Here is a 57,671-nt window from a genome sequence, read left to right on the forward strand (position 1 = left end):
CAAATGGACTACTTCGCCCGGCCCACCAACCACCCGAGCGTTCCGAGCGTTTGTCAGTATTTCGGGGTCGGCCACAGCCGCGATCTGCCGGGTTACGTGATGCTGCCCGCGTTCCCGGGGTACAGCCAGGGGCTCCGCCGCGCCGGCCCTTACGGCGGCTACCTCGGACCCAAATTCGACCCGGTGTTCAGCGTCGCCGACACGTTTTCGGGAAGCGACACCACCAGCAACAAGGACTTCTACAACCCGCACGTCGCCCTCACCGGCGAGCCACGGTTGCCCAAAATTAGCGGCGAGTTGACGCTCGACGCGCTGAACGGCCGCCGCTCGCTCGTGCAGCAACTCGAATCCAAGGCCGCGCGTTTCGAGGCGCAGGGGCACGAGTTGCGGCGCGAGGCCGCGTTCGAGCTGCTACTGTCGCCCAAGGCGAAAACGGCCTTCGACCTCTCGAAGGAGCCGGAGAAGCTGCGCGACCGATACGGGCGCGACGTGTTCTCACAAAGCCTGTTGCTAGCGCGGCGGCTCGTGGAGGCGGGCGTCACGTTCGTGACCGTTCACACCGAGGCCAAGCCGAACGGCCACTGGGACACGCACAACAACAACTTCAACATGCTGAAGCACCTGTTGCTGCCGTTCCTCGACCGCGCGCTGTCGGCCCTGATCGACGACCTCACCGACCGCGGGCTGCTTGAGAGCACGCTCGTGGTCGTGACCGGCGACATGGGCCGCACCCCCAAGGTGAACAGCGCCGCCGGGCGCGACCACTGGCCGCAGTGCGGGTTCTGCCTGTTCGCGGGCGGCGGCACGAAACCCGGGATCGTCCACGGCGCGACGGACAAGATCGCCGCCTACCCGACGGACCACCCGGTGAGTGCCGGCGACCTCGTCAGCACCATCTATCACCTCGTCGGCGTCGATCCGGAGGGCACGGTCCCCGACCACACCAACCGCCCGATTCACATTTCCCACGGCGGGAAACCGATCCGCGGGATATTGGCCTAACGCAAGCCGTTTCACCGCAGCGGGCACGAGAGGCAGCAGGAATGACACGATTCCAGTCGCCACGACGACCGTTCGCTTCTGGGACGGGTATCACTCTGCGGCGACGAGATCCATGCTCTCTTCCGGGAGCGTCATCGGGATGACCGGAAGTGTGTGCGGCCGCCCCTCCTCGGCCGCCATCACCCCTTCTTCGGCGAGTGCCAACAGGTTGGGAAGGGTGTACGGTTCGGCCGCGTTCAGATTGACGACATATCCCATGTCTTTCAGGCTCGCGACCGTCATCTTGCTGAGTGGGTTGCCGGCTGCTGCGATGAAGCCCGACATCAGCTCGTTGCGGAATACCGTTTCGCGCCAGTGGCCGTCGCGGGTACCGGGACCGCCCGTGTTCTCGACCGGCACTGGCGCCGGTCCCGTACCTTTCAGGGCGCCGAACTCCTGTCTCGCCGCAGCCCCCGTGAACGTCGGGTTCGAGGTGTTCTGTCCGGCGAGCAGCCCTTTTCGGGTCCAAACGGTACCGATCCCGATCACGTGCCCCATCTCATGAGCGATCACGTCTCCGAGCGTGCCGTTCTCCTGCATCGCGGTCAAGTCGGCCGTGTCGAACGACATGATTCCTTTGGCCGGGAGGAACGCCGCGGCTCCGGCGGAAGCGGGGCGCAGGTGCGTCGGCCCGGCTTGGCCGAGAACGCGGCCGGGACCGTCGATCGGCATCCCTTGAGCCAGGATGAGCAGGTCGTCGATGACCTCGCCGTCGATGACGACACTCGGTAGGTCGCCGACGATCACCCGCGACCACCGGTCGGCAGCGGCCTTGAACGCGTTCTTTTGGGCTTGGTTCAAGCCACCGAGGAACCGCACCTCGATCGTGAAGGCGGACGCGACCGCCGCCGCCGATGCGCCGGCCTTGAGGCTGCCGTGCGCGAGGTACGACTCGACCGATGCATTCTTCTTTGCCATAACGGCGCTCCGGTAAAGTTAGGACGGCGCCGGGCCGAAGCCGGCGCCGCGCGGCTCGAGGCGCCCCGAGCGCCGGCAGGCGGGGGCTCAGCGGCGGCCGGGGTAGCCCGAGCTGTTGAAGCGGATTCGTTTGACGGTCCCGTCGGGGTAGCGGACGTGCGTAACGGTGGCCGGCAGTTTGGACGTGTCTTCGTCGGCCGCCACGTCGACGAGCTGTCCGTTTTGCTCCAGTCGCTCTTCGAACAACCGTGACTCGGCGTCCCGGTCGCGAGCGGGTTCGGGTGTCGGGTCGGCCATCGTGTGTACCTCCTGAGTTCCCCTCAGAATAATCCGCCGCCGCCCGACGCGAGAGAGAAAAGCGGTGCGCGGTCCCGGCAGCGCGTGAACGTTAGCGGACCCGCCGGCAGCCGAAGCTCCCGCCGAACCCACAGCAGAAGTGCCGCCGTTTGATCACGACCCTCCCGTCCTCCTTAACGAGGTGGTGGGTCTTGTCAGACGGGTACACGGCCATCGGCGGGATCAGCTCCGCGGGGATCGTGCCTGGCGCGTCGCCGTCAGCGATACGGCCCTGTTGGATCAGGTCTTCGACGAACGACCGGGCGTCCTCTTCCGCGCTGTAGTTCTGTTCGGACCCGCCCGTCACCGCGGCGGCCGCCACGCCGAACCGGTTGGGCTCGCTTGGCAAGTGGACGTGAACCGTGACCCCGAACCGTGTCGTCAGGGGCCGGAGCGGGAGCTTCGGGGCGTCGGCACCGGACTTCTTGTAGCCCTCGTTGTCGCCCTCAAACTGGAGCTGACGGGTGCGAGCGGCGCCCGCGACGCCGAACTCGCGCCCCCCGTGCGCCCGGAGGTCGCGGCACAGGGACACGGCCGCCGCGGGCGACAGGATCCCGCGCCGGACGAAGGCGCTGGTCAGCGCGGCCCGGTACCGGCCGCCGAAGAGGGTCTGGTCCGCCTGCACCATCCCGGCCGCGACTTGGCTGTAATAGCTCGATCCCACCGGGGCGACCCGTATCCCCTCGACGAGCAGGCGGCCGGCGTCCCGGGAGACCACAGCTAAGTTCTCGGAATCGTCGGCCGCCGCGCCGTCCGGTCCGACCGCGAACATGCCCGCCAGCACGTCGAGGAACGCGCCGCTGAAAACCCGCGAGAACGAGTGGACCTCGGACGACAGTTCGGAGGCCGGGGCGTTGGGCGGCAGGGCGCCCGGGTCGCGGTAGAAGAACGAGTTGGCGGCGTTCCGCAGGCAATCGACGTCCACCGCGTCGGGCGCGAAGGTGCGGATCGCCCACCCGAGTTCTCGCGCCGACTGCGACAGCCGCGAGTTGAGGTTCAACTCCCCGCCGGTCTCCTCGAGCACGGACGCTCGCAGCGATGGCAGTTGCAGCGCGCAGAGCATCCCACTGATGTCGCCGAACGCCTCGTGGAACGCGCCGACCTCCAGACTCATCGCGTCGAACAGTTCGGGCTTCAGGGCGTCGAGCAGAGCGTGGCCCAGTTCGTGACAGACGACGTCCGGGCTCTCCGCAGAGAAGACCCGGTTCCCTCGTATATCGTCGTGGAAGAACACCAGCCCGTCCGGTCGCGAGTAAAAAGCGTTGAGGTCGATTCCGGCGTCCAGTTCGACCTGCATCGGCTCCTCAGATGTTGACCATCGCGTGCCCTCCGGGAGGAGCGGGGCCCAGAAGTTGATCCCGCGGGCCAGGGCGGCCGTCGCGTTCCAAAACAGGAACTCGTTACTACCGGGTTCGAACGCCTCGGGGTCGGGTTGTTCCCCGACGATCTCCGTCTGAAGGAGCTCGTGGCTGTTGACGGGGACGTCGCCGCCGATCGCCTCGGCCGGCACCGGGTCGGCACCGTCCACGGCCCGGAGGAACGGGTCGTCCTCATAGAACCGGATCTGCCCGTCGGCCGGCTCGTACCCGCCCTTCACACCAGTCTTCGCGGGGCGGCTCTGCTCGAACTCGCTGATCATCCGCTGGAGCTTTCGCAGCAGGTCTGGGAGCACCTCTTGCGGCGGGGACTTGGGAGCCGAGGGCCGGCCGTTCGACGGCCGCGTCCGGGCGGTCTTGGTCTCTTTGGTGGTTGCCATGTCGCGGGCACTCGAAACGGGTAAATGGTGGGGAAATCGGTCACGCGGACGGCGCCGGAATCAGTCCGGACTCGACGAGCGCGGCGGGCAGGCCGCCGCCGTCCGCGTTCGGGGGCGGCAGCACGCGCGCCGCCCGCATCCCGACGCGCTGGGCGACAAGCGCGTCGAGCAAGGATTCGGTGCAGAACAGACATTCGGGTGCGGTGACCCCGCTGGCCGCGACCGCCCGCCGGAAGATCTCGGGGTCCGGCTTCGCGACCCCGATCTCCGCCGACAGTAACACCAGCGGCCCGCAGAACACTCCCCAGTCGAAGTCCGGAGGTAGGAGTTCTGCGAGCTCGGCCCGCGACCGGTTGCCGGTGTTGGAAATCACCCCGAGCCGCAACCCGCGGCCCCGGAGGTCCGTGAGCGCCTCGCGCGCGCCGGCAACCCAGCGCCGGTCGGAGGCGACAACGAGGGTGTCGCCGAGGTCGAAGAAGGCGGCGCGAATCGACAGCGGGTCCACGGGTTGGCTCCTCTGGGCCAACGCGGTCACGAGACGGCACACGCTTTACGGGCAGATCACGTCGAGCACCCCGATGAACGCCTTGATGGCGTCCCGCCACTTCTGGGGGAGCAGCGGGGTGTTGCTGGCGAGAACCAGGATCGGCCGGACGGTCTTGTAGGCCGGACAAATGTTCGGCAGCGCCGCGGCCCCGGTGACGCCGGCGGCCGGGTGGCTTTTGCCGCCCGGTTGGATCGCGGTGAGGTCCGCGGCTTGGATGTGCTTGTCGACGTCTTCGAACGAGGGGACTGTTGCCATTAGGTTCGGCTCCGTGTCGGGCGGCCGGGGAGACCGCGCACGCGGTTCTTCCCCTACCGACATGAGCGTTGCGGGAGCGTCAACTGACCGCGACTTCTTGGAATTTCTTAGCTTCGGCGGAAGGGTGAAAAAGGCGGGAAGGTCGGGTCCGGAACGGCGACGCGCGGCGGGGTCCCCTACCGCGCGTCGCCGTTCCGGATTGGGTGCAGACGTGTTACGGCTTTTTCGTCACTTGGGGGACGGAAACCGCTCGTTCAGGGTGGAACACAAACTCACCAGGGGCCGCACTTATGTGGCACTGAAGACACGACATCCTGTTGGCCGGGAAAAACGTTTCCATCGTGACGTTCGCAAGGTTCTTGGGCAGTCGGTTCTCGGCGCTCCCGCCGTCCGTTGGCCGGGTCCGCAGTCCGAACTTTGGCCACTGCGTGCCGATCAGTTGGTAATTCTCCCACACAGTCCCCCGCACCGGCGCTTTGCTCCAAATGTCTTTATTCACGTCTGCGGTCGTCTCGTGGATCTTTTGGACCCGCACCACCTCGGTAACGTGCTCGTCTTTGATCTGGGGGAGCGGCTTCCTCGGCTCCAGAGGATCGAGCTGCGGCTTATTGTGTTCCGCCGCAGCCGGGGCCGGATCCTTTCTGCTGAACGATGCGGGCGGCGTCCCCGGACCACGTTCGGGAAGCAGGTTGTCCCGGTGCTCGAAGGTAGACCAGATCCAGTCCGGTCGTCCCGGTGTCTTGTGCACGATGTGCAAGCCGACGAGGCCGACGACCCGGTCTTTCAGTATCGGCCGGGGGTTCGGTTCGTCCGTCCACTCGATGAGTTTGGCCGTTGTGGAGTAAAAGCGCTTGCGCAGCGCCTCGGTCTGGGCTGGGGTCCCCTGCTCAGGGAGTTCCATCCAGGCGGCCTTTATGTGGATCGCTTGGTTCGGGAAGGTCAGCTTCGCGGGCTGCTTTTCTTTAATGTAATATTCACCCTGCTTCATGAAGTCGTAGGCCTCCCGATTCATACGGGTTTCAAAGCGCACGAACGTCTTGTTCTGGGCGACCAACGGCGACCCTTTTGCCGTTGCCAAGACAGCTTGATTAACATCCAAGAGATTATGATTGACATCCTCGAGTCGCGCGAGTTGCTGGAGCAACTTAACCTTTCCGGTCTCTTGGGCCGGTAACCCGTTTGGGGCTGAGTGGTGCTGCTGCTTCTTGTCGCGGTCGAGGAACCGGATGCTGAGCGTCGCCTTGTAACTGTCCCAATCGGTCGGCGGGTTGCGAATCGGGTCTGCGGAGAACAACTCGTCTACTGACTTCCAACTCTCCCAAACAACCCGCTCGGCCGGATCGCCAAGATTTTTCGTCGTGTCGGCGACGCCGCGCTGAGCGGCGGCGGGCCAGTTGAGCGCGATGAAGTCGCGCCAGGAGAACTGGTTGAGGACCGCCCGGTCCTCCTCTGTGCCCTTTTCCGGTTCGGCGAATACGAGTTCCGTGGGCGGCTGAGCGTCAGAGGCAGCGACGGGTCGCGGCGATTCAACCGGCGCCGTCGTAGAAACCGGCGCCGGCCCGCAGCCAATGACCGCGGCAAGGAGGTTCATCACAACACCCGCCAGTATTATTGGCAAGTGCGTTCGGACCCAGCGGACGGGGGCTAAACGCAAGGACATACCTCAGCCTCCAATATGCTATGCATGCTGCGGTTCGCCTGAAGTCTCCTGCCTTCACAGGCACGAACTGCATGAACGGGCCGGGCACTCACGACGGGCACGGGGTGTTCGCCTGGAAGAAGCCGCCAAGAGCTTGGCAGTGCGTTTCGGTGATCTGAACGCAGGCGGACTCCGTGGGCGAGACCGCGTAGAAGCAGGCTCCGGTCTCACCGAGCGCGGCGCCGAGGGCCGTGCGGAGATCAGCGGTCAGCGCTTTGAACTGGTCCTTCATCGTGGCAACCCAGACTCCGACGGCATCGGGATCGTTGAAGGAGACCAAAGCAAATAATCCTTTCAGGATCTCCACGGTCTGTTTGATTCGGCCCTTAATCTCGGGCGACGCCGCGGACATTTGGACCCGCACGACGTCGGCATCGAGCGCGCGAGAGAGCCGTTCCAAACCCTGTGGCGTGAGGGGGGGGAATTCTTGCACCGGCAGTGCCCTGGTCATGCGTGATCTCCGAAGGGGTTAGTGGAACAAGCGGGCGATTAGGCGCAACGCCGCCCTATTCTTGGAGCCGGTTGCGGCGCTCGCGCCAGACGTCCGGGGTAAGAACCTGCACGGCTCCGGTTTCGTCGAGTTCCGTTCCGGTACGAACTTGCGCCCAGAGCGTGAGGCGGTCCGATGCGTCGGCGGCGGCAGACGGCGCGGGCCACACCCGCACCGTCCGGTCGAAGCCGCCGGTCAAGAGCCACGGGTCGCGCGGGGCGACGGCCGCACAGAACACGGGTCCGTCGTGGCTTAGCACCGGCCCGATTGCTTGGCCCGTGTCCACGCTCCAGCAGCGGACCGTTCCGTCGTCGCCGGTCGTGACGGCCCACCGGCCAGTCGGGCCGAAGGCGACCGCGCGCACGGGGCCGGCGTGTCGCACCGGCCGGGCGTGGGGTCGCCCGTCGGTCGTCCACAGCCGTGCCGTGCCGTCCTCGCCGCCGCTCAAGACGAGCCGGCCGTCGGGACTGGCCGCGACCGCGAAAATCGCGCCTGGTGCGTGCCAGAGCGGCTCGCCGCGCGGTTCGCCCGTGTTCGCGTCCCACCGCCGCACCGCCCCGTCCGCACTACCGGTCAACAGCGTTTGCCCCGATGGGTCGAAGGCCACTGCGAACGCGACCTCGCCGGTGCCGAACGGGCCCGCGAGCAGTTCTCCCGTTTTGGCCGCGAAGATTCGTACGGTGTGGTCAAAGCCAATTGTTGCCACCCGCGCCCCGTCCGGGCTGAAAGCGATGTGTGACACTTGGTGCGGGTGTCGAAGGGCCGCGCTCCGCGCCAGCGTGGTCGTGTCCCAAAGGGCGGCCTCGTTGTGCTGGTGGACGCTGGTCGCCAGCCGGGCGCCATCGGGACTGTACGTAACAGCGGCGAGCGGGCTGTCGTGCTTGAGGAGAGTGCCGAGGAGCCCCAATTGCCCGTCCCGCAACTTCCACACTCGCACCTCCCGGTCGTCACACCCAGTCGCGACCTGTCCGTCGGGACCGATTGCGATTGCGCGGACCGACGCGGGGTGGCGCTCGAGCGGCGCGGAGAACCGGCCGCCGTCCCAGGTGCGCGCCGCATCACCCGAACCGGCAGTCGTGAACCGCCGCCCGTCGGGCGCCAAGGCCACGACCGAAATCGGAGCGCTGTGACGCCCGATGATGACCGACCGGTTCGAGTTGAGGTCATGTAGGCGCGCGACGCGGTCGATTCCCCCCGTCAGCAGGTACCGCCCCTCGGCACCGACGGCGAGGGCCGCGAGCGCGACAGGAGAGGAGAGCACCACTTCGGCGGTTCCGCCCCCGATCGGCACGCGGTGTACTGTTTTTCCCTGTCGGGTGAGCGTGTAGAGCGCTCGACCGTCTGGCGACGCGGCAATCGCGTGAGCCCAATCGGAGTGCTGAAACGCGGGTTCGACGGGGGCGCCGGTCGCGACTTCCCAGATCCGGAAGTGCGTAGCCCCGCCCGGCTTCAGCACGGCGGTAATCAGCCTGCGCCCATCGCGGGTAAATGTGACTGAGCTGACGGTTCCCCCGGGGGTCAGCGTCTGCACGGTCCGACCGGTCGCCACCTCCCATAGGCGAACAACCCCACCAACCTTCAGCTCCGAACAAACGGTGGCAACGCACGTGGCGTCGGGCGACAGTGCCAGCGCGGAAACAGGCGCCGGGTGCGTTAGCGTGGGCGAGCACTCGCGCCCGGCGTCGAGGTCCCACCGGCGGACGACAGGCGACTTCGGTTCGCAGACCCAACCGGCGGCCCCGTCGGGACTAATACCGAGGAGCTTCCCCGGCGGTACGGACCGGACGTGCGCGAGAGCGAACGATTGGCGGTCCCAGAGGTCCCAGGCGCGGAGGTTGGCACGAACGGTCCACTCAAGACCCTTTTCGCCAACGGGAACCGTCTCCAAAGCGCGCGCCATCCAGAGCAGCCCGGCGTCGACTTCTCCGCGGTCCGCCTCGTGTAGGCCGCGGTCGAGCTCACGTTCCGCACGCAGGCGTTTCTGCTCATGAAGCGCTGTTTTAATTGCGTCGGACTGTTGGTTTGAGTGGATTGCCCACCCCACCGCGACCGCCGTTGTGCTCAGCAGCAGCGCGGCGGCGGTTGCGGCCGCCAGGGCCAGCCCTCGGTTGCGGCGCTGCCACAGAATCAACCGCTCGATCCGGCCGATCGGGAGCGCGCGGATGGGCTTTTCCGCCAGAAATGCTTGCAGATCCGCAGCCAACTCCGCCGCTGTGGCGTAGCGCCGGTCCGGTTCTTTGCTGAGGCATTTCAGGCAGATCGTCTCCAGATCGACCGGGATGCTGTCGTCCAGATACCGCGGGGCGCGGGGTTCGTCGAACTCGATCTGGCGCAGCACCCCGCGAACGCTCCCCGAAAACGGCCGCTCACCCGTGAGCAGCTCGTACAGGACAACACCAAGGCTGTACACGTCACTTCGGCAGTCGGCCCAGTGCGACTGCCCGCGGGCCTGTTCCGGACTCATGTACGCCAAGGTGCCGAGGATCTTCTCGTCTCCCGTCAGGGTCGCGTTCGTCGTGGCGTCGGAGGCGTCCCAGCGCGCCAGCCCGAAGTCCGTCAGCAGCGGTGCGCCGTCTTCTGCCAAGATGACGTTCGCCGGCTTGACGTCCCGGTGGACAACGCCCTTATCATGTGCGTGTTGTAGCGCACCGGCGACCGCGGCAACCAGTTCGGCCGCGCGACTCGGGGCCGGTCGGTCCGTGCGGATCAGCGCGGCAAGGGTCTGGCCGGGCACGAACTCACTGACCAGGTATGGCACGCCGCCGGCGACATCGGCCCCGTAGACCTTCACGATCCCGGGGTGGCTCAACTGGGCCGCGATCACGGGGTCCTGGCAGAACCGTTTGCGGTCCTCGTCGGTGGTCAGTGGGGTCGTCCGAAACACTTTCACGGCAACCCGGCGCCGCAGCCGTGCGTCCCACCCCAGGTACACCGTTGCGAACCCGCCGCGCCCGATGACCCGAAACAGCTCGATCCGCCCGAGCCGGTAGGGGACGGGGAACGGGTCCGCAGCGGGCGCGCTCCCGACACGCCAGCCGCAGGAGCCGCATGTGGTCCCGCCGGCGGCCGTCTCGAGCGACCCACGGCAGCGGGGACACGGGGACCCGTCCGCGTCGGCCCCGCCGACGAACGGGTCGACCAGTTGGCGGAACTGCTCGCGGTCGTCGAAGAACGCGGACAGTTCGTCGGCCAGGTCCGGGTAGCGAGCCAGGAACTCCGCCCGGTCGGGCTCCTGCCCGCGCTCGGCCGCCTCCAGGTATTCGGCGACGGCCGCGTCGAGCCGCTCCTCTCGCTCGTCAGCCTCACCCGGCTCACTGTTCATCGCGCGCTCCGCTCCCCGAGTAGTGAGCCGAGTTGCTTCAGCCCGCGGCGCAGCAACCCCGCCACCGCGGGCCGCGTCCGGTTCATCTGGACGGCGGTGGCCTCCACAGACATTCCGCGGAGGTGGTGACAGGTGATCGCCTCCCGCTGGTCGACGGGCAACCGCTCGAGGGCGTCCGCCAATCGGTTCAACTGCTCCGCGGTCGCGGCCAGCTTGCTCGGGGACGGGTCGTCGAGGGACAAGTTGCACCCGAGCCGGGCGGACGACTCCGCAAGCGCGGCGTCGAGCGACTGCTTCCGACGCACGTCCCGCTTGGCACGGTGGACCGCACGCCCGACGTCGTACAGGTTGTTCGACAGGATCGTCCGCAACCATGCCGCGAACTCGGCCGCCGTCTCGCCCTGAAACGTGTCCCGCTTCTGGTGGGCCTCGAGCAAGGTTTGGTGAACGATGTCGGAGGGGTCCCCCCAATCGCGCAGCGCGGCGTCCCACGCCGAACGCGCGAGCAGTATTAAGAAGCCGCGGTATTGCTCCGGGGCAAAGTCTGACGCGCGATCCGACATAGAATTCCTCCCTCTACTCTAAGAAGCGTCGCACACGCGCCAACGAACCGCCCCGGGAATGTTTTTTTGTTAATACTGGCCTTTCGCGCGATACACAAGAACGAAGCGGGCGAAGGGTGGCACCAGCGAACGATTTCGCGGTCGCCGCTTGGTTCAACTTGATCGGTACCCGCTCCGTGTTTTGCGGCCGCCCTCGGCCAACGAATTCCGGTCCAGGGAAGCGGAAGTTGCTATTGGTCATGCAACCTATAAGGACTGGGTTGTTCTGGCGTGAGCAATTTGTTACCGAAATATTTAATTTATATACAATTATAAATAATTAAATCCACACGTATCTGATTGGATTGTTTTTAGCCGACGGCAACTACGGAAAACAATTACAATTTGATGAGACTTTTCACTAGAAATGATTGCTGGCATTGAAGCCAAACGGCTGGCGACGGTGCGACCTCACCTCAGGCAGTCGATCGGGATCGGCAGAGCGAGCAGTTCGCGCCGCGACAACGGCCTCTGGCTCACCGCGTACCGGTTGTTCCGATAAAAGCAGACCACCTCGGCACTCCCGACGTGCTTCTGAAGGTGCTGTTGAATCACGGCGTCGTAAAGCGGCGGCTCCTGTGGGGTGCACCGCCCCGTCATCACTACAGTGATTAGCTCCCACTTGCCGGCGCGGCAAACGCACAGTTGGCGGTTGTTCAGTTTGAGGGTGTGGTCCGGTTCGCCCCGCGGGGACGGTCGCCGCACATAGCGGCTCGCGCGCAGCAACCCCGACTTCGGACACACGTACCACTGATCCCGGCGGTCGCTCGTGCGGAGCGGCTCCCCGTACCGACGCGCGTACGCCTCGCCGCGGCACGGCTCCCCGTCGATCAGAACCGTGTTCGTAACGACATACTGGAACAAGTGCGTGAGGATGTGCTTCTGGACAACGTTCCCGCGGTCAACGTGCCGACAGATTTCCGAGTAGACCTTGTCCCACGGCCGACCGACGTTCGCGCTGATGAACCGGCGGAGCGGGCCGAGGTGCTCGTTGAAGTGTTTGAGCTGCCCGCCGTAGCTGCGTTTGATACCTTCACGCACCGGCGGCGATTCACCGGCGTCCAGACATTTTCCCACGCGCTTCTTGTAACCCTTACCGGGCCACCGCTCCGCACGCGAGCGCCCGATCCGCGGGCGCTCGACCAGCACCTTGCCCATGTCCGATCGCATGATCCCTCCCGTTCAAGGGTCACCGACCAGACACCAGCCCCGCGGAGCGGTTCGCGCTACTCGCGTTCGACGCGGTGCCCGCTGGAGAGGCGCGTCACGAAGCACGGCACCCGGCCGCGGAACCGGAGGACCAGCGAAAGGGCGGTGTCGGCGTCCGGCGCGAGCGCGAACACGGTCGGCCCCCACGAACTCTGGCTCACCCCACGGACCCCGCGCGACCGGAGATCGGCGATCAGGGTCTCGACCTCGGGCGAGGCGTACACACCGCCCTGGGCCTCCGCGAACGGCTCCCCGGCCCGCCGGTTGAACTCGTACAGCGCGTCACCGAACGTGTCCGAATCGCCCGCTCGCGCCGCCGGCAGGAGCGCTTCGTCCACGAGACGCCGCAGCGCGTCCGGAGCGCCGCCGGCCGCGACGGAGAACGCGTGCCGCTCCCGCGCCCCGTGCCAGCCGCCCGCGACGGGAGGGGTGAACACCACGACCCGCCATTCGTCCGGCAAATCGACCCGCGCCAGCAGCGGAGACACGGGCTCACCGGGCAACTTGCCGGCGTCCACCAGCAGCCCGCCGTGATCGAACCCGTGAACGCCGATGGCGGAGCGCTCGCCGCGCCCCACCCGGGCGGCGAGATCGGGCGACGGTAGCCCCCCTTCCCCGTGCGCTACCGCCAGCACCTTCGCGACCGCGAGCCCCAACTGAGTCCCCGTACCGAGCCCGGTGTGCTCCGCCGGGGCGCGCTCGACCAGCACCTGTTGCGGGCGGCGGCGGTCTTCGGGCACCGACATCAGGAACCGCATCGCGAACACTTGGGCGCGGCTCGCGAGCGGCCCCTCGAACTGCCACCCCGCCGCGGGCCGCGCCGTCACCACGACGCCCGGCAGTTCCACCATCAGCCCGGCGCCGCCGAACGCGCGTTCCCCCGCCACCGGCGCGACCGGGCCGGGCACCCGGAACAGCCCGGCGTGCAGCCGGCTCGGCGCGACTACGCGAATCATCGGCCCACCTCTGCTTCGCGCAGTTTCGTTTCAAGCAGGTCCATCGCCCGGTGCTCCGCGGGTCCGCCGGTCTTGCCCACGATCACGCGCAACTTGGCGAACTCCACGGCCACCTCGGGCAGCGGTATCAGGTGGAGCCGGGTCGCGAGGATGGCGGCCTCCACGACCGCGTGCTTCGCCCGGTTGAACCCGAAAAAGTCGCGCACCCGCCCGGACAGCACCACCTCGGCTTCGAGGCTCACCCGCGGGCCGCTCGCGTCCACCGACCGGACCACGAACTCGAAGTACCGGCAGCAGTCCTCGAGTACGAACCCTCCCACCCGCCCGGCGGGGCGGGCGGGCGGCGCCTCGCGCACCTGCCCGACCGCCGCCCGCGCGAGCAGCAAAACGTCGTCGGTGACGTGCAACACGCCCTCGGGGTGGCGCAGCAAATTCTGGTACGTACTGGATGTCGGAAACGGGCGAAGCGTGAAACGCGAAAAGTCGTCCGCCACCCAAGGCCCCATTGGCGCGAGGTGCAGCCCGCCGTCGGCGTCGGTCGTGGTGACGAGCGCTTCGAGGATCATGAGTCAGGGCCGGTGTTCCGGGTCCGCGCCCCGAGTCGAACGCCGACAGCCGTGGTGCGGCCGTCGAGCGGGAACGGGGGGCTCAAAGGTCACAAGCTGCGCAGCAAACCGGCGGCTTTGTGGAGGGTCTCTTCGTACTCGCGGGCGGGGTCGCTGTCGGCGACGATCCCGCCGCCGACCGGGAACTGCACCCACCCGCCGCCCGCGGTGAACGTGCGGATCAGGATATTCGTGTCCATCGCTCCGTCGAACCCCACCCAGCCGAGAGCCCCGCAGTACGGCCCGCGGGCGGTCGGCTCCAGTTCCGCGATGATCTCCATTGCCCGCACTTTTGGTGCGCCAGTCACACTCCCCCCAGGGAACGAGGCTGTGAGGAGATCCAACGGCCCGGTGCTAGGCTTCAACCGCCCGCGTACCTCGGAAACGAGGTGGTGGACGAACCGGAACGTCTCGAGTTCGCACACCCGCGGCACCCGCACCGAACCGAACACCGCCACCTTCCCGATGTCGTTGCGGAGCAGGTCCACGATCATCACGTTCTCGGCCCGGTCTTTCGGGCTGGTCACGAGATCGCGCACCAGGACCGCGTCCTCTTCGGGGGTCGTCCCCCGCCGACGGGTCCCCTTAATCGGCCGCGTCTCGATCTCGCCTCCGGGATGCACCCGCAAGAATCGTTCCGGCGACGCGCTGAGAATCTGGTAATCGCCCAGATCGAAGTACCCGCCGAACGGGGCGGGGTTGAGGCGGCGCAGCCGGTCGTACAGCTCCAAGGGGTGTTCGCGAAGCGGGGCAAGCAGGCGCTGCGACAGGTTCACCTGGAAGCAGTCACCGGCGCGGATGTACTCGACCGCCCGGCGCACCGCGGCTTCGTATCCGGCGCGGTCGAAGTTGCTCGTCACCCCCGAGAACCCCGGAAGCGGGTACTGCGGGGCGGGATCGATTCGCGCGGCCGATCCGGGCGAGTGAACCGGGCTCGCGGGGCGACGGACGCGAATCACCGACAACGCTTCTTGCAGGCGCCTTACGGCCCGTTCCGCGCGCGGGGAGCGGTCACCCGGTACAAACGGGAACCCGGACGAAACCAGCCACGCCCGACCCGACGTGTGATCGTAACTGAACACCCAATCATAAAGCCCGACCACAATGTCGGGGGTGCGAAACTCGTCGTACCGCGTTGGGGGAAGGTGCTCCAGGGAGCGGCCGTACCCGTAGCCAAAGCACCCGGCCCACCCGCCCTGGAACGGGGGCAGTTCTGGCACCGTCGTAAGGGGGCACTCGCGGAGGCGCCGTTTGACCTGTTCCAGTGGGTCGAACGGCCCACGGCCCTTCCCCTCGTCTCCGTCTGTTGCGTTGCTCCGCGGTGGCTGAGTGAATGTGATGCGCGGGTCCGCCGCGACATACGAATACCGCCCCCGTTCGGGGTGTTCTTCGGCGCTATCCAGAAAGAGAAGGTGCGGAAGGTGTGCTAGACTCCGCGCGACGGCCCACGGGTTCGGGGCCGGGATGAGTTCCACCGCCAGCGGAGCATCGGGAGGGGCGGGCACGGGAAGGGTATCGAACTGAAGCGGCTCACCCGTGTCCATAACGATCATTCTATGAAGCAGTGCGGCCGGCGGTGTGGGCCGCCGGCCGCTGTGGGCTCAACCTTTCGCCTTCACGGCGGCCTTCACCAGATCATCGACCGCCCGGTCGAGTTCCTTGTCGTCGGGCGCGCCGGACCACTTGTGCCGCACCACGCCGGTGTGGTCGATCAGGTACAGCGTCGGGAACCCGCGGACGCGGTACGTTTTGAGGATCGGGGTGTCCTGCCCGTTGTCCCACCAGTGCGTCCAGGGCATCGGCTCCTTCTCCAGGAACTTCTCGAGCGTTTCCTTCTTCTCGTCGACGCTCACGCTGATGAGCTCGAACGGCTTGCCCTCCAGGCGCTTCACCATCTGCCGCTCGTGCGGAATCATCGCCCGGCACGGCGGGCACCACGTGGCCCACACGTCGAGCAGCACCACCTTGCCCGCGGAGCCCGACAGCTTCACCTTCTTGCCGTCGAGGGTCAGGGACTCCACCTCCGGGGCGGCTTTGCCGACCCCCAGCGCCAGGAGCGCGTTCAGCCCCTTGATCTCCTGCGCCGCGAACTTCGACACGGTGCCGCCGCTGCCCACCTTGGCCTCCGGTGCCTCCTTGGTTGCGGCCTCGAACAACTCGATCGCCTGCTTGGCCCCGTCCGCCAGCTTCTTGTCGTCCTCCTCGTCCTCCACCGCCCGCGCCAGGCTGTACCCGCGGAGGAAGATGGCGACGGCTTTTGTCTCCTTGTCACCGCCGCCGGCGGCTACGGCCTTCAGGAGCTTGTCGCCGGAGGGGCCGACCCGCATCGCGGAAACGAGCAGGTCCTTCATCTTCGGGTTCGCGGCGTGGTACTCGGCGAGCAGCGCGACCGCTTTCGTCACGTCGTCCCCGCCGGCCCCGGCGTTGCCGGCGATCTGGAGGACGAACGCCGCGGCCTCGAACCCGACCGCGTCCTTCGGGTCGTCCTCGGCGATCGCGAGCACCTTGCCCGCGGTGAGCAGGGCCAGCTCGCGCACCTCGGCCTGGATCGCCCGGGCGTCGTCCGGCGTCTTGACCTTCTGAAGCCGCTCGGACAGCTCCTTGTTTTCCTCCTCGAACCGTTTCTTTTGTGTCGCGAGCTTCTCGACCCGTGCTTGGTCCTGAGCGAACGCGAACCACAATCCGACCGACAGCGACAGCGCGGCGGCGCAAAGGAAGCGCATCGTGGTGTCCGTGAGAGGGGTGGGGCCAGTTCGTTCAGTTTACGCCGGAACGTGAGGCCCTCCAAGGGAAACCGCTGCGGGTGTCGCCGTTGCCAGCGGAGCGACCCCATCCGGACCGGTTCGCCCGGCGGCACGCGCGGTCGCGCAATTGAGCGCCCGCGCCTACAAATACAGCGGGCCACGGAGCATTCGCCCCGTGGCCCGTCGCTCCCCACCGCGACACGTCTGCGACCTGACGAACCGGGTCCGTGGCACCCTGGTTCGAGCCGCACGAGCCGGGCGCGGGTATCATCGCCTCCGTCAGTACGTGTAGTAGTACCCCGCCGGCTGACCGGACGAGGGGCCGGCGTAGCTGTACGACGGGGACGAACTCGCAGCCGGGCTCGAACTGCTCGAGGTCGTCGTGCTGCTCGGAGCCGTGCTCGTCGTCGGGGACGCGGTGCTCGTCGCGTACGGCCCGACGCCCTCGCTCAGTTGCGCCAGGAACAGCCCGTAACCGACCGCCCCTTTGTTTGTCGCGGCGCCCGAATACCGAACGGTGTACTTCCCGGCCGTGAGGTACTTCGTCGCGGTCACCGGCGGCTGCCCGACCCGCGCGGTCAGCATGAACACCACGTTACCGTCCTCGTCGTAAACGGTCATCGTGACCGTATCGCCAACGGCACCGGTCTGGGCGCCGAGCGCGAACTGGAACACTCCGGCCTTGCTGAGCTGAAGCGTTTCGCCCGCGGTCGCGGCGCCGGGGGCGGTGGTGCCGCCCGCGACCGCGTCGAACACCAGCGGCGAGAGCTGGTTGAAGTCGGCAGCGATGAAGTAGCTGCCGGTCGTCTTCGCCGCCCCTTCCCGCGCGGAAACCTGAATGTAGTAGTCCTGGCCCGCGACCGCGTTCAGCACCTGCACGCTGAACAGTCCCCGGTCGTTCGACAGCACCTGGAAGGCCACCGCGTTCCCGGCGGCATCGAACACCCGCACACGCGGATCGACGCCGTTCGCGTCCAGCGCCCAGACCATCACGTTCAGCGTGACCGCGGCGCCCGGAGCGAACCCCCGCGCACGCACCTTGTAGGTGTCCACATCGAACCGGTCCTCGATCACGCCGCGGTAGACGGCATCGAACCGGGCGTCCGCCCCCGTGTTGGTTTGCAGCGCCCGGGCGCTCGCGAGCGCGTCGTCCGTGTGCCCGTCGAGCACGCCCGTGAGCGTCGTAGTGATCGGCGAGAGCAGCCCGCCGATCGACAGGAAGTCCACCGCGAGTTTGTACCCGCCGACATCGAACACGTTGCCGCTCGCGCCCTCCACCTTGATCGTGTAGTTCCCGCCCAGCAGGCCGGGGTTGAAGGTCAGCGTGATGTCGTTGCTCAGCGGGTCGGTGCTGGCCCCGCTCGCGACCACGCGCCCGGCGGCGTCGTACACCGTGACCTTCGCGGTCAGCAGGCTTAGGCCGGCGGCCTTGAGCCGCACCGTCACGTTGCTGAGCCACGAAGTCAGCGCCGGCGCGGTGAACGTGTAGTAGTCCACGTCCGACGGACTGCTCAGGTCGGCGGTGGCGAGCAACTGGGTGACCGAGTTGCGCGGGATCGTGCTCGCGCGGGCGGCGGTGTTGTTCCCGCCGGCCCCCTCGAACGTGTCCGGGGTCCGGGTGCCGTACAGCTCGTGTAGGTGCTCAATGTCTTCGGCGCTGAGCCCGGTCTGGTACTCGTACCCGGTGTGGATCGCCGAGGCGTGTCCCTCATGCTCGTGGTCGAGCCCGAACACGTGCCCCGCTTCGTGCAGCAGCACCGAGTAGAGGTCGTACAGCGAGCCGATCGGCGCGTTCGCGTTCAGCACCACGTCCCCGCTGAGGGTGGAGCCGGTGAAGCTGAACGGGGCCGCGCTCGCGAGCACGTCCGGGGACAGCCCGGCGGCGGCGATCCGGATGTCCCCGAACCGCGTGTCGCCCTGCACCGCGCCGACCGCGCCGAGCGCCTGGCCGCCGTCGGACACGAGCCCGATGTTGATGTTCGCGTTCACCGCCCAGGTCTGGAAGGCGCGAAGGATCTCGCGCTTCCACTCCGCACTCGTGCTGCTCGAACCGAGAAGTTGCGCCAGCGAACTGGCCCCAAGTGAGGTCCGGGTGCCGTCGTTGACGAAGCTGAGCGTCAGGTGCTCGGGGTCGGCCCAGGGAACGCCAAACGTAGACGGCAGGGCGCGGTCTTCAAGGTATTCGAACGAAAAGCCGATCTTCGGTACCGGGGTCATCGCGTGCTCGCTACGGGCGGCGGACGAGGGAGCGGTACACCGCCAAAACAACCGCGGTGTACCGGAGAAAGACGCCCAGGGGCGGTCACCCGCCACGGAATTCACCGTTTCTCGGACCGCGGCGCGTTGAGCGCCTTCGCGTCTGCGACCAGAGCCTTAAAGTCTTGATCGTCGCGTAACGAATCGAGGTCCGTGTCCGTGTCCACGAGGTCGAGCGCGAACCCGGTTTTCAGCCCCTCCCAGAGAAGTTTGCGGGCCTCGCGCTTGTCGTCGGGGTGTGTTTTGGCAGTGAGCGCGTAGATGCACCCCACCTGATACAGGTTCGGAGCGTGGGTGTCGCGCCGCAGCGCGTCCCGGGCGTCGCGGAGCGCCTCCTCGCGCTTCCCCGCGCGGGCCAGCAGCACCCCACGCCCGGCCCGCGCCGGAACGTAGTCGGGGTGCAGTTCCACCGCGCGGTCGAGCACCTTCAGCGCCTCGTCCGGGCGCTTTAGACCCTCCGACAGGATTGCGGCCTTCATCTGAAGGGCGAAGACCGACCGACCGTTCACCTTCAGTGCCTCGTCGGCGTCGGCGAGGGCAGCCGTGGGGTCTTCCGTCCAGCGGTTTTCGGCCCGCGCGACCCAGCTCAACTCGTCGGTCGGCGTGACCCGGAACCCGGCCTCGCGGTCGGCCTTCGCGCCGTCCCGATCGCCCGCCCGGAACTTCGCGGTCGCGCGCTTGAAATAGGCCCGCGCCGGGGCGGTGCCGGTCTCGAGCGCCTGGGTGTAATCTCCGATCGCACCCGTGCTGTCGCCGGCCGCCTCACGCAACTGGCCGCGCTGCATGTACGCCTCCGCCAGTTTCGGGTCCAGCTTCAAGGCGCGGTCGTAGTCGTCGCGGCTGCTGTCGAAGTGCCGCATCCGGAAGAACGCCAACCCACGGTTCATCCACGCCGGGGCGAAGTCGGGGCGCAGGGCCACGCACGCCCCGAAGCACATCGCGGCCAGGTCGTTCTGCTCAAGTGCGAGGTGCGCGGTCCCGCGGAGGAACCAGGCGGAGAAATTCTCGGGGTCGGCCTGGGTCGCCTTCTGGAGGAGCTTGAGCGACTCCACGTGGCGGCCGTTGCGAGTCAGTTGGCTACCGGCGAGGTACAGGTCACGGGCCAGGTCCAGTGGGGTCGATTCGACCTCGGCCCGGCTCCGTTCGGCGCCCGCCCGGTCCCCCTTCAGTTCCAGCAGCGCAACCCGCTGCTCGCCGATCGCGCGGGGGAGGCGGTGGGCGCCGTAGCTCGCGGCCAGCGCGTGCCAGTTGTTCGCCCGTATCACCTGAGCGGCCCGTTCCGCCCCATCGCCGCCGGACGCCTGGAGCAGCGCAACCTGGGCCATCAGGAAAAACACTTCGCCAATGTTCCCGCACACCTGATCGCGGTCGGCCTCGGACAGGCGCCGGAAGGCCGCCATGTGTCGCCACTCGTCAGAAACGAACGGATCGTCCGACACGCCATACGTGTCCAGCACCCCGCGGAGCTTCGCGAGCCGCTCGTCGAGCCGCCCTTCGGACCGCGTCTGGTCGTCGAGGAACGACTGCGCGTCGCGGAACGCGGCTTGGTGGTCGGCGAACCGCCCGCGGGCTTCCACGTCCCGGGTGCGTTCGCGCGAGTAGACCGCCGCGCCCACCACGAGCGTCAGCACCACGCCGGCAACGGCGGCGACGCTGGCAGACGAAGTGAGGCGGGGGTGCCGACGCGCCCACTTGCGTGCCCGCTCCCGCACCGACGGCTCGGGGGCGAACTTCAGCGGGCGGTTCGCGAGGTGCCGGTCGATGTCCTCGCGCAGGTCATCCGCCCGCTGGTACCGGTCCGACGGGTTCGGCGCGAGGCACCTCCGGACGATCGCTTCGGCGCCCGGTGACACCGCGGGGTTCAGCGCTCGAACCGACGGCGCGGCGGCGCGGTCGGCAATCATCTGTGGGACGGTGACCCGCGGGTAGCCGCGGCGGAGCGGGAACGGGTGCCGGCCGGTGAGCAGTTCGAACAGAATCACCCCGAGCCCGTACACGTCGCACCGCGGGTCGAGCGTCCCCTCGCCGGTGCGGAACGCTTCCAGGTGCTCGGGCGCCATGTACGGAAGGGTGCCGCCCATCATCGCGCGCTCGGCCGAGCCGCGCAACTTCGTGTCTTCGGCGAGGTTGAAGTCGAGCAGCATCGGGCGCCCGTCGTCGGCCAGGAGCACGTTCGCGGGCTTGAGGTCGCGGTGCAAGATGCCGCGCCGGTGCGCGTGCGCCAGCCCGTCCGCGAGTTGCCCGCCGATCGCCAGAACCGCCTCAACGTAGGGGAACTGATCGAGCCGAGCCCACCCCTCTGCGGCCCCCAGCGCGGCGGCTTCGGGTGGCGCGCTCGAGGCCGCCGCCGGCACCTCGTGGGGGTAAACGACCGATCCCCCCACTGATCCGGTCCGTGTGGACGAATCGAACCGCCCGCCGACGAGCGTGCTGCGAATCTCCTTCCCCGAGCTGGGCACGCTCGCGCGCCGGCTCAAGCTCTGAACCACGCCCGCGAGCGTGGTGCCTCCCAGGAACGGCATACACACCGCCTGAAACGGGCCGGCGCTGTGGTACGAGTAGATCGGAACGATGTTCGGGTGCTGCAACTGCGCCAGCGTGTTCGACTCGGCCCCCAGGCCGCGCGCCACCTTGAGCGCGACCGGGCGCCCGGCGAGGTCCCCCTGGCGCGCCAGGTACACCCGCCCGAACGCCCCGCGCCCGAGCTCCTTCGCGAGGTAGAAGCCAACGAAATCGGTGCCCACGTCCGGGAGCGAGGACACCGAGTCCTGCCAGTCGGACAGCGCGTCGGCCTCGGCCAGGGCTTGCGCGCGGGCGTTCGGCAGGGGCGGCGCGCCGAGCCGATCCTGCGTCCGTTGGAGTTGCGGCACCTCGGCGGTGCGGAACTCGTCCCGCGGCTGCGGCGCCACGATCCGGTCGGTCGGCGCGTCGACCGCGCTCATTGAGCCCGGTCGCGGGGTCTGAACCTCGACACCGACATCGGCCCACCCGCTCGTGGGCACGCCGTACTTGTTGGCGTACTCCTCCGGGCGCGGGGCCTCGCCGGCCCGGACCCGCTGCCGGAACTCCTCGAACGCCACGGCCGCGAGTAGCGCGGGGTTGGTGAGCACCGCGGGGAACCGTGCCGTGTACTCGGCCACCCGTTTGGGCCGCCCTCGCGCCCAGGCGAGTTCCAGGTCGACGCGCACCAACTCGCCCAGCACGGCGAGGTACAGCGGGTGATCGACCGCGGGCAACTGCCGCGCGAAGTCCGCGCGCGGGTCGGTTTCGAGAGCCAGCTCGAACGCCTCGACCCGGTGCGCGAGTTCGGCCGAAAGCGAGTGCGTGGCGACGGAGAATTTCACGTGGGGACGGCTCCCGGTGGTCTACTCGCTGCGTGACAGACGGGCACGAAAGTCTTGCAGCACGCGCTCGACGGTGCGGCGCGACCGGCCCGTGACCTGGGCGATCTCACCCACCTCGTAGCCCTCGGTGCGCAGCCGGATGATGGTGCGGTTCGACTCCGGCAGCGCCTCGACCTGCTCGTCCATGACGAGGCGCAAGAACGCGGCGGCGGAGTCGTCGGCGGCCAGCGCGGCGTGCGAGTCCAGGTCGCTCACGGAGGCGGTGTGCCGGACGGCGCGCTTGTCGGCCTGGTGGCGCCCGACGAGGGCACGAATTTTGTTGAGCGCCAGCACCATCAGCAGGCCCCACAACTCCCCCTCCGGGGGAACGTCGTAGTCGCGGTGCCGGGCGCCGTGGAAGAAGGCACGAAACACGGACTGGATCACGTCGTCGGCGTCGAACCGGCCGGCGTAGTTGGGGGTGCAGTACTGGCCCGCGAGGGCGCGCAGCCGCTGCGCGTACCGCACGTAGATGTCGGTCGCGGCGGTCTCGTCACCCGTTCGGTACCGGTGAAGAAGGGTCGCGTCGGTACCCGCGGGCAGCGGGGTCGGGTCGGATCGCCCGGCCATGTCAGGTTTTCCCCTCGCTACGGCGCGGCGTGTCTGCGGTCACGCCTCGCCGTTTTTCGCGGTGTACCGTAGTACGGGATCGTTTGAAGGGGACCGAATATCTCGAATTCACTACTCCGCGAGAAATCGCATCACGCCGGCGCACAAATTCACTCACAACCTGAGCGCGGTTCATGGCGTTGAAGAATTGCGATTCACCACAGGTATCGAACCCAACCCTCGCACCTTGCGCCGGCGACCCGACTTGAATCGATCTTCACGATCCGGACGGTTTCGTTCAGGAACGGTTCTGGTGGCGCCGATAACACCAGTGATGCCGGTGGGAGCCGTTATCCGGTTCAGGGTGCGGGAGGAGTGACCATGAGCGTTCGGCGCGGGAAAAGTGTGTTCGTCGTCGCCGGGCTGCTTCTTTCGACGGTCGGGTGCATGCACGGGTCGCCCCGCGACTACTTCGGCACCCCGCCGATGCCGCACAACTCTAACGCATCAATCCAAGTACCCCCGACGGGTACTGTGCCCCGCGAGTTGGACAAGATCGTCCTGCCACCGTATGTGATTGAGGCACCAGACCAGTTGCTCATCGAGGTGGTGCAGCGAATCGAGATTCCAAAGACGAACGAAAAGGGTGACATCCTTTACGAGGATCCAGATACCAAAAAGAAGCCGATCACGGTCGAGGCCACCGAGCGGCTTTCTGTGCAACCCATTTCCGGGCAGTTCCTGGTTCGGCCAGACGGCACGGTCGGTCTGGGGTTCTGGGGAACCGTGCCGGTTGCAGGACTTACGCTCGATCAGGCAGCCGAGTCGATCCGGGCGCATCTAGTACAGCAAGTTGAATTGAAAAAGCTGACGGCAAAACCCAACAACATCATCGTGATTGTTGACGTGATCGCGTACAACAGCAAGCGTTACTACGTGATCACCGACGGCGGCGGCTTCGGCGAGCAGGTGTTCCCGTTCCCGATCGCCGGCAACGAAACCGTGCTGGACGCCCTCGCCAATATTAACGGACTGCCGGATGTCGCGAGCAAGCGGAACATCTGGATCGCGCGACGCACCCCGCACCCCGGCCAGCCGTGGCAGCTCCTGCCGGTGGACTGGGTCGGCATCACCCAGCACGGTATCAGTCACACGAACTATCAGGTGCTCCCCGGCGACCGGATCTACGTCAAGGCTCAGCGCCTGGTGACCATCGACCGCACGATGGCCCGGCTGTTCGCACCGGTCGAGCGCGTGTTCGGTATCACCCTGCTCGGGTCGAACACCATCAACAACATCGCCGGACGCGGAAACGGGTTCAACAACAACAATTAGTAAGGCTGCGGAACCGAACCGGGCGATGAAACGGCTGGGGAGCGAAAACGGCGGGATGGCACAGGGTTCGCCGGGAATACAGGCGACCGTGTAACCGAGTCGTAGGAGGGACACACATGATGCGCTTCGTGCTAATCGCAGCGGGTGGGCTCGTGACGTGCGCAACCGCGTCCGCACAGTACCCCGTGTCACCTTACTACCAGCCGCCGGGGGCGATGCCGAACGTGTACAATCCGGCGAACCAGCCGCTGAGCCCGTACCTGAACCTGCTCCGCGGGGGTAGTCCGGCGGTGAACTACTACTACGGCGTCCGCCCGGGCACCGTGGGTGGCACGGGCCAGAGTTTGGGCGCCCCGTTCACTAGCAGCGGCGCCCAGCGCGCGCTGTTCTTCCCGCAAATGGTGAACGCCCCGGACCCGCTCCAGCCCCGTGAAGCGGCCCCCGGGAGCGTGCTCCCGCCCGCCGGCCACCCGACCGCTTTCAACAGCACTGGGGGCTACTTCCCGTCGCCGAACAACCGCGGCGGGATGCGCCCGGGGTTAGCGGGTGTGGGCACCACCCGGCGCTAAGTGACTCGCGGCGCAGGCAACGGAATGCGGCACTGCACTCTCAAGGACGAGGCCATGCGGACGATCGTGGGTGTAATCGCGGTGCTGGGGTTGTCCGTGGCAGTGGCCAGCGCGCAACCGCCACGTGCCCGGGGCGCGTCGTTCCGGCCGCCCGAACCGCTCGGCCCGAACGAAACCGCGGCGGGAACCGTGGCGCGGGGCGCGTCCGAAGAGTTCCCACCGTCATCCTTCCCGACCACGCCGGTCGCGCGGCCCGGAAAAGCGCCGGCCGACACCCGCGGCCCGGCGTGGCTCAGCGGAGTTGATTCGGGTGTGCTCCCGGCCGCGGGCAGCGCGTCTCGGAGCAACAACGTGCGCCCGCTGTCCCCGGCGGCAGCCTCGGCCGAACACCGGGAAGACCCGTTCACGCCGCCAAAGGGGCTGGACAAGCTCAAAGGCGCGGGACGCGCGCAGCCGGCGTCGGCGCCCCAACCGCCCGAGCAACCGACCGCGAACACCCCGTTCCGCGGTACGGCCGCCGACGGCGCACCGGTGTACGCCGGCCCGCCCGCGTACCGCTGGTACGGGTGGGGAACGGTAACTCCCGGCGCCAACCAGTTCGCGCCCACTGGTCAGTACCCGAAGGCGTCCGCGAGTTGGTACTCGATCACCGGAGCCACGCCCGGCGCGTTCCCGGTGCCGGTGATGAACCCGCTCCGCAACCCGCCGGGCATCGACCCGCCCGCCTACGCCACCGCTAAACCCGCCACAACGGTGGCTTCGGCGTCTGAGCCCGCCGCACCGGTTCAGCAACAACTGCCCGCACAGGTGCAGCCACAACCGCAGCCGCGCCCGCTGCCGGTCGAACGACCGGAACCGCCAAAGCCGTCTGCGAACGCGGAGTCGAAATTCGTCACGCCCCCGCCGCCGGTGAACGTGCCGAAACTCACGCCGCCGCCGACAACAGCGCTGACGCCGCCGGCGACCACTCCGGTGGCAATGATGCCGGTCCCGGCCCCGGCACCGGTCGTGCCGCCGGTCGTTCGCGAGCCGGACCCGATCGTTCCCCCGGCACCGCCGAAATCCGAACCGGTCGCGTTCGTCCCGCCGACCGTTCAGCCGCTGGCCGCGCCATCACCGAACATGCCCTCGGCCGCGGAAGCCGCGCCCCCCTTCCCTTCGGTCGAACCGGCGAAACCGGTGGTAGCGGTGCCGAGCCCGCTCCCGATCTCGCTCACGACGGAAGTGAAACCGGAAGAACCGAAGCGGCCCGAGCCGAAGCCTGAGCCGCGCCGCGATGAGCACCTGTGGCAGGCTGCGCCGGAACCGACTCACCCCGCCCCGGGCACTTGGACCCCCGCAGGAGGCCGTCCCGCGCAACCGCTGGCCGCGGCACCGACCACCGTGCCGGCCTGGAAGTCGGGTGCGGCGAACACGAAGCCCATCGTGGCGCGAGCACAAATGGGTGAGACCGGTCCGGACCCGATCGAAACCCTGATCCGGCAACTGTGCCAGGACCGCGCCGAGGGCGTCGAGGTCCGCTGGTCCGGCACGAAGAAGATTATGGTGTGCTTCGAGGTGCGCACCGCGCCCGAAGCTCAGAAGCTCGTGACCGATATCAGCAAGCGGCCGGAACTGTCCCAGTACCAAATCGACTTCTGCGCGGTGCTGAAGAAGTAGCGGAAGAGAGACGGCGGACAAACCGGCGGGGCGCCCACGTGGCGCCCCGCCGCATTTTCCGCAGCCCCTCTCCTGTTTTCCTCCCGGTGGTAAACTGCCGTCATGGCGCTCACGAAGTTGGCCGGCGGAACGGTGTACGACCCCGCGAACGGTGTTCACGGCGAGGTCCGCGATTTGTGGATCGACGGCGGGAAGGTCGTCGCACCGCCGACCGATCCGACTGTCCACCCGGCGCGCACCATCGACCTTTCGGGCCTCGTGGTCATGCCCGGCGGCGTGGACATGCACGCTCACATCGCCGGCCCGAAGGTGAATGTCGCTCGGAAGCTACGACCGGAAGACCGCCGCGACAACACGCCGTTCCTCCGCACCGACCTGTTGCGGTCGGGCACGCTGGGGAGCACACCCACCACGTTCACCACCGGCTACCTGTACGCCGGGTTGGGGTACACCACGGTGTTCGACGCGGCGATCCCGCCGCTCGGCGCGCGCCACACGCACGAAGAGTTCCACGACACGCCGGTGATCGACAAGGGCTTCTTCGTCCTGGTCGGCAACAACCACTACCTGATGGACCAACTCGGGCGTGGGGAGCCGGAGCGGGCGCGCGCCTTCTGCGGGTGGCTGCTCAACGCCACCCGCGGTTACGCGCTCAAGGTGGTGAACCCCGGCGGCGTCGAGATCTGGAAGCAGGGCGGCTCCGGACTCGCACACTTTGATGACGTGGTTCCCGGTTTCGGCGTGTCCCCGCGCGCGATCGTGAACGCGGTCGCGCGCACGGCGGACGAGCTGAAGCTCCCGCACGCCGCGCACATCCACTGCAACCAGCTCGGGATGCCGGGCAATTGGTCCACCACCCTCGACACCATGCGCGCGGTCGAGGGGCACCGCGGCCACTTCACGCACATCCAGTTCCACAGCTACGGCGGCGGGCCGGACGACCAGGGGACGTTCTGCTCGAAGGTGCCGCAACTCGCCGAGTACGTCAACGCACACCCGAACGTCACCGTGGACGTGGGCCAGGTGATGTTCGGCGAAACCACGTCCATGACCGGCGACGGTCCGCTCGGCCACTTCCTGCACAAGGTGACCGGCCGGAAGTGGTTCAACGGCGACACCGAGTGCGAGGGCGGGTGCGGGATCGTGCCCATCGAGTACAAGGAGAAGAGCTTCGTTCACGCGCTCCAGTGGGCGATCGGGCTGGAGTGGTATCTACTGGTGGAAGACCCGTGGCGGGTGGCGATGAGCACCGACCACCCCAACGGCGGTTCGTTCCTGGCGTACCCCGAGATCTGCGCGCTCCTGATGAGCCGCGACTACCGCCGCGAGGTGCTGAAGCGTCTGCCCGAGAAGTTGCGTACCGTGTGTACCCTTCCCGACCTGGAGCGCGAGTACACGCTCTCCGAGATCGCCATTGTCACGCGCGCCGGCCCGGCGCGGATGCTCGGGCTCACGCACAAGGGCCACCTCGGGGCCGGTGCGGACGCGGACATCACCGTGTACACGCCGGGGGCCGACCTCAAAGCGATGTTCGAGTTACCCCGGTTCGTGTTCAAGGCCGGTGACTTGGTGGTCGAGCACGGGGAAATTCGCGTGGTGCCTTACGGGCCATCGCTGGCGGTGCGGCCGGCATTCGACGAGGGCGCGGTGCCCCACATCCGCGAATGGTTTGAGGGGGCGTATTCGCTCAGGTTTGCCAACTACGCCGTCGGGCCGGAGTACGCCAGTCACGGCGAAACCGTGGTGCCGACGCGCAGGTAGCCACTCGCATCGGCTGACGCCCGCGCCCAACCCTCGCCTCGTATCTCCCAATCGCTCACGCACTTCTCTCCGTCCCGTGATGCTCCCGCTCGTGACAAGTATCATCCGCCCCAGGTCGTGCCACACGCTCCGACCGCGTACCGCACCGGTTGGGGGACGAACTGGTAACCCTCTGTTCCGACACCAGAGCCGCAACGCCTTTCTTGCTGAGCCCTTCCGCCCGAACCACTATGGCCGGTCGTGTCGTGTTTTCCGAATTTCGGGACGGCGATCGCCCTTCGCGGGCTCTATCCGTGTAGAACGGCGATGAAACGGAGGTCTAGCGTGGTTCGCCAGCTTTCCAGCCTCGTTCACCACCTCAACCGGACGGTCGCGAACGATCGTCTGGCGCAGCTCGCGGACGGCGAACTCCTTCAGCGCTTCACGGCGAACCGGGACGCCGCCGCGTTCGAGACTCTGATCTGGCGACACGGCCCGATGGTACGTGACGTGTGCCGGCGGGTACTCGGCAACGACATCGACGCGGACGACGCATTTCAGGCCACGTTTTTCGTGCTTGTGAGGCGCGCCCGCGAGGTTCGGTCCCGGGAATCACTCGCCGGGTGGCTGTACCGGGTGGCACGCCGAACCAGCACGCGCCTCGGTCGCGAAACCGCCCGGCGCGCCGCCCGAGAGCGGCGTGCGGCCCGGCCGGAAGCCGTTACCATCACGAGCCCAGACACGTGCGACTGGCGGGCGGCACTCGATCGCGAGGTGGAACGGCTCCCGGTGGTGTACCGCGACGCGTTCGTTCTGTGCCACCTTGAAGGCCGAGCACAGTCGGACGCGGCGCGGGAACTCGGCTGCCCGGTCGGCACACTCCAGTCCCGACTCGCGCGGGCCAAGGAACGGCTCCGCGCGGGACTCACCGCCCGCGGGGTGATGTTCCCGGCCGTGTCTCTGGGAACGGTCCCCGCGGCTCTGGTAACCGCAACCGCGTCCGCGGCCGCCAAACTTGCATTGGGCACTCCGACTACGGCGGTCGCAGCGGCCGTCGCCCTTTCACAGGAAGTGGGGAACACGATGGGATTGTTCAAGGCAAAGCTGGTGCTGTTGGCTCTGGTGACGACGGCCGCTCTGGGGACAGCGATCGGACAGGTCGGACAGGTCGGACCGCCGGCGGCCCCGGCTGGGGCGGAGCCGCCCACGTCGGCAAGCGCGACTGTCGAAGACCTGAAAAAGGAGAACGAGCGACTGCGGCGCGAGGTGGAAGCGCTGAAGAAGAAGCTGGCTGCCGCCGAGGCACGGGTTCTAGGCGACGAGCCGACGGACCAAGAGGTGATCCGCGCGCTCCCGAAGCCTGCGGCCGGGGCCGTCCGGGAAGACATCATGATCGTGAAGCAGAAAATCCAGGACCGCCTGGACCCGGTGGACCCGACACGTCTCGACCCGGGCATCGCTCCGGCGCGGCTCTGGGTTCAGCATTGGGAGTGCCGCGTTTACTACACCGAAAGCGTGGAACTGCCGTGGCCCGTGCCGACGAAGTTCACCAAGTCGCGCGTGCATGTGGTGTACATCGACAAAAACGCACTCGTACCCGTGAAGGGCGAACAACGTCCGGTTCAAAAGTAGTTCGGCAGGGAGTAAGAGCGAGCCGTACCCGTGCTGCGCGGGGCTGGCTCACCGGATCGGTTCTCGGACTCGCTGTCACGGAAACAGAGCGTGCCAAGTGGGACGGCGCTCCCCTCAACCGTTTCGACATCGGTCGGCGGTGCCAAACGGTTGTCGCCGCGCTGTTCAACGGGCGGTTTGCTATTCTGGACACAAACCGCGGGGTCCTCGAACCGCGCCGCGTCCACTTCCGTCCGCCGGGTCCGAATCATGAAGCTCATCCTCGCCATCATTCAGCCGTCCAAGCTCGACGCCGTGAAAGAGGCGCTGAACAAAGTCGAAGTGTTCCGGCTCACCATCGTGGACGTGCTCGGCTTCGGGCGACAGAAGGGGCACACGGAGGTGTACCGCGGGCACGAGCTGACCGTCAACATGCTGCGCAAGGTGCAGTTGCAAATCGCGGTCAACGAGGACTTTGTGGAACCGACGGTCAACGCGATCATGGATGCGGCCCGCACGGGACCGGAAGGGCGCATCGGCGACGGGAAGATCTTCATCCTGCCTCTGGAGGACTGCATCCGCATCCGCACCGGTGAGCGCGGCCCCGAGGCCATTTGAGCCCTCCCCATTGAGAGGCCGCGCGGACGAGCTCTTCGGCGGACCGGACCCGGTAACCGACTCGCACGCTTTGGACCCGTTCGCCGGCATGGTACCGAATCCGATTGGCCCGTATCCACGCCGTATTCTGTAGCCGGCCTCTGTGAGGCCGGTGCTACCTCGGTCATGTCGCACCGGCCTCACAGAGGCCGGCTACAGGAAGCAGTTACTCTTCAATTGGGTTCGCCATCAGTCCGGCGGCCCGACGTACACGAACGGTGCCCAGAAGAACGGCGCTTCCCAGCCGGGGGTGCGTTTCACCGCCAACCGGGCGTCCCTCAGCGCTTCGGGGTAGGCAGTTCCCTTCCCCCCGCCCGCACGGATCGCGCCAAAGAACCCGGACATCATCTCGGCGGTCGCGCGGTCGTCCACCGACCAGCAACTCGCCATCACCCCGCGCGAGCCGGCGCCGAGGAACGCGCCGGCGAGCGTCACCCCGGCTTCGAGCGGGCGCTGGGGTCCCACGTTCGTCACGCACGCGCTCAGCACAGTGAGTTCGCACCCGGTCAGCTTCAGTCGGGAGATTTCGTGGAGCGTCAGGAACCCGTCGTTGCCCGGCTCTTCACTCCCCCGAGGCGGCGGGGTCAGCGCGACCGCGGCGAACGCGTTGCCGAACGCCTCGTCCGCGAACCCGTGCGCCGCCAGATGGACGAACCGCTTCCCGGGCATGGCGGCGACTACGTTCTGCTCGGTGGCCCCGTCCCGCTCCAGCGCAACTACTTTATCGGCGGGGAAGTGCTGGCGCACTTTTCGGCTCTCGGTCGCGGTGTACGGCAGCCGCGGGAGCTGCCCGCCGCTCGATCGCTTGGTACCCTCGCCCGCTTCGGGATAAGCGGGGTCGCCGACGGTGAGGAGCGAGGCCGTCGCGTCGGTCGCGCGGGGCCGGCTCAGGACCACCGCCAGCGCCCCGATCGACGGCGCGTAGCACACCGGCGGCAGTTCGTCGAGCGCGTACCGCGGCCCGCCGGGGGCCGAGAGCAGCAGCGCCTCGAACGGCAACTTGTGAAGCGCGCCGTCCGGAACCAGCACCAGCCGTTTCGCCCCGCTCGCCCGGATCTTCTCGCGCAGCGCGGCGGGCAGCACAGCGTCCCCGATCCCCTCCGCCGCGATCGCCCGGGTGCCCTGCCCCGCGGTCCGCGACACCAGCGCGATGCCCCGCGTCGGGTTGAACGAGGGGTCGGCGATCTGTCGCAGGTAGTGGTTCACGAGCCGCGCCGCGACCGCGTCCGTCAGCGCGACGGCCTCGGCGGGTGCCGCCAGCGGGCGCTCGGGTTGCGGGGCGACCGCCCGCACCGCGACCCCGCGGAACCCGGCCCGCGCGACCAGTCCGCCGGCCGGCGGCTCGCCGACATCGGCGGCGACCGCCTGGGCCACCCCGAGCCTGAACACCTGCGGGGCCGCCGCGGGGTCTGTGGACAGGACCGCGAAGCTCGCGTCGCGCCCCACCATGTACGTGAGCAGCGCCCCGCCGGCCCGGTGCGCCTCCTTGCGGACCTGCGCGAGCGCCTGTTCGGCGAACGCGGGGTCCGTGAGCACGCGCGTCATGGGGTCCGCGTTGGCGATCTCGCGCCACGCGTCGGCGTACTGCTTCTGGGCCGCCTCGAGTTCGGCCGCGAGCTGTTTCGCCTCCGGCTCGTCGGACTGCTCGGGCGTGAACAGCATCGCCCGCGAGCGGAGCCGCGACACGGTCCGGCGGGCGCCGGCCTCGCGCTCGAGGAGCTCCTTGCGTGTGTCCGCCGGCAGCCGGTCGCGCGGGTCCACGCCGGCGGCCAGCATCTGGTCGAGCAGGGTGCGGCTGCGGCTGCGGGTGACGACGCGGAGCAGCCCCTCACCGTCCCCGTCGCGGGCGCACCACGCCGCGAGCAGCTCGAACATCGGCGCGAACTGCACAAAGAACTGCGCGCGTTGCGCGGCCTCGCCGAAGGTGCTCAGTCGGGCGCGGTCGGCGATGTCGAACACTTCGCCGAGCAGCTTTTTGGCCTCGTGCGGTTTTCCAGCCTTGTCGGTGAGCACGGCGAGGCGCCAGAGGGTGATCGCGCAGGTGGCGGGGGGGCAACGCGGGCGCCCCGCCTGGAACGCCCGCGACTCGGCGAAGCGCTTCAGCGCGTCCGCGTCGGCCCCGCGCAGCTCGGCACAGACCCCGAGAAAGTTGAGGGTGCGGGCCAGCAGCACGTCGCCCGTTGCCCGCTGGGCGGCGGCCAGTTCGTTCCACACCGCCTCGGCCGTCACGAGGTCCTTGCGGGTGAGCGCGTCGAGCGCGCGAATGTGGCGCGCGGCGGCCCACAGGTACTCGCTCTGCCGCCCCCCCCGGGTGCCGGCCGCTTCGAGCGCCGGCACCAGCGCGGCGGCGCTCTTCACCTGCCCCTGCGACAGGTACAGGTCGGCGCGGACGGCGTCGATCAGGACGCCACTCAGGTCGTCGCGCTCGCCGAGCCGGCCGAGCACCTCCGCGGCCCGGGCCAGCGCCGCGCCCGCGGCGGCAACGTCACCCTGTTCCTTCTGGATCAGCGCGCTGTTGAGCCACAGGTTGAACCGCGTCGCTTCGGCGTCAGCCCCGACGAGATCGCACCGCGCCAGCCCGTCCCGGAAGCACCCGATCGCGCCCGCGAAATCGCCCCGGCGCGACGCCGCAACGCCGAACAGATAATCGGCCTCGACCCGCAGCGCGTCCGGCGGGAGCTTGTGCTTGCGGTACAGCTCGGCGCACCGTTTGAGCGCCCCCTCGGCGTCTTCCGGCGCGTCGCACCCGAGCTGCGCGGCGGCCAGATTCACCAGCACTTTAGGCAGAACCCGCAGGTTCACCGGCTGTGCGGTTTCGAGGTCGGCCAAGGCCGCGGTCAGCAGCTTTCGCGCGGCCGGGTGGGCCGCTGCCATCAGTTCTAATGTCCCCCGGTCCAATTTCAGGCGAGCGTCCAGAAGGGTGTCGCCCGACCACCGCGCGTCCGCTTGGCGTGCGGCGTCGAGGGCCTGGGCGAACTGCTTGGCGGAGCGGGTCAGCGCCTGGAGCCGCACGAACGCGGCCAGCGCCCCTCCGGCGTCGGCGGTGGCACCGAGCGCGGCCTTATATTCGGCCGCGGCCCGGTCGCGAAGTTTGGCGGCGTCGGCCGGTTTACCGGCCGCGACCGCGGCGGTGGCCCACTCAGCGAGGATGTCGCCGGCCGTGACCCTCTGTTCGGGCTGTGCCTTCTGGTGTAGCGCAAGCGCTTCGGCAAACAGGGGCTCGGCGCCGGCGAACTGGCCACGAGCGGCGAGGAGTTTGGCGCGCTGAAGTTGGGTGTCGCGCCGGCCGGCCGGGTCGGCCAATTGGTCGTGCAGGTTGGGCAGGCCGTCCAACGCCGCCAGGGCCGCCGTGCGGTCCCCGCGCTTGGCGAGGGCCTCCGCGAGCACACGAGCGGCCGCAACCCGGCCGGCGGCGGCGTGCGTGCGTTCCGCGACCTTCAGGGCCTCCGCTGCCGCTCGTTCCAGTTCGGCCCACCGCCGGGCCTCAGAACCGTCCCGCTTCAGTGCGGCGGTTTCGCAGCGGACCCGAAGGGCGTCGAGCATCAGCGGCGACGCGAGCGGCGGTTTGGCACCCAGCGCGGCGTTGACGTGCGCCTCGGCCGCGTCTGGGTAGCCCAGGTCAAGGTGACACTGCGCGGTGAGCAGTTCGAGGGCGCCCGAGCCGTCGGGGTCGCCAACGGTTTTGAGCCAAGCGCGGAACGCCTCGCCAATGCGCAGTGCCTGATCGGGACGCCCGGAACGGACGTAGAGGCTCATCAACCGGTTGTACGCCTGGCGCTTGAGAAACCGGTCGTCAGTAGCGAGTGCGGCGCGGTACAGCGGTTCGGCGTCGCCGAATCGGTCCTCAGCGGCAAGCCGTTCGGCCTTCCGAAACGCCTCCACCGGAGCCGGTTGGGCTGCTACCAGCAGAACCACAGTGGGCAACATGGTGAACCTCACGCGACGGAATCCGAGCAACTCTAGCTCAATCCGAACGCGAGAGCTTTTGGGTGTCCCAAGGATGACGTGTGTGGCAAACAACACCGCCCTCGGCGGCCCGCGATGCTGTAACGGGGGTTACAGCGCCGCTCCAGTTTCCACGAATTGGCTTCGAACGGGCCTCGGGCAGGCACATGTACTACCGGCGGACTACTGGTTCGCTGGGTCCGCCGCTACCCACAAATCGCGTCCAAAACCTCCGATTCCCGCCCCGGGGCGGTTTCAATCAGGTCCCTGTTGAATGGCACAACATCTTGTCACTACATCGCTTAAGTCAAAATCGCGAGCAGCAGAATATGAATTAACGAGAACGCCACCGAACGCGGGATACCCGATCCATCGGCCCAACGAGCAGCGGTTCACGGGATATGGCAAGATTCGGCGTCGGGAGTGCAGAATCTCCCATTCGGCGCCCCCGACACCGGCACAACCTGACCTAGCAACCTTACCCGCGGACACCACACCGCGGCGAACCGAACTATTTCACTTTTCTGATCCGGTGGCTGTTCGTGTCGCCGATGTACAGCGCCCCATCCGAGCCGACCGCGACCCCGTGTGGTCGGCCGAGCGTCGCGCCCGCCGCCGGACCGTTGTCACCGAGTCCCGGGGTCTTGGTTCGCCCCTTCCCGGCAACGGTTGTGATTGCGCCGGTCTTCGCGTCGATCTTTCGGATGACCTCGTTCTCGGTATCGACGACGAAGACGTTTCCGTTCTTATCGATGTCGATTTCTTTCGGCCCGTCGAACGTCGCCTCCAGTGCCTTCGTGCCGTCGCCGGTGTAGCCCTTCTTGCCCGTACCGGCGAACCGCTCGATGCGACCTTTGGCGAGATCGACCACGCGCACGCAGTGCCCGTTGCGTTCCACAACGTACAGCCGCCCGTCGGGTCCGACCGCGACCGCACGCGGGCCGTTGAGCGTCGCATCCTTGATCGGCCCGCCGTCACCCGCGGAGACGCCTTTACCGTTACCGAGCAGTGTCGAAATGGTGCCTTTTGCCAGATCGACGACGCGCACCCGATGTCCGGCCACGTCGGCGATGTACAGCCGACCGTTGCCGTCGAGACACAAGCCGTTCGGCTCAACGAACAAGGCCTTGTCCGCCGGGCCGCCGTCGCCCCCGTATCCGGTCTTGCCGCCGGTGCCCGCGATGGTGGAAATGACGGCCGTTTTGCCGTCCACTTTGCGCACGCAGAAGTTCAGCCGGTCCACAATGTACAGGTTGCCGTCGGCGTCGAGTTCGATGCCGTAAGGTTCGTTCAGGCTCGCCTCGAGCGCGCTTCCACCGTCCCCGCCGAAACCCTTTTTCCCGTTGCCGGCGACCGTCGTGATGGTGCCGGTCTTCCCGTCCACCTTGCGCACACGGTGATTGAACGTGTCCGAGAAGTACAGGTTGCCGGCCTTATCGAAGGCCACGTCAAATGGCTGATCGAGCTCGGCCTTCGCGGCCGGTCCGCCGTCCCCCGCGAAGCCCTTTTTACCGGTTCCCACCGGCGAGGTGATGACCGGCGCGGCGTCCGCACCGGCACAGGCGAGCACCAACACGAGAGGCAGCATGTTGTCACCTTCAACGGGGAACGGGCCGTTCACTCGAACCGAATCACCAAGTCGCCACCTTCCACCTGCGCCCCGGGGCGGACGAGCACCTCGGCCACCTTCCCGGGCCGATCGGCGTAGATGGTGGTTTCCATCTTCATGGCTTCCAGCGTGAGCAGTTTGGCCCCGGCAGCGACCTCCTCACCCGGTGCCACGGCCACCGCGACGACGGCGCCCGGCATCGGCGCCGCGATGTGCTTTGCGTTGCCGTTCTCGGCCTTCGGGCGCGATTTGACCACTCCTGCGCCGAGGGTACGGTCCACGACGCGGAACTCGCGCGGCTGGCCGTTCAGCTCGAAGTAGACCACGCGGTAGCCATCGGGTTGCGGCTCACCCACCGTGAAGAACTTGATGATCAGCGTCTTACCGGGCTCGATCTCGATGCTGACCTCTTCGCCCTTCGCGAGCCCGAAAAAGAAGCTGGGCGTCGGCAGCACGCTCACGTCGGAGTACTTCGCCTGGTGCTCCACAAAGTCGCTGAACACCTTCGGATAAAGGACGTACGAGATGACATCCTGGTCGGACGGCTCGCGCCGCAGCTTCGGTTCGAGTTCGGCCTTCGCCTTCACAAGGTCAACGGGCGGGAGCGTGGCACCGGGGCGCTCGGTGAGCGGCTTCCGCCCGCGGAGGATGCGGGTCTGGAGTGCCGCCGGGAACCCGCCCGGAGGCTGGCCGAGCTTGCCCTCGAAGAACTCCACCACCGACTCCGGGAACGCGATCTCTTTCTTCGGGTCGAGCACCATTTCGGGCGTCAGGTTGTTCGCGAGCATGAACAGCGTCATGTCACCGACCACTTTCGATGTCGGCGTGACCTTGACGATGTCGCCGAACAGCCGGTTGACCGCCGCGTACATCCGACCCACTTCCGCCCACCGGTCCGCCACACCGAGCGACTGGGCCTGTTGGTACAGGTTCGCGTACTGCCCGCCCGGCATCTCGTGGAGGTACACTTCCGCGGAGCCGGCGAGCTGACCGGTTTCGAACGGCGCGTACAGGCGTCGCACGCCGTCCCAGTAGGTAGCCGTTTCCTGAAGTGCGTCGAAGTCGAGTTGCGTGGCCCGGTCGGTAAACCGTGTCGCCTCGACGAGCGCGTTAAGGCTCGGCTGCGAGGTCACCCCGGCCATCGGCGCGAACGCGCAGTCGACGACGTTCACGCCCTCCTCCGCGGCCATCAGGTACGAGGCGAGTTGGCCGCCGGCGCTGTCGTGCGTGTGGAAGTGGATCGGCAGCCCGACCTCCTCACGGAGCGCCTTCACCAGTTTCTTCGCGGCGTAGGGTTTGAGCAACCCAGCCATGTCCTTGATCGCCAAAAAGTGCGTCCCGAGCTTCTCCAGTTCTTTGGCCAAGTTCACGAAATAGGTGAGCGTGTACTTGTCACGCTTGGGATCGAGGATGTCGCCGGTGTAGCAGATCGCGGCCTCACAGATCGCGTCGGTCTTCAGGACCGCGTCAATGCCGAGCTTGATGTTGGGAAGCCAGTTGTTCGCGTCGAAGATGCGGAAGATGTCCATGCCGGCTTCCGCGGACAGCCGGACGAACTCGTACACCACGTTGTCCGGGTAGTTGGTGTACCCGACGGCGCTGGCGGCCCGCACGAGCATCTGGAACAGAACGTTGGGGACGCGCGCCCGGAGCTTCGCGAGCCGGTCCCACGGGGACTCTTTCAGGAACCGCATCGCGGTGTCGAACGTGGCCCCGCCCCACATCTCCATCGAGAAGAGGCCCGCGTGCCGCTCCGCGTACCGGTCCGCGATCGCGAGCATATCAAAAGTGCGCATCCGGGTCGCGAACAGCGACTGGTGCGCGTCGCGCATCGTGGTGTCGGTGACGAACAGTTGCTTCTGCGCGCGGGTCCACTTGGCGAACGCCGCGGCGCCAAGTTCCTTGAACCGGTCGCGGGTGCCCTTCGGCTTCTCCGCCCGCGGCGCCAAGCGCGGAGTTGCCAGAGGCGCCGCGACCGTCGGCACCCGCTCGCCACACTTCCCCTTCACTTCCGGGTGCCCGTTTACGATGACCTCGGCCAAGTACGCGAGCAACTTCGACGCGCGGTCGCGGCGGGCGGTGAACTGGAACAGGCCCGGGGTTTCATCAAGGAACCGGGTGGTCACGTCTCCGGCAAGGAACTGCGGGTGCCCGATCAGGTTCAACAGGAACGGGATGTTCGTCTTCACCCCGCGGACGCGGAACTCTTGGAGGCACCGCTCCATCCGCGTCGCGCAGTCCTCGAACGTCAGGCCGCCAACCGTCACCTTCACCAAGAGCGAGTCATAGAACGGCGTGATGACGGCACCGCCGAACGCGGTACCCGCATCGAGGCGAATGCCCGGACCGCCGCTCGAGCGGTACGCGGTGAGCCGGCCATAATCCGGCACGAACCCGTTCGCGGGGTCTTCGGTGGTAACGCGGCACTGGATCGCGAAGCCGCGGGTGCTGATCGCGCTTTGCTCCAGGCCGATGCGGTTGTGGTTCAGGGGCAGACCGGAGGCGATCAGGATTTGCGACCGCACGATGTCGAACCCGGTGACCTGCTCGGTGACCGTGTGCTCGACCTGAATGCGCGGGTTCACCTCAATGAAGTAGAACTTTTGCGCGTCGGTATCGTAAAGGAACTCGACGGTACTGGCGTTATCGATGCCGCAGGCACGGCCCACAGCCAGGGCCGCGTCGAGAATGCCCTGGCGCACGTCCGCGGGCAGGTTCGGCGCGGGCGCCAGTTCAACCACCTTCTGATGACGCCGCTGGACCGAGCAGTCGCGCTCGAACAGGTGAACCAGCCCGCCGTGCCGGTCGCCGAGCAGTTGCACCTCGATGTGTTTGGCGCGCCGGACGAACTTTTCGAGGAACACGTCCGCGATGCCGAACGCGGCCCCGGCCTCGCGCTGCGCCGACTCGACCGCCTCTTGCAACTTGTCGGCGGTGTGAACCACCCGCATACCGCGCCCGCCGCCGCCCATCGACGCCTTAACGATCACCGGATAGCCGAGCGTCTCGGCGAGGGCGTGAGCCTCATCTTTCGAGGCGAGCGGCGTCTCCCCGCCGGAGAGCACCGGCACCTGAGCTTTCTTGGCGATCCCCCGAGCAGTGACCTTGTCGCCGAGTTGCTCCAGCACCTCGGGGCGCGGGCCGACGAACGTGATCCCGGCCGCGGCGCAGGCGCGCGCGAACTGCGCGTTTTCCGACAGGAAGCCGTACCCCGGGTGGACCGCGTCCACGCCCACCGACTTCGCCAGTTGAACAATGCTCTCGATGTCCAGGTACGAGCGGATCGGTTCGCCCGGCTTACCCACCTGGTACGCCTCATCGGCCTTGAACCGGTGGAGCGCGAACCGGTCCTCGTGGGAGTAGATCGCGACGGTACGGATGCCGAGTTCGTGCGCCGAGCGGAACACCCGAATGGCGATCTCACTGCGGTTCGCGACGAGCAGCTTTTGAAACGGACGGGACTTCGGGTCCGGCATCGAACCAACCTCGGCGGGAGAGCGAGCGCGACACTGTTGCGGCAGGACGAATGAAGCCGGTGTGGCGGGCGGGAGTGGCACCAGGCGAGATGCGGACGCGCCCCCAGTGCCGACCTTGTTATATAACCGCCACCGCGCGGCGACACCGCGATCAGGAGCGGCCGTGCGGACACGCCGAAAGATACTCGACCACACGCCGGCGCGACTGCGCGCCAACTCCTACCCGCGGCGTGACCGCAATACCGGGCGAGCGGTCCAAGGCCGCTCGCCCGGTATTGCATGAGCAACTGCTACCGTGTGCCACACGCCAATCATGAAAAACAAATGACTCATAGACACAAACACAGACGATCAGTGTCTTTTGCATCGCGACACAAACCGATTGATCATTTCACCAGACGCATCGAAACGGCATCCGATCGACTGGTGTAGCAGGTGTACTTGGCTACAACGAAACACCACACAACCTCCCGTCGACGTAGTGGCGTCCTTCCATAACTGTGCCGGTGGCCCGGCGAGTCCCGGAACGCTCAGTTCACGCAAGAGCTAGCCGAGAACGGCATCGAGCACGGGTGCGTTTTAAATCGACTGGCGCGGCTGCCGATACCTTCTGTGCTCAGCACCGGCGCAACGCCGCCGATTGGCAACCGGTTCGTGGGCGGTGAGCGCACGGCGCACATCTCGCAGGTTTAGCGCGCTGATGGAAGCTTCGGCCGCCGCCGTCAAGCTTGGGGTAGTAATTACACATAAGAACACCCCCGCGGCACAGCGAGATCGGGGGGACAGAGCCAACCCAGGCATCGGTCCCCCAGACGACGTTACCCTCTACTATCCGGATGGCACGAGAGCTAATCCGGCGGTCCCCGGAACGAGACCCGCGACTCGGGACGTGCGACTTGGTGGTAGCAACACCCCAGCGAACCGCCAGTCCGTTAGCAGTCGGTCGGCAGCGGATGTCCCGTCGGTGCCCCAGCGAATGGGTTTCCCGGCAGCACGATGCCGAACTCCAGCCGGTCCTGCTGGAACACCGAGCCGAGCAGTCCATCAGGGGAACTTGGATACGTCAGACGGCAGCACAACCGGACCGGCACCCGGTTTGGGCGGCGCGGCGGGAGCGGGGATGGGGGCGGGTGCGGATGCGGGTGCCGGGGCAGGCGCAGAAATGGGAACCGGCCACAACTCTTCCATCAGCAGCCCGGACAGTTCCGCAGCGGACTTCCACGCTTCGCCGATGGACCGGTTGTACTCCAGCCGCGCTTCGGCAACCGCCCGCTGGGCCTGGATCACCCGCAGGTACTCGAACTGGCCGCCCTTGAACGCGGTCAGCGACAGTTGGTACGTCTCCTCGGCGCGGGGGATCAGTTCCTTGCGGTACGCCTCGGCGCGCTCGCGGGCCGCGGCGTATGCCTGGTACGCCGCCGCGACCCGGGCCGCCAGTTCGTTCTCGGTTTGCCCGACGTTCTGGATCGCCATGCCGAGTTCGGCGCGCGCCGCGCGGATGTTCCCCTGGTTGCGGTTCCACAGCGGCACCGGCAGGCTGACGCCGACCGCCCCGTCGTGCGAGCGGTTCTCGAACTGCCGGATATACCCGGCGGAAACGGTCAGGTTCGGGATCGGTTCGACCTCGGCCCGCCGGACGGCCGCTTGCGCCCGCTCCACCCCGACCCGCGCCGACCGCGCCTGGGGGTGGTACTCCAGAACCGCCTGGCGGGTCGCTTCGGGGTCGTAGTTGGGCAGGTTGTCGAACGTCGCCTTCACGGCCGCCGGGATGAGCCCGTTTTGCCCGGCGACGGCCGCCAGCCGCCGGTAGGCCCCGGGAAGTTCGCGGCGGACCGACTGGAGTTCGGCCCGGAACCGTTCGCGTTCGACCTCCAGTTGGATCAGGTCGAGCCGGGCGATCTGCTTGTTGTCGAGCAGCGTCTTCCCGACCGCCGCCGCGTCTTCGGCCAGTTTCACCACCTCTGCGAGGATCTCGGCCCGCTGCTGGAGCGTGAAGGCCTCATAGAACGCGCCCCGAACCGAGCCGACCACCGCGAACCGTTCGCCCAGCAGTTCGAGGGCGGCCTGATCGACCTCGCGCGCCGCGACCGCCTGCGCGAGCGTGAGCTTACGACCCGTAACGATGGTCTGCGAGACCCGCGGCGCGGTGAGAATGCCGAGCCGGTCCGGGCTGGACCGGTCGCCCAATTCGTCCCAGTTCACCGCCACGTCGGGGTTCGGGTACAATCCCGCCTGAAGGTGCCGCCCGCGTGCCGCGTCGATGGCCAGATTCGCTTTGGACAGGCGCGGGTTCTGCTCCACCGCGAGCCGAACGAAGTCGTCCAGTGCAGACGGGGCGCTCAGAGCGGTTGCCCCGGGCGTGCCGGACGGAGCCGGGTCTCGGAACGCCGCCTGTTGTACGCCCGTGTGAACGGATTGCGTGCGACCGGCCGCCGGGGTGACCGGGGACGAACGGCCCGTGACCTTTGCCGGTGCCGGCGGGCGCGCCAGCAGGAGCGCGTCGTCGCGGTCGGGCGATGCACACCCGACTGCCAGAGCGGTCGCCCCGCCGGTACACACCACCGCTCGCCAGGCGGTTCGGACGTTGAACACCCGCATCACAATGCCCTCGCGCGAATCGTGCAAAATGGGAAAATGCGAGCCGATCAGCGCGCAGTGCTAGCAGCGGAAGGCGTAGGAATAGCGAATAAGACGAGCGCCCGGATGCGGCCCCGGAACAAGCTCGCCGACGGCCGCGTGGCGAAGAACGAGTGCCCTTACCGGCGCCGGGACCAACGAACTGGCAGCGCCGGCGTCATTGCGCACAGGGTCGGTGCGGTCTGGCGCGGCGGGAATCGTGCCCGTTTGTGCCCCGTGCTCGCACGGACCGTTACAGGTCCCGTTGGGCACGGTTTCCGGATCGGTCGCGGACGGGCCGGCGTGCTCGGTTCTGCAACACTCACAGTGCGGCTTCGCGGCTGAGGCGCAAGCGGGGTGTGGCGTTCGGAGTTGGAGCGCGTGAGCCACCCGGCAAGGGCACTGCCCCGTCCCGGTGACCGGCACGGTCGCCAAGAACGCAGCACTCAGTACCCACGCTCGAACCGCTCGGAACATCGCATCCGTCCGAATGGTCAAGTTCGCAACCACTACTACAACCGTCACCTTTATCGTCCCCGAAGGCATGTCGGCTTCATCACAGTTCAGAACTCTCGCCGAGTTATCGGCCCTCGGACGGCTCGGCACCTGACACGAACACCTCGGCAGAGCCACAACCACCGCGGACGGTTCATGCCTCCCGACTCACCCGCGGAGGTACCAACTTCTCCTTACAGTCCAGATGGCAGGGGAACCGTTTAACACCCAGTCATGTCCGTCCCAGGTGTCCGTGCTTAACGGCGTTCAGAAGACGGCACGTGTCGAATAAACGTGTTCGCAGTCGGGTCGCGCGCCTTGTCTGCTGATGTCCACGCCACGCGGGGCGTTCCACTCCGCCCCCCCGCGTGGCGGCGAAGGCGTTGGCGGTCGTACCCGCGGCAAACACGCCCAACAAATTGGCATCTGTGCGTTAATCGTCGCAGAGGGGTTGGCGACCACGCGCCGAAGAAATGGGCCGAGCCGGTCGGTACTCGCTTTCACAGTTTTCGGGGGTGCAGTTGTGGGGAACGATCCCGGCGGGAACCGCGCGGTCCGATTGCAACGAATGAAGGTCAAACGGTAGCGGCCACCCAAGAGCGAGCGATCGATCCATTTCGATTGACGAATCAACAGTTATTTTCGCCGATAACAACCTGTGATTTGGGCTCGCCTGGTCTGAACTCAACGTTCGTCACGTGTCCTATCCATCTACTGTCGGCACATTCTCATCAAGGCCGGAGCTATCCCCGTCCGCCACGGACCCGGCGCGAATACCGCGCCGTTCGGTCCGGCGGCGGCTATCATGTCCGCTGACCACTCTTCATAGCCTCTCCCCATTCAATTGAGGCACTCGATATGAGATACGCCTTGCGGCTCGGCTTGCTCACACTGGCGCTCGCCGGCCACGCGCCCGCGGCCCTCGCTCAGCCCGACCAGAGCGACACCCGGCTGCTCGCCATGCCGGCGATCAGCGCGAAGAACATTGCGTTCGTCTACGCCGACGACCTGTGGGTCGCCGACGCCGGCGGGAAAAACCCGCGGCGCCTCACGACCGATTTGGGACTCGAAGCGTACCCCGTGTTCAGCCCGGACGGGCAGACCATCGCGTTCAGCGCCCAGTACGACGGCAACGTGGACGTTTACACCATCCCCATCACGGGCGGCGCGCCGACGCGGCTCACCTCGCACCCGTCGCCCGACACCGTTCGCGGGTTCACACCGGACGGCAAGAGCGTGCTGTTCTCGTCCCCGCGGCACGTGTACAGCAACCGCTATGCGCAACTGTTCACGGTCCCGCTGACGGGCGGAATGCCGACCCAGCTCCCGATCCCCTGGGGGTTCGAGGCCGCCTATTCACCGGACGGCGATTACATCGCCTACACGCCGGTCCGGGACGCAACGCCCCAGTGGAAGAACTACCGCGGCGGCACCCACTCGCGCGTCTGGATCTACGACGTGAAGACGCACGACGTGGTCGAGATCCCGCAGCCCAAGGACCGGTGCAACGACCTCGACCCGAACTGGATCGGCAAGAAGTTGTACTTCCGCTCCGACCGGGCCGGCGACTACAACGTGTTCTGCTACGACACCGACAACAAGGACGTGACGGCGGTCACCAAGTTCACCGACTTCCCGGTCCTCGACATCAACACCGACGGCAAAACCCTCATCTTCGAGCAGGCCGGCTACCTGCACACGCTCACCCCGCCCGAATCGGCGTCCACCCGGCTCAAGGTCGGCATCGCGATCGACAACAGCGAGTCGCGCCCCCGGTTCGCGAAGGGCTCGAAATACGTTCGCGATGTCAGCGTCTCCCCGAGCGGGTCGCGGGTGGCGGTGGAGTTCCGCGGCGAGATCGTGACCGTGCCGGCCGAAAAGGGCGACGCCCGCGTCCTGACCAACACGCCGGACGTTCACGAGCGCAACCCGGCGTGGTCCCCGGACGGCAAGACCATCGCGTACTTCTCGGACGCGGGCGGCGAGTACCAGCTCGTCCTCGCTCCGCAAAACGGTAAGGGCGAACCGAAAAAAGTGAAGCTCAGCGGCAACGGGTTCTACTTCGACCCGGTCTGGTCCCGCGACTCGAAGAAGCTGCTGTTCCGCGACAACGCGCAGACCGTGTTCTACGTCGAAGTGGAATCGGGCAAGATCACGAAGGTCGTGGAGCCGAAGCACGGCCTGGGGCGCGGGCTGAAGCCGTCGAGCTGGTCGCCGGACTCGAAGTGGGTGGTGTACTCGATCAACACCCCGGCGCAGATTTCCCGCGTGTACGCCTACTCGCTGGAAAAGGGCACCTCCACGCCGATCACCGACGGCCTCACCGAGGCCACCGACCCGGCCTTCGACGCGGGCGGGAAGTACGTGTACTTCCTCGGCTCCAGCGACACGGGGATGAGCAAGCACGGGTTCAGCCAGTCGGCCGCCGACTCGCGCCAGCCGCGCTGGTCGATCAACCTCGTGGTGCTCAACAAGGACCTGCCGAGCCCGTTCCTGCGCGAGAGCGACGAGGAGAAGGGCGAGTCCGACCGGCCGACCCCGAAGTCTGAAAAGAAGGACAGCCCGGCGTTCTCGATCGACTTCGCGGGCATCGACCAGCGCATCCTCTCGTTCCCGCTGCCGCCCGGGAGCTACGCCGGGTTGAGCGCGGGCACCGCCGGCCAAGTGTACTACATCACACGCTCGGAAGCGGGTGAAGGCGGGCGCGGTCCCGGTGGCGGCGGCGTCCTGAGCCGCTACGACCTCGATCGCAAGCGCGCGTCGGTGGTGCAGGCCGGGGTGGTCGGGTACGAACTCACCCCGGACGGTCGCAAGCTGCTGTACACCACCGGGGGCGGGAACTGGTTCATCACGGCGGCGGGCGGCGGTAGCGGTGGCGGCGCCCCGACCGGTGCGATCGGCGGCCGTCCGGGCGGGTTGCCCACGGCACCGGCGCCGAGCCCCGCGGGCGGCGCCGGCGGCGACGGGAAGGTCAACTTCGAGAACATCGAGGTGCGCGTCGACCCGCGCGCGGAATGGAAGCAGATCTACGAAGAGGCGTGGCGCATCAACCGCGACTTCTTCTACGACCCGAACATGCACGGCGCCGACTGGCCCGCCATGAAGAAAAAGTACGAGGTGTTCCTCCCGCACCTCACGAGCAGCGCCGACCTGTACCGGGTGATCCGGTGGCTGCTGTCCGAGTTGGCGGTGGGGCACAGCTACATCACGAGCTACGGCGAGCGCCCCTTCGAGCGGAAGACGGTGCCCGGCGGGCTCCTCGGCGCCGACTACGAGATCGCCGAAGGTCGGTACAAGTTCAAAAAGATCTACGGCGGGCTGAACTGGAGCGCCGCGATGCGCTCGCCGCTGACCGCCCCCGGCGTGAACGTGAAGGAAGGCGAGTTCCTCCTCGCGGTGAACGGCAAGGAGCTGAAGGCCCCGACCGAGATCTACTCGCTGTTCGAGAACACCGCGGGCAAGCTGACGGAACTGACCATCGGCCCGAACGCCGACGGCACGAAGTCGCGCACGGTGACGGTGGAGCCGATCGCGAACGACTACAACCTCCGCAACATGGACTGGGTGGAGGGGAACCTCAAGAAGGTGGAGCAGGCGACCGGCGGGCGCGTGGGTTACGTCCACGTGCGCGACACCGCGGCCGGCGGGATGGCCGACTTCAAGCGGTACTTCTTCCCACAGGTCGATAAGGAAGCGCTCATCATCGACGAGCGGTTCAACAGCGGCGGGCAGATCGCCGACTACTACATCGACATCCTGCGGCGCCCGTTCGCGAGCTACTGGGCGCCGCGGTACGGGGCCGACAACCGGTCGCCGAGCGCTGCGGTGTTCGGGCCGAAGGTGATGATTATCGACGAGGGCGCCGGGTCCGGCGGCGACATGCTGCCGTATATGTTCCGCAAGTTCGGCGTGGGGCCGCTGGTCGGGAAGCGCACCTGGGGCGGTCTGGTGGGCATCGGCGGCTACCCGGTTCTCATGGACGGCGGCACGGTGACCGCGCCGAGCTTCGCGATCTGGGACCCGGAGAAGGGGTTCATTGTGGAGAACGAGGGCGTGGCGCCGGACCACGACGTGACAATGTGGCCGAAGGATCTGATCGCGGGCAAGGACCCGCAGCTCGAAAAGGCGATCGAACTGGCGCTGGAAGCGCTGAAGAAGAACCCACCGAAGAAGGACGTGCGGCCCGAGTACCCGAAGCGGGCACTTCCCGCCGTACAACCGTAACCGCTCAGGCCGAAGGGCCGGCACCGGTGTAAGCCGGTGCTTGACTGAAACGCGATCGGCCGCTCGTGCCCCGGGGCGCGAGCGGCCGATTCTGTCTCTTGTGGCACAGACCTTTCTGTCGGTGCGGCCTTCTCGCGCCGCACCGACAGAAAGGTCTGTGCCAGAAAGACTGTAGCCGGAGCAGGCATCAACATCCGAACTGCACGTCGCAACCTGACACGAGGCATCAGGTTACGACGACTGATCCATTAGCCCCAGGTGACGAGGCCGGGCTCGAACAGGTGCGCGAGGTACTGGTTTTTGGGCAGCACCCGCACGCCGAACCCGAACTGGCCACTGGACCGGCAGGACACCTCACCGGCGAACAGCACACTCGCACCGCTCGAACCGCCGTTCGCGGCCAGGGCCACGGTCTTGGGGTCCGCGATGTCGCCCAGCGCGTCCAGCACCCCGTGGCACAACTGAACTTCGACGTCCTCCGGCTTGAACGACCCGAGGTTGACGCGCACCTTGACCGGGAAGCTGCCCCCCACCCGCAGCGTGTCCGCGGTTGGCGCCTCAACGCTCTCCACCCGGACCTGCGGCCATTCGGACGACACCCGGCGGCGCCAGGTCGCGAGCTCTTTAGCGCCGGCGAGCTGGTTCGCGCTCAGCGCCGCGGCCCGGCGGTGGCTCGGGACGTAGCACGTCTCCGTGTACTGCTCGACCATGCGGTTGGTGTTGAACACCGGCACCAGGCTCATGACCGAGCGCTTCATGCGGCGGATCCACTCGCGCGGCAGCCCGTTGGCGTCGCGCTTGTAGAACGTCGGGACGATGTCCTGCTCCAGCAGGTCCATCAGCGCCCGGCTCTCCACTTCGTCCTGGTACTGGAGGTCGGTGTACTCCTCGCCGGCGCCGATCGCCCAGCCGTTGTCGCCGTCGTACCCCTCGACCCACCAGCCGTCGAGGATGCTCAGGTTCAGCCCGCCGTTGCCGCAAATCTTCATCCCGCTCGTGCCGGACGCCTCCAGCGGGCGGCGCGGGTTGTTGAGCCACACGTCCACGCCCTGCACAAGGTACCGGGCCACGCTCATGTCGTAGTCTTCGATGAAGACCACCCGCTTGCGGAACTCCGACTTGCGGGACTGCTGGAACACGCGCTGGATCAGCTCCTTGCCGCCGCGGTCCTGCGGGTGCGCCTTCCCCGAGAAGATGAACTGGACCGGCCGGTCCTTGCTGGCCACCAGCTCCATGATCCGCTCGGCGTTGCGGAAGATGAGGTCGCCGCGCTTGTAGGTCGCGAACCGGCGGGCGAACCCGATCGTCAGCGCGTCGGGGTCCAGCACCTCGTCGGCGGCCTCCACCTCCGAGGGCGGGGCGCCGCGGCGCTTCAGTTGCGCCCGCAGTCGGGTGCGGGCGAGGGCGACCAGCCGCTCGCGGCCCCGCTCGTGGGTCCGCCACAGCTCGCCGTCGGGGATCTGCTCCACCCGCTTCCAGATGGCGAAGTCGGTGGGCCGCTCCTCCCACTGGATGCCGAGGTACCGGTCGTAGAGCTGGGCGAACTCGGGCGCGAGCCAGCTCTGCGTGTGAACGCCGTTGGTGATGCTGGTGATCGGCACCTCGCTCGCGGGCAGCTCGGGCCACAGCTCCTTCCACATCCGGCGGGACACGCTGCCGTGCAGCTTGCTGACGCCGTTCGACACGTTCGCCAGCTTCAGAGCCAGCACGGTCATCCCGAACGGCTCCTGCTCGTTGGCCGGGTGCTGGCGGCCGAGCGCGACGAGCCCGCCGCGGTCGATGCCCATGCCCGCCATGTACTCGCCCAGGTACTGCTCGATCATCTGCACCGGGAACGCGTCGTTGCCGGCGGGCACCGGGGTGTGCGTGGTGAAGCACGTCCCGGCCTTCACCGCCTCGTAGGCGGTCGCGAAGTCGAGCTTGTGCTCCTCGATCAGCAGCCGGATGCGCTCGAGCCCGGTGAACGCCGCGTGCCCCTCGTTCATGTGGCACACGGTCGGCATCTTGCCCATCGCGCGGAGCGCGCGGATGCCGCCGATGCCCAGGATGATTTCCTGCTGGATGCGGGTGTGGTGGTCGCCGCCGTAGAGCTGCGCCGTGATCCCCCGGTCCTCGGGCTTGTTCTGCGGGATGTTCGCGTCCAGCAGGTACAGCGGGACGCGGCCGACCTGGATGTGCCACACCTTCAGCGCCAGCTCGCGCCCCGGCAGCGGCACGGTCACGATGATGGGGGCACCGTCTTTACCGACTTCCAGCGTGAGCGGCAGGGTGAAGAAGTCGTTCTCCGGGTACCGCTCCTGCTGCCAGCCGTCCACGTTGAGGTACTGGCGGAAGTACCCCTCGCGGTACATCAGGGTGACGCCCATGAGCGGCAGCCCGAGGTCGCTCGCGCTCTTCAAGTGGTCGCCGGCGAGCACGCCCAGGCCGCCCGAGTAGACGGGAACGCTCTCGTGGATGCCGAACTCGGCGGAGAAGTACGCGATCCGCGCCTCGTCGCCGGCGTGGCGGTCCTGGTACCACGTGGGGGCGTTCAGGTAGTGGTCCAGCGCGGCCGCGACGCGGTCCATGTGTGCGAGGAACCCGTCGTCGCGCTCCAGCTCCTCGAACCGGCTCTGGTCGGTGGCGCCGAGCAGCCGGATGGGGCTGTGGTCCAGCGCCTCGAACAGGTCCGGGTTGATGCGCCGGAACAGGGCGACCGCGTCCGCGTTCCAACACCACCACAGGTTGTAGGCGAGCGTTTGGAGCGGGCGGAGCCGGTCGGGAAGACGGGGCAGAACGGTGTACGGACGGATCGAACGACCAGCCATGCAGGCGTCCTCTGCCGGATTTGGTGCGAGCGAAGGGCGGCTTGAGAGAGGCGAGCCACCAACACAACCGCTAACGTAGGCAAACTGCGGCGGGTTTCAATTCGCGTCCGGTTCCGGGGCTGCGGCGGTGCCGGCGGCGCCCGAATCGCTCCCGTTCGGCGGGGAGCCGGCATCGATGAAGGTTTGGAGAATCATCTGCGCCGCGACCCGATCGACCTTCTCTTTGCGCTTTTTTCGGGTGAGCCCGGCGCCAAGCAAGGCACTTTCGGCGGCGAAGGACGTGTGCCGCTCGTCCCACATCACGACCGGCAGCCCGGTGAGGTCGGAGAGCCACCGCGCGAACGCCCGCGCTTCGCCCGACATGGGGCTCTCTTCGCCGCTGGCGTGGAGCGGCAGCCCGACCACGGCGCCCGCGAACTTCGACCGCGCGCAGAGGTCGCGGAAGTAGGGCTCGCGGGTGGTGTCGTTCGCTTGAGTGCCCACCGGCGAGGCGATGACGCGGTCGGGGTCGCACACCGCAACCCCGATGCGTTTGGTGCCGTAGTCGACGCCGAGCAGCGCTCCGCGTGAGGGAAACGAAGGCAACGCAGCCCCCGGTCCCTTCCCTTCAGGGACGAGGAGCTCGGCTGGTCCGCTCAGCGAATTCGATTCGCTAGCCGGCTCCAAAGGTCCGGTCTCCCCCTTCCCCTTCAGGGAGGTGGGGCCAGGGGGCGTAGGGCCTTCCGCTTCCGCGCTCACGTGAACTCCCCGCGGTTGCTCTTCTTGAGCGCGTCCACGATCTCTTTCACCTTGTCCTCGTGCTTCCGGTCCGCGACCAGGATGGCGTCACCGTCCTGGATCACAAGCAGGTTGCTCACTCCGTAGGTCGCAATAACCGTCTTAGGCTCTCCGACGATGACACACTTGTTCGTGTCGATGCCGCAGTGGTTGGCCTGAACGGTGTTGTGGTTCGCGTCCTGCGGGTTGCGCCGCTCCAGTGCGAGCCAGCTCCCGACATCGTCCCAGGTGTAAGGCGCCGCGAGGACCAGCACCTTGCCCTCTTTGGCCGCGTCCTGCATCACGGCGTAGTCGATGCTTTTCTTTTCGGCCTGGTTGTACGTGCCGCGGAACACCGCGTCGAACTCCGGCGTGCCCCAGGCGTCCGCGATCTTCGCGACGACCGCGTGAATGTCGGGCTTGCGGGCCTTCAACTCACCAAGGATGGCGCCCGGCTTCCACACGAAGATGCCGCTGTTCCAGTCGTACTCGCCGCTCGCGACGTACTGTTCCGCGACCGAGAACTCGGGCTTCTCGCGGAACACCTCCACCTGCGACGCGGTCACGCCCTGGCGCGTACCCGCGGCCGCGCCGCGCTTGATGTACCCGTACCCGGTGGACGGGAACGTCGGGCGGATGCCGAACGTGATGAGCTTATTCGGCTCGTCGGCCAGGAACTGCTCGGCGGCGTGGAGCGCGCGCCGGAACTCTTGCTCCGGCTCGATGACATGGTCGGCGGGCATCACCGCGATGGTGGCGTCCGGGTCGGCCTTCGCGATGATCGCGGCGCCGAGCCCGACGCACGGGGCCGTGTCGCGCCCCTCCGGCTCGCCGATGATGTGGTCGCGCGGCAGTTCCGGAAGTTGAGCCGCCGTCTCGTCGGCGTACTGGGCGCCGGTGACGACCCAGGTGCGCTCCGGCGGGATCTGGGCCGACACGCGGTCGACCGTGCTTTGCAGCAGGGTGCGGTTGCCGCTGAACGTGAGGAACTGCTTGGGCCGCTTGGACCGGCTCCGGGGCCAGAACCGGGTGCCGCCGCCGCCGGCCATAATCATCGCGTGAAGCATCACCTCTCCGGGGGGGGTACTCGAACATCGAAGCGCGAACATCGCCACCAGGGCGTCCGGGCTCGCGGGTCGCTCGGGTGCGGCGCGGCTAGAACGTGAACTTGAGGCCGTCGTAGGCCGGTTCGACGTTCGGCGGCAGCGTCCGCATCAGTTCCTCGTATTCCATCGTGTGCGCCATGTGCGTCAGGTACGCCTTCTTCGGCTTCACCTTCGCGATCACTTCGAGTGCCTGATCGAGCCCGAAGTGCGACGGGTGCGGCTTGCCGGGCCGCAGTGCGTCGATGACGAACACGTCCAGCCCCTCCAGCAGCGGCCAACTGCGGTCGGGGATGTGGCTAACGTCGGTGCAGTACGCGACATTTCCGATCCGAAACCCGAGCACGTTGAAGCGGCCGTGGATCAGCGGAATGGGCGTCACGGTTTCGCCCAGCACCTCGAACGGGCGCTCGTCGATGCGCCGGAGGTCGAGCCGGGGCAGCATCCCGGGGGGGAAGTCCTCGCTGCCCGGGGCGAACACGTAGGCGAACGCCTGGCGGATGATCGCTTCGGTTTCGTCGGTGCAGTACATCGGCAGCGGGCCGTTGAGCTTCACCGGGAAGATGCGGAGGTCGTCCAGTCCGAACAGGTGGTCGACGTGGTAGTGCGTGTACGCGACCGCGTGGACCAGCTTCACGTTCTCGCGCAGCAGTTGCAGCCGCATCTCCGGGGCGGTGTCGATGAGGAGGTTGCCCCGGGCGTTACTGACCAGCACGGAGCAACGGTAGCGGTGGTTCCGGGGGTTGTCGGACGTGCAGACGTGGCACTCGCAGCCGAGCATCGGCACCCCCATCGAGGTGCCGGTGCCGAGGAAGGTGAACGTTCGCGGTTCTGTCGCGTGAGTGAGCATCGCACCGGTATTTCACCGGGCGAGGGGGTCGGTGACAAGTCTCAACTCTCAAGTCGGACGGTCGCGAGCCGCAAAGCCGAAGGCCTTAACCTTGCTGGTATTTGACTTTACGGCTCGAGATCCGTCAACTTGGCAACTCGGGCGTTAGCGCCCCCAATCCTCGGCCGGGGCGCCGCCGGCAGCCCGGTGCGGCCTCTCGCTCTCCAGGTGAACCTGCTTGTACCCGCCGGTTACCATGAAGTAGAGAATCAGCAGCAGGAACCCGGCGGCCAGCGCCGCCGGCACGACGGCCGTGTAGAGCAGCGCCTGTTTCGCACCGTACAGCCGCGCCTCGCTGAGCTTCTCCTTATCGGCCGCGTAATTCGCCTGGCCGTCCTTGTCCCACCACTTCTTCAACCCCTCCAGGCTCTCTTTCAGTTCCTTGCCGGCCGGTTTCCCTTCGGCTTCGAGTCGGGCGACCGTTTCGATGTCGCTTTCCAGCGTCGTCTTTTTGCCTTCCTTGCGGTTCCCGCTTTCGTCGATCACGCCGCTCCAGTCGTCGAACACTTTGAGTTTACCGTTGTCAAGGCCCGCGACCGGCGGCAGAGCGTCCGGCGCGACGCTCGAGAACACCGGGAACCCGGACGCTTTCGGCGCGGCGTACCGCTCGTAGGTCGGTAGCGACAGTTCCTTGAGCTTTTGGACCGCGAAGTAGTCTTGCTTGTACCCGATCCCCGGACCGCCGAGCAAACCGGCCGAGATCATACCCAAGCCGCCGCTGATCCCCAGCGCCAGCGCGCCGCCCTTGGGGAACCGTTCCGAGATCACGCCGAGCATCGTGGGCCAGTAGAACGTTTTGCCCAGGCCGTACACGCTCACGGCCGCCATCCACAGCCACACCTCGTTGGTGAACGGCTGGCCCAGCATGAAGAGCCCCGCAGTGCCCAGCAGCGCGCTGACGAACAGCAGCCCCACCGGGTTGATCCGCTCCACAATCGGGCCGGCAAAGAACCGCAGGGTGAACATCAAGGCGTTGGTCCAGATGAACGCGAGCAGCGCCTTCGTCTCGTCCTTAAGCACCCGGTCGGTGATGTTCACGATCCAGCTATCGGTGCCGAGTTCGACGTAGCCGACGAGGGCGTGCAGCACGAACAGGAACAGCAAGATCGGCGACAACAGGCTGAGCACCATCGTGCCCATCGACACGCCGGAGGACTTCGCCTCCGAGTGCGGGAACGCCCGCCCGAACATCATGAGCCCGTACAGCAGCACAGGGACCAAGAACACGCCGAGCTTGAACTCCCACCGCAAATCGGGGAGCGAGAACTTGAACACCAGCCCGATCGCCGCACCGAGAATCAGCCCCAGAGGCCAACCGGCGTGCAGGATGTTGAGCCAGTGCGTCTTGTTACGCGGGAACAGGGTGGCCGTGAGGGGGTTGATAACCGCCTCGCAGGTCCCGTTACCGAGCGCGAACAACCACATCCCGATGTACAGGCACCAGTAGGCGCCCTCCTTACCGTACATGCCGTACACCGGCGTGGCCGCGAACGTGACGATCGCGCTGGAGGCGTGCAACAGGAACGCCACCAACATGAGCTTGCCGTAGCCGAACTGGTCGGCACAGAAGCTGAAGAAAATGATGGCGATACCGAACCCGATCAAACCGCCACCGGTGATGGTGCCCAGTTCGCTCTGGGTGAAGCCGAACTGGTTGCCCCAGTCTTTCAGGATGAACCCGCGCACCGAGAACCCGATGCCGGCGGCGATGAGTGTGAAGAAACTGGCCCAAAACAGGACCTTTTCGTTCCGACCCGGAGAGGACGAACTGCTCACTAGCGTCTCCGTCTGTGGGAGTGTGGTTGTGCGCGAATATTCAGGTGCGGTGCCCGGGCGAGTCTATCAGCCGCGCCGGTGCGGTGCCAGCGGAAAGGAATGAGGTTTGCCGCTCCCGCGCTCCGGCTGTTAGTCTGTGCGGGCGCTTCGCGAGCAGCGGCGCGTCACGCCTTAACCGTCTCGCCCGCCCCGTGGTTGGCGCCGCTCCGGTTCGCCGCTTCGATAAACGCCACCAGCTCAATCGTTTCCGCGATGTCGAGCGGTGACTTTTTTGTTCGGAACATCTCCACGATCTGTTTCAGCAGCTCGCGGTAAATGAACTTGGTGCCGATTGTGACGGCTTGAACCCCCTTCTCGCTGAACCCCACGAAACCGTAAGCGCTAGCCCCTTTGCGGATGCCGCGGACGGTCGCCATCCGGCCGTCGGCCCAGTGCCCGGTAACGATGTCGGTGTCGGTGTCGTGGGTGCAGGTGACGCGCTTGCAGCCCGGCCCCATGAGCGCGTACAGCACCTCGACCGGGTGAATCCCGTAGTGGAACAGCCCCGCGTTCCGCTCCGGGATGGGCGACAATGACGCCGGGCCGTACACCACGCACCCGACCAGCTTCCCGCGCTTCGGGTCTGCCGCGAACGTCACCACCTCCGGCGCGTACCGCAGTGACGAAGACGAGAACAGCGGCAGCTTCTTCTTCGCGGCGAGTTCGGCGAGTTTCTTCGCGTCCGTCACCGAACACGCATAGGGCTTGTCGATAAAGCACGGAATACCCGCCTCTAGAAACGGCTTCGCCCGCTCGTAGTGAACGGTCCCGTCCACCGCCTCGATCAGCACCCCGTCCACCTTACCGATCATGTCTTCCGGCTTGTCCACCAGCGGAACACCGAAGTCCTTCATCTGCTTGGTGAACCCCTCGACTCGCTCGGGCGAGAGCTTCGACGTTCCCGGACAACCGATCACGATCCGGGCACCGTCAACGAACTGGTCCTTGTCGTTGCCGATGTGGTTCAAACGCTTGGTGAACTCGACGCAGTGTGAGGTGTCGAAGTCGAGGATGCCGAGCTTAATCATGGCGGTGACCTTTGCGGCGGGCGGGCGGGTGTCGCGAGGATACCGCGACACAGTGGCGTTGTCACCCGGTCACAGGAGGCAAAAATGTGTTCGCCGCGGGGGCCGCGGCTTCAGGTGAGCAACCGGGCGAGGTTGAAGTACGCGAGCAGCGCCGCGATGTCCGCGCACGTCAGCGCGATCGGCCCGGCCGCGACCTGCGGGTCGCGCTTCATCAGGTGCAGCAGGTGCGGCACCGCCAGCCCCGCGACGGCGGCGCACGTGACCCCGATCCCGATCCCGCCGAGGACGATCAGGAATAGCTTCGCGAGCCCCTGCCAGCCGGCCGCAATCGCGCCGACGAGCAGCCCAGTTGCGAGGCCGAGCATGAGCCCGGTCGCGGCCTCGGAGCGGAGCCGGGCGAAGAGATCGCGCCAGGACGGTTGAGCTTCGCGGAACGCCTCGAGCGCGAGCGTTACGGACTGGATCGCGACGCTCTCAGCCAGCGCCAGCACCACCGGGATGAACAGCGCCAGCACCGCGTGCTGCCAGTTCAGCTCGACCTGATAAATCTCGGCCAGGATCGCCGCGAGCGTGCCCCCGGCGACGTTGCACAGCAGCCACGGGAACCGCCCGCGGAACGCCACCAGCGGGCGCGCCTGCTGTGCCCGGGTGAGCCGCACCCCGATGAGCTGGAACACGTCGTCCCGTGTCGCCGGCGCGCCCCCGGAGTCGCCGGTTTCGGCCAGCTCCTCGGCGTAGGCCTCGATGTCGATCACCCCGACGAGCCGCCGCAGCTCGTCCACGACCGGGAACGCGAGCAGCCGGTGCATCGTGAAGAACTCACAGGCGTCGAGCAGCGTGGCCGACGCCGGGATCGCGATCACGCCCGCGATCATCACGTCCCGGATCGGCGTTTCCAGGGTCGCCAGCAGCAGCCGGCGGGTGGGGACCACGCCGACCAGGCGCATCGAGTCGTCCACTACGTAGAAGTAGATGATGCGCCCGGGCGGCGGGTGCTGCCGCATGTGCGCGAGTGCCTCGCTGACGGTCCACTCGGGGTAGAGCGTGGCGTAGTCGTTCCGCGCGTAGACGGTCACCGGCTCGTTGAGCTGCGCTTCGGTCAGGTGTAACGGCATCGTCACTCCGTGCGGACATCGGCCCCGTCGGTCAGGGCGCCCAAATTCCCCTCAACCACCTGCTCCGCGCCGGTGAACTTGTCCCACGCACCGGCCGTTGCGGTGGCCTTGCGCCGGCCGAGCACCTGGACCGTACCGGGGTCGGTGCGTCCGAGCTGGACACGGTATTTCACCGCCTTCCCGGATTCGATCAGGTAGGCGTAGTGCGTTTCGTCGGCGGGGAGCACGCACCCTGCCGGGATCACCACGGCGTCGCCGGCCTCGGCGTTGATCCGGACGGTCGCGTAGACGCCGGGCTTGAGCGCGCGGTCCTTGTTCTCGATGTCGATTTCGACACGCAGGGTGCGCGTCCCAGGGTCGATCGCGCCGGTCGTGCGGGTTACGCTGCCCGTATACTCGCGCCCGCCCAGCGAGGGCACCCGCACGGCAGCGGCAGTTCCGACCACGGCCTTTTCGGCGTTCACTTCAGGGATGTCGGCGAACACGCGCACCACGTCTGACCGCATCACCGTGAACAGCACCGTGCCGGTGCCGGCGCCCGCGGGCTGAAGGAAGTGCCCCGGGTGAACGTTTCGCGCCGTGACAACGCCGGGGAACGGCGCTTTCACCTGTGTGTATGATTCGAGCACGCGGGCGCGTTCCAACTCGGCTTCCGCAACTTTCGTGCGGGCCTCGGCGGCCTCCATGTCGGCTTGGGCCCGGGCGCGGCGAGCCTTCCGCTCGTTGACGCCAGCGGCAGCGGTCGCGACCTTCGCGACCGCCTCGACCTTGGCCGCTTTTGCGGTTTCAAAGTTCTTGGTGATGACGTTCCGCGTTTGCATGTCCGCCACGCCACCCGATATTTGAGCGTTCACCTGATCGAGTTCCGCTTTCCACCGGGTGACATCGGCATCGCTGCGGGCGATCCCGGCCTCGGCCTCCTTCACCATTTCCTCGCCCGCGGTGACCTGGGCGTCGGTCACGTCACGCTCACGCTCGGAGAGCTTTAAATCGGCCCTGGCTTTCGCGACCGATGCCTGTTTTTCGGCGACATCCGCCGTCAGCTCGGGAATGTGTACGGTGGCGAGCAGTTGGTCCGCCTCGACCACGCTTCCGATGTCGATGACGGGAGCCTGTCCCCCCGGGAGCTTCGTGCCCGCCTTGAGGGCAACCGTATCGGGGGCGATGGTCTTGACGTACCCGGGGAGCTTCGCGACGATCGGCGCGACCTCGAGCGGCTGAACGGTAGCGGGCTGCTCGATGGCCCATTTCACCGGCCGGGTGGCGGGGCGCACGACCTTCACGAGCGGCGGGCCGGCCGGCTGGTTCGAGCCCCCCGGAGCCGACGGCGCCGAACGGTGACAGCCCAGCGGCAGGGACGCAGTCAGGAGGAGCAAACAGGCACGCATGTGTCGCTCCGGTCGGTACGGAAAGGAGAGAACGCGGAAACGATCGGAATCGCCCGCGGCGGTGGGCGTCTTCAACCTCGTAAGTTGAACACTCCCGGCCCCGAATATCCGCTGTGCTCCCGGAAAACGTTATGTCTACCGACGTGGCGGGCATTGCCAACCGCAT

Annotated in this window: 38 protein-coding genes (2 of these 38 cut by a window edge); 9 read left to right on the forward strand and 29 right to left on the reverse strand. The window is 67.4% G+C overall.

The window, feature by feature from the left end:
* Positions 1-1,002, forward strand: the 3' portion of a protein-coding gene (locus R5W23_RS21970; protein WP_320688131.1) for a DUF1501 domain-containing protein. It extends 417 nt beyond the left edge of the window; the window shows 1,002 of its 1,419 coding nt (coding positions 418-1,419); its start codon lies off the left edge, out of view; its stop codon occupies positions 1,000-1,002.
* 90 nt (positions 1,003-1,092) lie between these two features.
* Here the strand turns inward: R5W23_RS21970 and R5W23_RS21975 are convergent, their stop codons facing one another.
* The 17 genes from R5W23_RS21975 to R5W23_RS22055 form a co-directional block, all read right to left on the reverse strand.
* The gene (locus tag R5W23_RS21975; RefSeq protein ID WP_320688132.1) at positions 1,093-1,959 is read right to left on the reverse strand and encodes a leishmanolysin-related zinc metalloendopeptidase; all 867 of its coding nucleotides are present in this window, start codon (positions 1,957-1,959) and stop codon (positions 1,093-1,095) included.
* A gap of 87 nt (positions 1,960-2,046) precedes the next feature.
* The gene (locus R5W23_RS21980; RefSeq protein WP_320688133.1) at positions 2,047-2,256 is read right to left on the reverse strand and encodes a hypothetical protein; all 210 of its coding nucleotides are present in this window, start codon (positions 2,254-2,256) and stop codon (positions 2,047-2,049) included.
* Positions 2,257-2,347: 91 nt separating this feature from the next.
* The gene (locus R5W23_RS21985) at positions 2,348-4,051 is read right to left on the reverse strand and encodes a gluzincin family metallopeptidase (RefSeq protein WP_320688134.1); all 1,704 of its coding nucleotides are present in this window, start codon (positions 4,049-4,051) and stop codon (positions 2,348-2,350) included.
* 40 nt (positions 4,052-4,091) lie between these two features.
* Positions 4,092-4,556 (reverse strand): HAD family hydrolase, encoded by a 465-nt coding sequence (locus R5W23_RS21990; protein WP_320688135.1) that lies wholly within the window; start codon positions 4,554-4,556, stop codon positions 4,092-4,094.
* Positions 4,557-4,601: 45 nt separating this feature from the next.
* On the reverse strand, positions 4,602-4,853 hold the full coding sequence (locus R5W23_RS21995) for a hypothetical protein (protein ID WP_320688136.1): 252 nt from the start codon (positions 4,851-4,853) through the stop codon (positions 4,602-4,604).
* A gap of 214 nt (positions 4,854-5,067) precedes the next feature.
* Positions 5,068-6,444 (reverse strand): hypothetical protein, encoded by a 1,377-nt coding sequence (locus R5W23_RS22000; RefSeq protein WP_320688137.1) that lies wholly within the window; start codon positions 6,442-6,444, stop codon positions 5,068-5,070.
* A gap of 157 nt (positions 6,445-6,601) precedes the next feature.
* On the reverse strand, positions 6,602-7,003 hold the full coding sequence (locus tag R5W23_RS22005; protein ID WP_320688139.1) for a hypothetical protein: 402 nt from the start codon (positions 7,001-7,003) through the stop codon (positions 6,602-6,604).
* Positions 7,004-7,058: 55 nt separating this feature from the next.
* Positions 7,059-10,364 (reverse strand): serine/threonine-protein kinase, encoded by a 3,306-nt coding sequence (locus R5W23_RS22010; RefSeq protein ID WP_320688140.1) that lies wholly within the window; start codon positions 10,362-10,364, stop codon positions 7,059-7,061.
* Positions 10,361-10,927 (reverse strand): sigma-70 family RNA polymerase sigma factor, encoded by a 567-nt coding sequence (locus R5W23_RS22015; protein ID WP_320688141.1) that lies wholly within the window; start codon positions 10,925-10,927, stop codon positions 10,361-10,363. Before R5W23_RS22015 ends, R5W23_RS22010 begins: the two co-directional genes overlap by 4 nt.
* A 450-nt stretch (positions 10,928-11,377) precedes the next feature.
* On the reverse strand, positions 11,378-12,136 hold the full coding sequence (locus R5W23_RS22020) for a hypothetical protein (RefSeq protein WP_320688142.1): 759 nt from the start codon (positions 12,134-12,136) through the stop codon (positions 11,378-11,380).
* A gap of 56 nt (positions 12,137-12,192) precedes the next feature.
* Positions 12,193-13,131: a hypothetical protein gene (locus R5W23_RS22025; protein ID WP_320688143.1), complete on the reverse strand. Its 939-nt coding sequence runs from the start codon at positions 13,129-13,131 to the stop codon at positions 12,193-12,195.
* Entirely contained in the window at positions 13,128-13,697 is a 570-nt protein-coding gene (locus tag R5W23_RS22030; protein WP_320688144.1) for a DUF447 domain-containing protein, read from the reverse strand. Before R5W23_RS22030 ends, R5W23_RS22025 begins: the two co-directional genes overlap by 4 nt.
* Positions 13,698-13,786: 89 nt before the next feature.
* The gene (pabB, locus tag R5W23_RS22035; protein ID WP_320688145.1) at positions 13,787-15,280 is read right to left on the reverse strand and encodes an aminodeoxychorismate synthase component I; all 1,494 of its coding nucleotides are present in this window, start codon (positions 15,278-15,280) and stop codon (positions 13,787-13,789) included.
* 57 nt (positions 15,281-15,337) lie between these two features.
* Positions 15,338-16,459, reverse strand: a complete 1,122-nt coding sequence (locus tag R5W23_RS22040; RefSeq protein WP_320688146.1) for a TlpA family protein disulfide reductase — start codon at positions 16,457-16,459, stop codon at positions 15,338-15,340.
* Positions 16,460-16,759: 300 nt separating this feature from the next.
* On the reverse strand, positions 16,760-18,697 hold the full coding sequence (locus R5W23_RS22045; RefSeq protein ID WP_320688147.1) for a matrixin family metalloprotease: 1,938 nt from the start codon (positions 18,695-18,697) through the stop codon (positions 16,760-16,762).
* Positions 18,698-18,798: 101 nt separating this feature from the next.
* Positions 18,799-22,080 carry a protein kinase domain-containing protein gene (locus R5W23_RS22050; protein ID WP_320688148.1) on the reverse strand — a complete coding sequence of 1,094 codons (3,282 nt, stop codon included), beginning with the start codon at positions 22,078-22,080 and terminating at the stop codon, positions 18,799-18,801.
* Positions 22,081-22,101: 21 nt separating this feature from the next.
* Positions 22,102-22,689, reverse strand: a complete 588-nt coding sequence (locus R5W23_RS22055; RefSeq protein ID WP_320688149.1) for an RNA polymerase sigma factor — start codon at positions 22,687-22,689, stop codon at positions 22,102-22,104.
* 360 nt (positions 22,690-23,049) lie between these two features.
* Here R5W23_RS22055 and R5W23_RS22060 point away from each other — a divergent pair, with 360 nt between their 5' ends.
* From R5W23_RS22060 to R5W23_RS22085, 6 genes are all read left to right on the forward strand, one after another.
* Complete coding sequence (locus R5W23_RS22060) at positions 23,050-24,003, forward strand: polysaccharide biosynthesis/export family protein (protein WP_320688150.1); 954 nt, start codon at positions 23,050-23,052, stop codon at positions 24,001-24,003.
* 116 nt (positions 24,004-24,119) lie between these two features.
* Positions 24,120-24,572 carry a hypothetical protein gene (locus R5W23_RS22065; RefSeq protein ID WP_320688151.1) on the forward strand — a complete coding sequence of 151 codons (453 nt, stop codon included), beginning with the start codon at positions 24,120-24,122 and terminating at the stop codon, positions 24,570-24,572.
* Between the two features lie 24 nt (positions 24,573-24,596).
* Positions 24,597-26,231: a hypothetical protein gene (locus R5W23_RS22070; protein WP_320688152.1), complete on the forward strand. Its 1,635-nt coding sequence runs from the start codon at positions 24,597-24,599 to the stop codon at positions 26,229-26,231.
* A gap of 102 nt (positions 26,232-26,333) precedes the next feature.
* Positions 26,334-27,992, forward strand: a complete 1,659-nt coding sequence (locus R5W23_RS22075) for a formylmethanofuran dehydrogenase subunit A (RefSeq protein WP_320688153.1) — start codon at positions 26,334-26,336, stop codon at positions 27,990-27,992.
* Positions 27,993-28,316: 324 nt separating this feature from the next.
* Complete coding sequence (locus R5W23_RS22080; protein WP_320688154.1) at positions 28,317-29,603, forward strand: sigma-70 family RNA polymerase sigma factor; 1,287 nt, start codon at positions 28,317-28,319, stop codon at positions 29,601-29,603.
* Between the two features lie 249 nt (positions 29,604-29,852).
* Positions 29,853-30,200 (forward strand): P-II family nitrogen regulator, encoded by a 348-nt coding sequence (locus R5W23_RS22085; protein WP_010050902.1) that lies wholly within the window; start codon positions 29,853-29,855, stop codon positions 30,198-30,200.
* 228 nt (positions 30,201-30,428) lie between these two features.
* On the opposite strand, the gene R5W23_RS22090 is transcribed toward R5W23_RS22085, so the two are convergent.
* The 4 genes from R5W23_RS22090 to R5W23_RS22105 all read right to left on the reverse strand — a co-directional run bounded on the left by R5W23_RS22090 (position 30,429) and on the right by R5W23_RS22105 (position 41,867).
* On the reverse strand, positions 30,429-34,166 hold the full coding sequence (locus R5W23_RS22090) for a CHAT domain-containing protein (protein WP_320688155.1): 3,738 nt from the start codon (positions 34,164-34,166) through the stop codon (positions 30,429-30,431).
* 529 nt (positions 34,167-34,695) lie between these two features.
* The gene (locus tag R5W23_RS22095) at positions 34,696-35,772 is read right to left on the reverse strand and encodes an NHL domain-containing protein (RefSeq protein WP_320688156.1); all 1,077 of its coding nucleotides are present in this window, start codon (positions 35,770-35,772) and stop codon (positions 34,696-34,698) included.
* Between the two features lie 29 nt (positions 35,773-35,801).
* Positions 35,802-39,269, reverse strand: coding sequence for a pyruvate carboxylase (locus R5W23_RS22100; protein ID WP_320688157.1), 3,468 nt, complete (start codon positions 39,267-39,269; stop codon positions 35,802-35,804).
* A 1,044-nt stretch (positions 39,270-40,313) separates the two neighbouring features.
* On the reverse strand, positions 40,314-41,867 hold the full coding sequence (locus tag R5W23_RS22105) for a TolC family protein (protein WP_320688158.1): 1,554 nt from the start codon (positions 41,865-41,867) through the stop codon (positions 40,314-40,316).
* 1,371 nt (positions 41,868-43,238) lie between these two features.
* Here R5W23_RS22105 and R5W23_RS22110 point away from each other — a divergent pair.
* Positions 43,239-46,604, forward strand: a complete 3,366-nt coding sequence (locus R5W23_RS22110) for a S41 family peptidase (RefSeq protein ID WP_320688159.1) — start codon at positions 43,239-43,241, stop codon at positions 46,602-46,604.
* Between the two features lie 248 nt (positions 46,605-46,852).
* Here R5W23_RS22110 and glgP read toward each other — a convergent pair whose 3' ends face one another.
* The 8 genes from glgP to R5W23_RS22150 form a co-directional block, all read right to left on the reverse strand.
* Positions 46,853-49,411: an alpha-glucan family phosphorylase gene (gene glgP / locus R5W23_RS22115; protein ID WP_320688160.1), complete on the reverse strand. Its 2,559-nt coding sequence runs from the start codon at positions 49,409-49,411 to the stop codon at positions 46,853-46,855.
* Positions 49,412-49,507: 96 nt separating this feature from the next.
* Complete coding sequence (gene ruvX, locus R5W23_RS22120; RefSeq protein WP_320688161.1) at positions 49,508-49,996, reverse strand: Holliday junction resolvase RuvX; 489 nt, start codon at positions 49,994-49,996, stop codon at positions 49,508-49,510.
* 149 nt (positions 49,997-50,145) lie between these two features.
* Positions 50,146-51,234 (reverse strand): mannose-1-phosphate guanylyltransferase, encoded by a 1,089-nt coding sequence (locus R5W23_RS22125; protein ID WP_320688162.1) that lies wholly within the window; start codon positions 51,232-51,234, stop codon positions 50,146-50,148.
* Between the two features lie 88 nt (positions 51,235-51,322).
* Complete coding sequence (locus R5W23_RS22130; RefSeq protein WP_320688163.1) at positions 51,323-52,120, reverse strand: MBL fold metallo-hydrolase; 798 nt, start codon at positions 52,118-52,120, stop codon at positions 51,323-51,325.
* Positions 52,121-52,264: 144 nt separating this feature from the next.
* Complete coding sequence (locus tag R5W23_RS22135; RefSeq protein WP_320688164.1) at positions 52,265-53,935, reverse strand: MFS transporter; 1,671 nt, start codon at positions 53,933-53,935, stop codon at positions 52,265-52,267.
* Positions 53,936-54,099: 164 nt separating this feature from the next.
* Positions 54,100-55,002 carry a Gfo/Idh/MocA family protein gene (locus tag R5W23_RS22140; RefSeq protein ID WP_320688165.1) on the reverse strand — a complete coding sequence of 301 codons (903 nt, stop codon included), beginning with the start codon at positions 55,000-55,002 and terminating at the stop codon, positions 54,100-54,102.
* A gap of 110 nt (positions 55,003-55,112) precedes the next feature.
* Entirely contained in the window at positions 55,113-56,117 is a 1,005-nt protein-coding gene (locus tag R5W23_RS22145; protein ID WP_320688166.1) for a magnesium transporter, read from the reverse strand.
* 2 nt (positions 56,118-56,119) lie between these two features.
* Positions 56,120-57,505 carry an efflux RND transporter periplasmic adaptor subunit gene (locus R5W23_RS22150; RefSeq protein WP_320688167.1) on the reverse strand — a complete coding sequence of 462 codons (1,386 nt, stop codon included), beginning with the start codon at positions 57,503-57,505 and terminating at the stop codon, positions 56,120-56,122.
* A gap of 131 nt (positions 57,506-57,636) precedes the next feature.
* Here R5W23_RS22150 and R5W23_RS22155 point away from each other — a divergent pair, with 131 nt between their 5' ends.
* A protein-coding gene (locus R5W23_RS22155) for an AAA family ATPase (RefSeq protein ID WP_320688168.1) crosses the window boundary here: on the forward strand, positions 57,637-57,671 show its 5' end (the start). It continues 946 nt past the right edge of the window; only the first 35 of its 981 coding nucleotides appear in the window; its start codon is at positions 57,637-57,639; the stop codon falls past the right edge of the window.

Origin of the sequence: Gemmata algarum (assembly GCF_034097035.1) — a bacterium.
Classification (GTDB): domain Bacteria; phylum Planctomycetota; class Planctomycetia; order Gemmatales; family Gemmataceae; genus Gemmata; species Gemmata algarum.

Bases quoted from the DNA above. Each gene is read 5' to 3' on its own strand.
- R5W23_RS22000 (WP_320688137.1), bottom strand. From the start codon at position 6,444: ATGAACCTCCTTGCCGCGGTCATTGGCTGCGGGCCGGCGCCGGTTTCT.
- R5W23_RS22065 (WP_320688151.1), top strand. From the start codon at position 24,120: ATGATGCGCTTCGTGCTAATCGCAGCGGGTGGGCTCGTGACGTGCGCA.
- R5W23_RS22130 (WP_320688163.1), bottom strand. From the start codon at position 52,120: ATGCTCACTCACGCGACAGAACCGCGAACGTTCACCTTCCTCGGCACC.
- R5W23_RS22070 (WP_320688152.1), top strand. From the start codon at position 24,597: ATGCGGCACTGCACTCTCAAGGACGAGGCCATGCGGACGATCGTGGGT.
- R5W23_RS21985 (WP_320688134.1), bottom strand. From the start codon at position 4,051: ATGGCAACCACCAAAGAGACCAAGACCGCCCGGACGCGGCCGTCGAAC.
- R5W23_RS22060 (WP_320688150.1), top strand. From the start codon at position 23,050: ATGAGCGTTCGGCGCGGGAAAAGTGTGTTCGTCGTCGCCGGGCTGCTT.
- R5W23_RS22025 (WP_320688143.1), bottom strand. From the start codon at position 13,131: ATGATTCGCGTAGTCGCGCCGAGCCGGCTGCACGCCGGGCTGTTCCGG.
- R5W23_RS22110 (WP_320688159.1), top strand. From the start codon at position 43,239: ATGAGATACGCCTTGCGGCTCGGCTTGCTCACACTGGCGCTCGCCGGC.
- R5W23_RS22010 (WP_320688140.1), bottom strand. From the start codon at position 10,364: ATGAACAGTGAGCCGGGTGAGGCTGACGAGCGAGAGGAGCGGCTCGAC.
- R5W23_RS22015 (WP_320688141.1), bottom strand. From the start codon at position 10,927: ATGTCGGATCGCGCGTCAGACTTTGCCCCGGAGCAATACCGCGGCTTC.
- R5W23_RS21995 (WP_320688136.1), bottom strand. From the start codon at position 4,853: ATGGCAACAGTCCCCTCGTTCGAAGACGTCGACAAGCACATCCAAGCC.
- R5W23_RS21980 (WP_320688133.1), bottom strand. From the start codon at position 2,256: ATGGCCGACCCGACACCCGAACCCGCTCGCGACCGGGACGCCGAGTCA.
- R5W23_RS22125 (WP_320688162.1), bottom strand. From the start codon at position 51,234: ATGCTTCACGCGATGATTATGGCCGGCGGCGGCGGCACCCGGTTCTGG.
- R5W23_RS22090 (WP_320688155.1), bottom strand. From the start codon at position 34,166: ATGTTGCCCACTGTGGTTCTGCTGGTAGCAGCCCAACCGGCTCCGGTG.
- R5W23_RS22040 (WP_320688146.1), bottom strand. From the start codon at position 16,459: ATGCGCTTCCTTTGCGCCGCCGCGCTGTCGCTGTCGGTCGGATTGTGG.
- R5W23_RS22045 (WP_320688147.1), bottom strand. From the start codon at position 18,697: ATGACCCCGGTACCGAAGATCGGCTTTTCGTTCGAATACCTTGAAGAC.
- R5W23_RS22095 (WP_320688156.1), bottom strand. From the start codon at position 35,772: ATGCTGCCTCTCGTGTTGGTGCTCGCCTGTGCCGGTGCGGACGCCGCG.
- R5W23_RS22085 (WP_010050902.1), top strand. From the start codon at position 29,853: ATGAAGCTCATCCTCGCCATCATTCAGCCGTCCAAGCTCGACGCCGTG.
- R5W23_RS22105 (WP_320688158.1), bottom strand. From the start codon at position 41,867: ATGCGGGTGTTCAACGTCCGAACCGCCTGGCGAGCGGTGGTGTGTACC.
- R5W23_RS21975 (WP_320688132.1), bottom strand. From the start codon at position 1,959: ATGGCAAAGAAGAATGCATCGGTCGAGTCGTACCTCGCGCACGGCAGC.
- R5W23_RS22030 (WP_320688144.1), bottom strand. From the start codon at position 13,697: ATGATCCTCGAAGCGCTCGTCACCACGACCGACGCCGACGGCGGGCTG.
- pabB (WP_320688145.1), bottom strand. From the start codon at position 15,280: ATGGACACGGGTGAGCCGCTTCAGTTCGATACCCTTCCCGTGCCCGCC.
- R5W23_RS22140 (WP_320688165.1), bottom strand. From the start codon at position 55,002: ATGATTAAGCTCGGCATCCTCGACTTCGACACCTCACACTGCGTCGAG.
- R5W23_RS22145 (WP_320688166.1), bottom strand. From the start codon at position 56,117: ATGCCGTTACACCTGACCGAAGCGCAGCTCAACGAGCCGGTGACCGTC.
- glgP (WP_320688160.1), bottom strand. From the start codon at position 49,411: ATGGCTGGTCGTTCGATCCGTCCGTACACCGTTCTGCCCCGTCTTCCC.
- R5W23_RS22055 (WP_320688149.1), bottom strand. From the start codon at position 22,689: ATGGCCGGGCGATCCGACCCGACCCCGCTGCCCGCGGGTACCGACGCG.
- R5W23_RS22005 (WP_320688139.1), bottom strand. From the start codon at position 7,003: ATGACCAGGGCACTGCCGGTGCAAGAATTCCCCCCCCTCACGCCACAG.
- R5W23_RS22020 (WP_320688142.1), bottom strand. From the start codon at position 12,136: ATGCGATCGGACATGGGCAAGGTGCTGGTCGAGCGCCCGCGGATCGGG.
- R5W23_RS22100 (WP_320688157.1), bottom strand. From the start codon at position 39,269: ATGCCGGACCCGAAGTCCCGTCCGTTTCAAAAGCTGCTCGTCGCGAAC.
- R5W23_RS22075 (WP_320688153.1), top strand. From the start codon at position 26,334: ATGGCGCTCACGAAGTTGGCCGGCGGAACGGTGTACGACCCCGCGAAC.
- R5W23_RS22150 (WP_320688167.1), bottom strand. From the start codon at position 57,505: ATGCGTGCCTGTTTGCTCCTCCTGACTGCGTCCCTGCCGCTGGGCTGT.